Origin of the sequence: Aliiroseovarius sp. F47248L (assembly GCF_023016085.1) — a bacterium.
Lineage (GTDB): Bacteria > Pseudomonadota > Alphaproteobacteria > Rhodobacterales > Rhodobacteraceae > Aliiroseovarius.
In genome coordinates, this window is sequence record NZ_JALKBF010000001.1 from 1,704,001 (window position 1) to 1,759,500 (window position 55,500).

The window sequence follows — 55,500 nt, forward strand, 5'->3', positions numbered from 1 at the left end:
GACCCCTCGGTCGACGGGCGGATGGCGGCGTTCGAGGACGGGATCACCAAGATGCTGTGGCCGGAAAAGCGGCTGCGCGACACTGTGCTGGGCGACAAGGTGCCCGGCCTGATCGACCGCACGACGGAACAAAGCTATCTGATCGTGCCGCGCGGGTTTCAACCCGATTTTCTGGTGAAGCTGCTGACGCCTTTGCGCGATGATCTGCCGTGGCTTTTTGATCTGGACGGCAATATCGAACTTGGCCCGATCCCCGCGGGTACGCCCGTCGGGCTTTTGGCGAACCTGAACATCCGGCTGGATCAGGCGGACCTGCTGGAGCGTTTGGGCCATGATTTCGAGCTGGCCAAGCTGATCATCAAGATCAAGCGCAACCTGAAGGAGCTGCCCGATGATGCCAGCGACGAACAGGCCCGCGCAATCTTTGCCGACCTGATCGAGCCGCTTCTGGAGTTGAGCAAATGCCCCGACTTCGTGGTCAATCGCGGCCATTACTTCGGCACCAAGCTGGAAGATGACGACAAGCACGCGCTGATCGCCTTTCTCAAGCGGTTTTGAGGGCGGGGCGGTGGGCGCGGCGCATGACTACATCGTCGTCGGCTCGGGTGCTGGCGGCGGGACACTGGCCGCGCGGCTGGCGGAACGCGGTATGCGGGTTTTGTTGCTTGAGGCTGGCGGCGACCCCCGATCCGCCAAGGGTGACGTGCGCGGGATGGAGGCGGCGGGAAACCGGCTGCCCGACGATTACGACGTGCCCGCCTTTCACCCGTTTGCAACCGAGAACGCCGCGCTGCGCTGGGATTTTAACGTCACCCACCACGCGGATGCCGACCAACAGGCGCGCGACACGAAGGCAGGGCCAGAGGGTGTGCTGTACCCCCGCGCGGGCACGCTGGGGGGTTGCACGGCGCACAACGCGATGATCTTCATGTATCCCCACAACGCCGACTGGCAGGGGATCGCGGATCTGACCGGCGATGACAGCTGGTCGCCTGCGGCGATGCACAAGATCTTCCGGCGGCTTGAAAACTGCCGTCACCGCCCGGTGCAGCGCGTCTTGCACAGCCTTGGCATCGACCGCACCGGCCACGGGTTTGACGGCTGGTTGCCGACAGAAAAGGCGATCCCGCGCGCGGCCATTCGGGACGACGATATCATGGACATGCTGCGAAATTCCTTGCGCGAAAGCTGGGGATCGGCGCCGGGGTTTCTGAAGCGCCTGCGCTGGCTTGCCAACAGCGCTGCCGACCCCAATGACCGCGACCGCATCGGGGATGACGCGGTCGGCATGGTCTATACGCCGCTGACCACGCAAAACGGCGTGCGGGTGGGCACGCGCGAGCGGGTGCTGGACGTGGCACGCCGCCATCCCGACCGGCTGACGGTGGAGCTGGACGCGCTGGCGACGCGCGTGCTGCTGGATGATGACAACCGCGCCATCGGAGTTGAATACCTGAAAGGTACGCGGCTTTATCGCGCCCACGCCGCCCCAAGTGATGCGCCGGGCGAACCCAGGCAGGCGCTGGCCGGGCGCGAGGTCATTCTGGCCGGTGGCGCGTTCAACACGCCGCAGCTTTTGATGCTGTCGGGCATCGGCGACCCGGACGAGCTTGTCCCCCACGGGATCACGCCGAAGGTCGCCTTGCCCGGTGTCGGGCGGTCGTTGCAGGACCGATACGAGGTCGCGGTGGTCAACCGAATGGCTTTTGATTGTTGGGACAGCATGAAAGACTGCCGATATGCCAAGGGGGACGCGCTGTGGCAGCAATGGCAGACCCGTGGTGACGGGATGTATGCCACAAACGGAGCGGCGCTGGGGATCATTCGCAGATCGTCCGAGGCGCAGATTCTGCCCGACCTGTTCTGTATGGCGCTTCTGGGGCGGTTCAGCGGGTATTATCCCGGCTATGCCGCCGATCTGGCCCAAAGTCGCAACCATCTGAGCTGGGCGGTGCTGAAGGCGCATACGCAGAACCGGGCGGGCCGGGTGACGCTGGCGTCAGCCGATCCGCGCGATCCGCCTCTGATCGACTTCAACTATTTCCCGGACGGGGGTACGGACGACCTGTCGGCGGTCGTCGAAGGTGTCAAATTCGTCCGCAAACTGTGCCAGCCCCTACACGACTCCGGCCGCATCGCCGCAGAAGAAATCCCCGGCCCCGACGTGCAAACCAATGCCGAGATTGCACAGTTCGTGCGCGACAACTGCTGGGGTCACCATGCGTCATGTTCCTGCCCCATCGGCCCTGCGGATCAAGGCGGCGTTCTGGATAGCCGCTTAAGGGTGCACGGCACCAAAGGCTTGCGCGTGGCCGATGCTTCCGTTTTTCCACGCATCCCCGGATTTTTCATCGCGTCCGCTGTTTATATGGTTGGCGAAAAAACGGCCGAGATGCTGCTGCAAGACGCGCAATCCCACCCCGAACGAGAGGAGATGCACTATGGCACATGATATCGACACATTGATGGATATGGAGCAGGACGCGCTGGATGATTTGTTCTCGAGCGTACCTGCAGGTCCTATTCCGGATGGCGAGGCTGAAGGCACGGCAATTATCGCGCCGGGCACCCGATTCACGCCACTGATCTCGCGTTTCATCAATGGGTTTGCGTGGCAAGGAAAGGTCTTTGACAGCGACAAACAGGTTCTGAAAAACCGCATCCTGCCCTTCGGGCTGAACGCCATTCTGGCCAAGGTCTATGTCGAAAAAAGCTGGCTGGATGGCAAGGACTGCATCGTGCTGGACTATTCCGACACCTCGATCGTGGCGCAATGGATCCGTGACGAGATCCGCCAGATCGGACCGGGCATCTATTTGGGCAAGGTCTATTGGGACGACACACGACTGATCGATTTTGCACTTGAATTCAAAGTGGAAGACAACGGTAAATGACTGGGCAGGACACATTCTTCATTCTTGCCCCGGTCACCGAAGGCCGGGCGCAAGGGCTCGTGTCCTTGCTGGAAAGCATGACAGTAAAACCGGGGTTTGCCGACCCTGACAACACCCTTGTGCCGTTTGGGCAGTTTGATCAACTGCACGTAGCGCGGTTCTTTTTGGTGCAGTCAAACACCTGGCGTGATGTCGAAGCCTATGGCCGTTCGCCGCGCCCCTACCCCCTGGCGCTGGCGTTTCTGGGCGATGTGGACGGGGATCGCGATGTGTTCCTGCGTGAACTTGTCACCCGCTGCGCCGACGGGTTGTCCGAGATTTTCAGCCATTGCGAAGGCGTACATCACGGCACGGACCTTTTGCGCTGGATGGAAGATCACAACGTCGAGGAAGCCGCCAATTATGTAAACATGCGGGGGCGTACGGTCGCACAGATCCGGCAAGAGGCCGCGCTGGCCGCCGCCCTGCATAATGAGCTGGATGGGATCGTCAAGTCACACGGAAATGCGGACGCCTTCGGCTTGCACCGCCATCTGACCGAGTTCGTCGCGCGTCAGAAAGCCAGCGGGCGATTGCACTTGACCCAGCCTGTGCGGGCGACATGGGGTGAATGGCTCATCGATAAACTCGACCTGATCAGCCTGCCCCTTCTTGTCTTGCTTTTGTCGCCACTGCTTGTGCTGCTGTCGCCGCTTTTTCTCTTGCGTCTGCGGATGGCCGAACGGTCCGACCCGGAAATCCTGCCTCGTCCCGATGATGACCACATCGTTGATCTGGGCCGATACGAGGATCACGATGTGACCAACCCGTTCTCGGCCTTTGGGGATGTAAAGCCCGGATGGTTCCGCCGCTCTGTCACAACTGTCGCGCTGTATTTGTTGAATTATTCGGCAAGGCACATCTATGGCCGGGGGTATCTGACGCGGGTTCAAACAATCCATTTCGCGCGCTGGGTTTTTGTCGATGACAAGCGCCGTGTGATGTTTTGCAGCAATTACGACGGGGCGCTGGAAAGCTATATGGATGATTTCGTGAATAAGGTGGCATGGGGGCTCAATCTCGTGTTCTCAAACGGTGTTGGGTATCCGACCACACGGTTCCTGATCAAGGGTGGTGCGGCCCAAGAGGTGAAATTCAAGCGCTATTTGCGCAACCGTCAATTGCCTACGCAGGTCTGGTACAAGGCCTACCCCGGCCTAAGCGCCCGCGATCTTGCGCGGCATAGCGAAATTCGCAGAGGTCTTGAGGTGCGTCCTGACGGCGCGCGCGCTTTGCGCAACTGGTTGGCCAAGATATGACCCGCGCACCCGACATATCCAACGAACCGGTCGCCTTTGACGACATGCAGGGCCTGATCCGTTTTGGCCATGGTGCTTTGGTCGAAGCAGCGTTCATCCTGTGCACGATCCGCGATCCAAAGGCAGCCGGCGAATGGCTGGAACAGGCGCCTGTGACGTCGGCAGAGACACTTGACGCCCCGCCCAAGATCGCTTTGCAGGTGGCGTTCACCGCGACAGGCCTGCGCGCGATGGGGTTGGATAAAGGGCATATTGCTGGGTTCTCCCAACCTTTCCTATCCGGCATATCGGGCGAGGATAGCCGATCGCGCCGGTTGGGCGACACCGATGCAAATGCGCCGTCAGAGTGGGATTGGAAAGGGGCGGACTCGCACCTGTTAATCATGCTCTATGCCCGCAAAGGTGGATTGAACGCGTGGAAAAACAAGATCCTAGATTCTTCGTTTTTCGCCGCCTTCAAAGAACGACACAGCTTCCCCACCCGCCCCAATGACGGGTTTGAGCCGTTCGGGTTTCGCGACGGAATCTCGGAACCCAAGATCGACTGGCAAGACGCCCGCCCCCCGGCAAAACACGGGCGCGAAGATTTCAGCAACTTGATTTCACCCGGTGAGCTCGTTCTGGGGTATCGCAACGAATATGACGAACGCGCGGACTTGCCCGAAGCCGATCTGGGGCGCAACGGCAGCTATCTGGTGATGCGACAACTGGCGCAGGACGTACCGGGGTTCTGGAACTATCTGGACAAGGCAACGGGTGGCAACGACGAACAGCGCGAGCTGTTGGCGGCGCAAATGGTCGGGCGCAGACGCGATGGCACCCCCCTGATCCACGACCGACACGACATCGCGGGATCTCCGCGCAAGAACGACTTCTCCTATGACGACGACGTGAATGGCACCTCGTGTCCGCTGGGTGCACATATCCGCCGCGCCAATCCGCGCACGGGCGATCAGCCACATCGCGGTCAGGGGCGGCTTGGCTGGCTTCTAAGCACGCTGGGATTTCGCAGGCGACGCGACAAGCTGCCGGGGCGGCATGACCTTATCGCCTCGACCCGTTTTCACCGACTGGTGCGGCGCGGGCGGGCCTATGGCAGCTCGCTGACGCCCGAAGCTGCCTTGCGACCAGATGCACCGACGGACGCACGCGGGCTGTTTTTCATCTGCTTGTGCGCCGATCTGGTGCGCCAGTTCGAGTTTGTGCAAAATGCGTGGATCGCGTCGCCCACCTTCAACGGTCTGACGGGCGAGGCCGACCCCTTGCTGGGCAATCGTCAACCCTTCAGCGGCGTGGCCAGTGACGGGTTCACCATTCAGACGCCTTCGGGCACCGGACAGCGTCTTGCCCCCCTGCCCCAATTCGTGACCGTTAAAGGCGGTGGCTACTTCTTCCTGCCGGGTCTCAGCGCCCTACGCATCATAGCCCGCCATGGTAGACAAGAGGTCTGAATGCGAAAAATCCTAGTCCCCCTTCGCCGCCTGTTCCACCGCGCCACACAGGTCGGCCTGCAAATCGAGCGGCGGTTGGAACCGTTCTTTCGCCGCCGCCTGAACGATCTGGTTCGCGCGCCGCTGGCCAGATGGATCCAGCGGATGAAGAACCGAAAGCGTCCGGATCTTGGGTTGGCCTTGGCCGAGGAGAAGATATTCGATTGGGAAGAGGAAGCGCTGCAAACCATCATCGACGAAATGCGCGAGCAGATGAACTTGCATTTTCAGCCGGGTGCCTATGAGCGCGGTGGAAACACCAAGACACATGGTCTGGTCCGCGCAACCTTCACCGTGTTGCCTGACCTGCCCGACCATCTGCGCACAGGAGTGTTTGCGACCGAACGCGATTATCCAGCTTATATCCGATACGCTGGCCCCGGCCCGGATGTGCCCGAAGACATTCGCGATGTGGGCTTTGGTTCGATGTCAGTCAAACTGATGGACGTGCCCGGCCCGAAGCTGATGGACGAAGAAAAGTTCACGCAAGACTGGCCCGCCGTTGTGACCCCCACATTCGTCACCCCCGACGCCCGCGAAAACGCCAAGCTGCAATATTGGAGCACCATCGACGAGCCGCTTTGGTACTTTCTCAACCCGAAAGACAGCCATTTACTCGACTTCCTGATGCAGGGCTTGTGGAACGAAACGCAGTATAATCCGCTGGGGCAACGCTACTACAGTTGTGTGCCGTATCTGTTGGGAGAAGGTCAGGCGATGCTCTATTCCTATGTCCCGCGAACGGATGTGCCAATGGACATTCCCGGTGTGCCCTTTGGCCGCGTACCGCCCAATTATCTGCGCGACAACATGGCCCGGACCTTGCGTGCGCAGGCGGTCGAATTTGACATGGTCGTGCAGATCCAGACCGACCCGCACCTGATGCCAATCGAAGATGCCTCGGTCCTGTGGCCCGAAGACCTGTCACCGTGGATTCCGGTCGCGCGGATACATATTCCCATACAGGACTTCGACACCCCCGCGCAGATGGCCTTTGCCCGTAGCATGCGCATCAATCCATGGCACGCCCTGCCCGACCATCGCCCGCTGGGCAATCAAAGCCGCGCGCGGCGGCGGATGTATCAGGAACTGGCTGCGTTTCGGCAGCACATGAACCGGACGGAGCATGTCGAACCGACGGGGGAAGAGCAATTCGATGCTGCAAATGGCTGATCGGTGGCATCCTTGGTCACAGGACCTGCTACGCGCTGGACAACATCATGTAGCGGTCTGACGATCTGTCCTGCTACGTCTCCGGAACGTCATGCAAATGACTAGTCAATACCGCATCCGTCGCGTTCTACGACCAGCGGCCTGCCGTGCTAGAACAGCCGCCGGGTCAGCTTTCGCGATTGGCGGGCGCGTTTAGCTATGTCTTTGCCTTGTCCGGCCTGACTGTCGGCGCGGGTGCGTTGTTCGTCTGTCATCTGTTCGCGCTGCTTTCCCCGGCGCGAGGCCATATCGATCCCCATATCGACACCCTTGTTGACCAAACGGCGAGTCACCTGCCGGATGATCATGTTGATGATCTGGTTAGCGTTCATATCTGTCTCCTGCCCTTTGGTCGGATGTTAGCTGTAAACTCGGGCAATTTCACGTCGTTTCAAAGATTGGTCGCAGATAGCATCAATCTTCGAACAACTCGGACTGGCCCTCGGGGCTTTCGTCTTCGTCGTCGGTTTCCGGGCCGGGCATTGCACCGGGCGGCGGTCGACTTTCCAGCAACCCGGCCGAGCGCAGCTCCTTCAAACCCGGCAGATCGCGGGCGCTTTCCAGCCCGAAGTGGTCCAGAAACTCAGACGTCACAACAAATGTCACTGGTCGGCCCGGCGTCATCCGGCGGCGACCGAAACGGATCCACTCCATCTCGATCAATTGGTCGATGGTGCCACGACTAACGGACACGCCGCGGATTTCTTCAATCTCGGCCCGGGTGACGGGTTGGTGATAGGCGATGATTGCCAGCGTTTCGATGGCCGCGCGCGACAGCTTGCGCGTCTCAACCGTTTCTTTTTGCATAAGATAGCCAAGGTCCGGCGCAGTTCGGATCGCCCAGGCATCGCCCACCTTGACCACCGAGACACCGCGCCCCTCGTATCGTTTGCGAAGATACACCAGAGCTTCTGCAGCATCCGCGCCATGGGGCATACGCGCCTCAAGCTCTTTCACCGTCACTGGATTAGCAGACGCAAACAGGATGGCCTCGACCATGCGTTCCTGTTCGCCCATCGGTGGGGCTTCGAACAAGCTGTCATTTGCCGCATCCGCACGGCCTTCGCCCGTCACATCATCACGCGTTACATCATCCGTCATTCGATTTCCTGCGGATTTGAATGGGGGCGAATACATCGCCTTGTCGAAGTTCAACCGCGCCACGTTTGGCCAGTTCCAACGTGGCTGCGAAATTTGCCGCTGTGGCAGATCTGCGGCGGGCCGGGTCGGTTTCCCAGCCTTCCGGCAAGTACGAAGTCAGATCGGTCCAGTCGCCCGCATAGCCGATCAACCCGCGCATCCGATCCAGCGCCTGTTCCATGGTCATCACCGCATCCCGGTCCATGATAAAGGGGCGAAATTCATCTTTGGTGCGAATGCGGGCGTAACCCTGCATCAAATCCAGAAGGTTCGCGGTATAGGTCACGCGGCGCACACGAGTGACATCTTCGGGAATGCCGCGCGCAAAGAAGTCGCGCCCCAACTGGTCGCGCGCCATCAACTTGGCGGCGACATCACGCATTCCCTGCAATCGCTCTAGCTGGAAGGCAAGATGGGCGGCCAGTTCTTCGCCGGACGGGCCGTCTTCGGATGGATCAGGGGGCAACAACAGGCGAGATTTCAGAAACGCCAGCCACGCGGCCATCACCAGATAATCCGCCGCCAGTTCGATGCGCAGATGACGCGCTTTCTCGACAAATCCCAGATATTGTTCGGCCAATTCAAGGACCGAGATCTTGCGCAGGTCGACTTTCTGGGTGCGGCTGAGCGTCAGAAGAAGGTCAAGCGGGCCCTCGAACCCCTCGACATCGACGATCAGTGCCTCGGCCGCCAGACGCGCCGAGACCGACATCGCGTCGCTTTCAAATTCTTCAGTCTCGCTCATCCGTCGCCTGTTCAGACCTCTGACCTGTCATCAGGGTCTGAAACTCTGCGTCAAGCGCGGAAATGTCAACAGGATCGGGCGTGCGCCGCCATTCAAGCGCAGCATTGGCGCGCTCCAACGCAGGCCCCGTCAGCTCTCCGGCGGCATCGGCCACTTCTTCCATCTGCTCCAACACACCGTTGCAGTGCAAAACCATGTCGCATCCGGCCTGAAGCGATCTGCGTGCCCGAAGCGAAAGCGGACCGTCCAACGCCTCCATCGACAGATCGTCAGTTATCAGAAGACCCTCAAATCCGATCTGTTCCCGGATAAGATTGATGACTATCGGGCTTTGCGTCGCTGGGTTTTCTGCGTCGATGTCTTCATAAACCACATGTGCAGTCATCCCGATGGGCAATCCCGCCAAAGGCTCAAACGCCATGAAATCAGTGCGCCCTAGTTCTTTTGTCTTGGTCTTAACGCGTGGCAATTCCTGATGACTGTCCAGATTGGCGCGCCCCTGTCCGGGAATGTGTTTGACGACGGGCAGAATACCGCCTTCCAACAGTGCCTGCGCCACGGTCCCCGCCCGTTCAGCAACACGCACCACGTCCTCGCCATAACAGCGATTGCGCAAGATCGGATGGGTATCGGTGTTTGCAATATCGGCTACCGGCGCGCAGTTGCCGTCGATTCCAACCGCCAGCAGTTCGTCAGCGATCAGGCGATAACGGATGTAAAGCGTGCGCAAAGCATCACTTTTGTTGAAATTCACCTGATCCAGTGCTGGAAGCCACTCGCGCCAATGCGGGCCTGTCATCCGGGCCACCCGACCACCTTCTTGATCAATGAAGATCGGCACGTCCCGTCCAACGGCACCGCGCAGTTCCGCCGTCAGTGCACGAATTTGATCAGGGTTTTCGATGTTGCGGGCAAACAGAATGAAGCCCCACGGCTGGGCACGTTCGTAAAAATCACGCTCGGATTGTGATATCCGCGGCCCTTCGCATCCAAAAATATACGCGCCCGGGCTTTGCATCTCAGCGATTCACAACCGGAATACAGGCCGCTTTTGAAGCCATCAGAACCGAACAGAAGCGACGCGCATCGGCAAGGTCTTCGAAACCCACAGCTCGAAGGCGATAGAAGGTTTTACCACCAGATTGGGCTTTTTGGACCACACGCGATTTGCCGGTAAAATAGTCTTCAAACTGCGTCGTCAAACGGTTCCACTCAGCACGGGCAACATCGGCGCTATCGAACGCGCCAAGCTGAACCAGCCGAGTGCCCGCAGCGACCTGATCCGGCGCAACCTCTGTCGCGACCACGGCGGGAGCAGCAGGAGGCGTGGCGGCGACACGTGTGGTCAGATCAGCCGGACGGCCTGTTGGGCGCGGCGATTGGCTTACACCAGGAACCGAGGCGGGAATGATTTTCACCGCAGCGGCGTCGGGCAAGGCCGCAGTTGCGTCCGAAAGTGATGCCAGTGTCGTCTCTTCCGACGCGGCTCCCGAGAGTGGTTCAACATCTGCTGCGATCTGTTCGGCAATCGCAAGCGCCGCCGCTACGGGATCAACCGAAGCAGAGTCAGCGTCCGGCAGGATGGCAGAGGCTTCATGCAACGGCAGTTCTGCCCCCGGCGCGGTATCGGTGCGGGTTGCGACTTCGGTTGTCATATCTTCGTCCGCAAGGTCTTCTGGCGCGGGCGCAAGCACCAGACGGTCAGCTGGCGCTGCAGCCTGACCTTCAGATTGCACGTCATTCACAGCAAAGCCCTGATGGGCTGCGGATTGACCGCCAGGGTTGTCCGGCTGCACCCGCATAGGTCCTTCCAGCGCCCGCACGACGGGAATGCCCGTGACATCGCGCACTGCCAGCTTATACCCCCAAACACCCAGGCCAACGATCAATGCCAGAGACAAGACCGCACCGGAATAGTTGACCAACGTACCGAACCCACCGGGCGCAGAAGGTGTGTGGGTTTGCGGCTCATCTTCAGCCATGTTTGCCATCGGGGCGTCATAACCACCTTGGGGATGCTGCGATGGATGCATTTGCGGTCCACCATGGGCGGGATGAAGATACTGCGACGTGGCTTGATGCACGAACTGCGGCGCTGCCTGACGTGTCGGAGCCACCAACGGCGGCTCGGCCCGATGCGGTGACGCATAGCCCTGATCATACTGATTGTTGAACGTTGCCTGACGGGTCCCGGGACCCCAGTTCGCTTCTGCCATAATGCCTCACCTCCGGATGCAAACGCACCGGCCATTACTGGCTCTGTCTGCGTCCCGTTCCGGTTACTGCGTCAACCTCTTGCCTGCCAAAGCTGCCCTTGTGATCAGCGCATTTCTTCCGCAGGTGTGACGCCCAAAATACCCAAGCCTGACGAAATGACAACGGCTACCGCGCGCGGCAGGGCAATTTTCGCCGCTGATGAGTCTTTCTTGCCATCCTGAAGGAAGCGAAGTTCCGGCTTGTCATTGCCCCGGTTCCACAAGGCGTGGAAATCGGACGCCAGTTCATAGAGGTAGAAGGCGATGCGATGCGGCTCATGCGTGCGTGCCGCGATCTCAACAAGGCGGGGCCATTCGGCAAGTTTCTTGGCCACGGCGATCTCCGCCTCATCCTCGATCTCGGGTGTGTTGGTAAAGGTGATCCCTTGATCCTCGGCCTTGCGCAGAACCGAGCGGACGCGCGCATGAGCGTATTGCACATAGAACACAGGGTTGTCGCGGCTTTGCTCCAACACCTTATCGAAGTCAAAATCCAGCGGCGCGTCGTTCTTGCGGGTCAGCATGACAAAGCGGGTCACGTCCGACCCCACCTGCTCGACCACATCGCGCAAGGTCACAAACGTCCCCGCCCGCTTCGACATCTTGAACGGCTCGCCATTCTTGTAAAGCTTCACAAGCTGCGTCAGCTTGATATCCAACGGCACCCGCCCATCCGACAGTGCCGACACCGCCGCCTTCATCCGCTTGACATAGCCGCCATGATCGGCACCGAACACGTCGATCAGCGCGTCAAATCCGCGTTCGACCTTGTCAAAGTGATAGGCAATGTCAGGCGCGAAATAGGTCCAGCTACCGTCCGATTTCTTCACCGGGCGATCCACGTCATCACCGTGATCGGTGGATTTGAACAGAGTCTGCTCGCGCGGCTCCCAATCTTCGGGCTTCTTGCCTTTGGGCGGTTCCAGAACGCCTTCGTAGATCAAGCCTTTGCTCTCAAGTGCCCCTAACGCATCTTCGATCCGGCCTGTGCCATAGAGCGATTTTTCCGAGAAGAAGACATCCATCTTCACCCCCAGCATCGCCAAATCCTCGCGGATCAGGTCCAGCATCTTGTCGGTCGCGAACTCACGGATTTCAGCCAGCCAGAATTGCTCGCCCTTGCCAACGAACGCATCGCCCACCTTGTCTTTCAACGCCTGCCCGACAGGCACCAGATAATCGCCCGGATAGGTGCCGTCCTCGAACGCCACCTCCTGACCATGTGCCTCCAGATACCGCAAATAGACCGAGCGCGCCAAAACATCGACCTGCGCCCCACCATCGTTGATATAGTATTCCCGCGTCACCTCGTGACCCGAGAAATCCAGAAGGCTCGCCAACGCATCGCCGAACACCGCGCCGCGCGTGTGGCCCACATGCAAAGGACCGGTCGGGTTCGCCGAGACATATTCCACATTTACCTTCTGCCCCGCCCCCATGGACGAGCGGCCATAACCGTCACCACCAAGAATGTCCTCAACCAGTTTTGCCCAGATTGATGCATCCAGCCGCAGGTTCAAAAAACCCGGCCCGGCCACCTCGGCCACTTTGATGCGATCATCGGCGGCCAGCTTTTCTGTCAACGCCTCTGCAATATCGCGCGGTTTCATCTTGGCGGGCTTGGCCAGAACCATCGCCGCATTGGTTGCCATATCCCCATGGGCTGCATCGCGCGGCGGCTCGACCGCCACGTTGTCAAAGCTCAGCCCCTCGGGCAATGCACCCTCGGCAACCATCGCATTCAGCGCGTCGATGACAAGGCTGCGAATATCGGCAAACAAGTTCATGGGTATGGTCCTTTTCTCTCCGCCGCACTCCTAGCAGCCCCGCTCCAAAGGTCAAGCAACGCGAGCGATGGAACACAGGCTAGCCGGTTTCTTCTGGCTCAAAATATCCCAAGGGTGAGGGACACCGTCCCGAGGGGGCAGCGCCCCCTAGCCCCCCAATCCCAACCGTTTGTGTTCCTGAAGGGCGAAACGGTCGGTCATCCCGGCAATGTAGTCCGCCACCAGACGCGCCAGACGGCGGTCACTGGTGGCAGCTTCGATCTCGGCCCGCCATTCGCCGGGCAGATCGGAGGGGACTGCACGATAATGTGCAAACAAGTCTTCGACGACCCGTGTCACCCGCTCGCGCATCGCTACAACCGATGGCGCACGATACATACGCGTGAACAGGAATTCCCGAATAACCTTCAGATCTGCCCACAGCGCAGGCGAGAACCGGATGACCGCATGATCCAATGCACGAATATCTTCGACCGATTGAGGCCCTGCCTCTTCCAACAAAGCCTGCGAGGTGGTCAGCACATCTTCGACCATCACGCCGAACACCCGGCGCAGTGCCTCGTGTCGACGGCGGCCTGCATCCAGACCGGGATAAAGCGCATCCACCTCGGCTATTGCGGGTCCGACAATCGGGAGCTCGGCGATCTCATCCATGTCAAACAGTCCCGCGCGCAACCCGTCATGCAGGTCGTGATTGTTATAGGCGATATCGTCGGCCAGCGCGGCGGCCTGTGCCTCGGCGCCTGCATGGGTGTGCAGTTCCAGATCGTGGCGCGCGTTATATTCCGCCAGTGCAGGTGGCAGATCGCCCGTCACGGGTCCGTTATGTTTCGCAATCCCTTCAAGGGTTTCCCATGTCAGGTTCAACCCGTCCCATTCCGCATAGTGACGTTCCAGCGAGGTCACGATCTTCAACGCCTGCGCGTTGTGATCAAAGCCGCCAAAGGGGGCCATCATCGCGTCCAGCGCATCTTCGCCCGTATGCCCAAAGGGTGTGTGTCCCAGATCATGGGCCAGCGCCACGGCCTCGGTCAGATGACTGTTCAGCCCCAGCGCACCTGCTATGGTGCGTGCCACCTGTGCCACTTCGATCGAGTGGGTCAACCGCGTTCGGAAATAATCGCCCTCGTGTTCCACGAACACCTGCGTCTTGTGCTTCAACCTGCGAAAAGCGGAGCTATGGATGATCCTGTCGCGATCTCGTTGAAACGGTTCGCGAAAGGCGCTTTCGCCTTCGTCATAGAGCCGCCCCCGGCTGCCACCGGGATGGGTTGCATAAATGGCGAGCATACTGCCCCCTTCTGCCTGTCACCGCTGGCACACCGGGATGTCCCGTCCCAAACACACCTTCCAGGCGTCTTGTCGCGCGCCCGTGGCACCCCTATATTCCCTTTGGCGTGAACATGAAATGGAATTCCAATGGACCTGACCCTACCCCCTACCGTCACCGACCGCGCATTCGCGCGTCTGGCCGAAATCGGCGCGGGTGCTCAAGGCAAAGCCCTGCGGGTGGCCGTTGAAGGTGGCGGATGCTCAGGGTTTCAATATGACATTTCGCTGGACGACCCAGCCGAGGGCGACCTTGTGCTGGCAGGCGCGGGCGAACAAGTGGTGGTGGACGAGGTGTCCCTGCCGTTTCTGGCTAACGCGACGATTGATTTCAGCGAAGAGCTGATTGGCGCGCGGTTCATTGTGAACAATCCGAATGCCTCGGCGTCCTGCGGCTGCGGCACATCCTTCTCGATGTAATCCCCTTCCGATTGCCGACTGAATTGGCTAGGTGCAGCCCATGAATACCGATTGGGACACCATAATCATTGGCGCGGGCGCGGCTGGGCTTTTCTGCGCACCCTTCGCGGCAGCGAGCGGCAAGCACGTGCTGGTGATCGACCACGCCGCCAAACCCGGCGAAAAAATCCGAATTTCAGGCGGTGGGCGCTGCAATTTCACTAATATGCACGCGGAACCCGCGAATTTCACCGGCCAGAACCCGCATTTCCACAAATCCGCGCTCGCACGATACACCCAATGGGATTTCATCGCGATGATCGACCGCGCCGGGATAGCGTGGCATGAAAAGACGCTTGGGCAATTGTTTTGCGACGGGAAATCCACGCAAATCATAGACCTGCTGGTTCGGAACCTGAAGGATGCAGGGGCCGAGTTGCGTTTGTCCACCTCGGTTGAAACTGTGACCCAGTCAGATGGCGGCTTCGCACTGGACACCACGGCGGGTCCATTGACCTGCCGCAACCTCGTCCTTGCCACGGGCGGCAAGTCGATCCCCAAGATGGGCGCAACCGGTTTTGCCTATGACATCGCCCGCCAGTTCGGCCACGAGGTCATCGAACCACGCCCTGCACTCGTTCCCCTGACCTTCCCCGAAGGCCGCTTTGCCGCCCTGTCAGGCGTGTCACTGCCCGTCCGCGTCTGGACCGACCGTGCGTGCTTTGACGAGGCGATGCTGTTCACCCATCGCGGTCTGTCCGGGCCTGCGATCCTGCAAATCTCATCCTTCTGGCGCGAGGGTGAACCAATCCATATTGACCTGACCGGCGGGCGCGACCTGTTCACCACGCTCCGCTATCAACGGCAGGCCGAGGGGCGGCGACAGATCTCGACCGAACTGGCGCGCCATCTGCCTGCACGTCTGGTGGAGTTTCTGACGACGGACTGGGCCGACCAGTTCGACATGACTGCGCGTCTGGCAGACCAGTCAGACACCGCGTTGCGCGCGCTGACCGACCAATTGTCTGACTGGAAGCTGACCCCGTCCGGGTCCGAGGGCTATCGCACCGCCGAAGTCACGCTGGGCGGTATCGCCACCAAAGGGATCGACAGCAAGTCCATGATGTCAAAAACCGTCCCCGGCCTCTACTTCATCGGGGAATGCGTGGATGTGACAGGCTGGCTTGGCGGGTTCAACTTTCAATGGGCGTGGTCCAGCGCCCACGCCGCCGGGCAGCATATCGCCGAGGCCTGAAACCCATCGCTTGCACCCCCGTCCGTTTGCGCCCACATTGGCCGCCAAACACAGGAGGGGCTTCATGAAAATTGCCAGTTTCAACATCAACGGTATCAAAGCGCGTTTGCCCGCGCTGATGGACTGGCTGGACGAGGCGCAACCTGATGTGGCGATCTTGCAGGAGATCAAGTCGATCGACGAGAATTTCCCGCGCGAAGCCTTTGAGGACAAAGGGTATAATGTCGAAACCCACGGACAGAAAAGCTTCAATGGTGTGGCGCTTCTGTCCAAGCTGCCGCTGGAGGATGTGACGCGCGGCCTGCCCGGTGACGACGACGACGAACAGGCACGCTATATCGAGGCGACGGTCGTGGGCGATCACGCGGTGCGCATCTGTGGCCTCTACCTGCCCAACGGCAACCCGGTGCCGGGGCCGAAATACGATTACAAACTGGCGTGGATGGACCGCTTGCGTGCCCGAGCCGAGGAATTGCTGGCGGATGAGATGCCGTTCCTGATGGCCGGGGATTACAACATCATTCCCCAGCCCGAAGACGCAGCCCACCCCGAGGCCTGGATCGACGACGCGCTCTTCCGAACCGAAAGTCGCGAGGCTTGGCGCAAGATCTTGAACCTTGGCCTGACCGAAGCCTTCCGCGCTCGCAATCAAGCCCGCGAACACTACACTTTTTGGGATTTCCAGCGCGGCGCGTGGCAGCGCAATGATGGTATTCGCATCGACCATTTCCTGCTGTCGCCAGAATGCGCCGATCTTCTGACCGACTGTCAGATTGACAAGGATGTACGCGGACGCGAAAAGCCGTCGGATCACGTTCCGATCTGGGTTGAGTTAGCGGCATAAGGACCTGACATGAAAAGAAAAATAATCATTGATACCGACCCTGGCCAGGACGATGCAGTGGCCATTCTTCTGGCCTTGGCCAGCCCCGAGGATATCGAGGTTCTGGGCATCACCGCCGTCGCCGGAAACGTGCCCTTGGCGCTTACGGCCAAGAACGCACGGATCGTTTGCGAGCTTGCGGGCAAACCCGACACCAAGGTGTTCGCGGGCTGTGATCGCCCGCTGCGCCGCGACTTGGTCACGGCGGAATATGTGCATGGCAAGACAGGCCTGAACGGCCCGGTTCTGCCCGACCCGGTGATGCCATTGCAAGACCAGCACGCAGTCGATTTCATCATCGACACCTTGCGGGCGCATGATCCGGGCACCGTGACACTTTGCCCGCTCGGGCCGCTTACCAACATCGCCACCGCCTTTGAACGCGCGCCTGATGTTGTCGAGAAGGTGCAGGAGATCGTCCTGATGGGCGGCGCTTATTTCGAGGTGGGCAATGTCACCCCGGCAGCCGAGTTCAATATCTATGTCGACCCGCAAGCCGCTGATATCGTATTCAGGTCCGGCGTCCCACTGGTCGTGATGCCGCTGGATGTGACCCACAAGGCGCTGGTGACGAAGGCCCGGAATGACGCTTTCCGCGCCCTGCCGGGTGACGTGGGCCACGCGGTCGCCGAGATGACGGATTTCTTCGAACGGTTCGACAAGGAAAAATATGGCTCGGACGGCGCACCGCTGCACGACCCCACCGTCATCGCCTATCTGATCCAGCCGGACCTGTTTTCAGGGCGGCATGTGAATGTGCAGATCGAGACCCAATCCGAGCTGACCATGGGCATGACCGTGGCCGATTGGTGGGGCGTAACCGTCCATGCACCCAACGCGTTGTTCGTCGGGGATCTGGACAGCGACGCTTTCTTCGCCCTTCTGACCGAAAGGATCGCCCGATTATGAGCAGCCTGCGCCTTGCCACCCCCGAGGATCTAGATCGGCTGATGCCGCTTGTCGCCGGGTTTCACGCCCAAAGTGGCATTGAACAAGATGAAGACACGCGACGCGGCGCGCTTGTTCCTTTGCTAGACGGTTCGCCACATGGGGCAATCTGGATGATCGGGCCGCGAGTAGCACCGGTTGGATACATCGCCGTTGCCTTTGGCTGGTCGATCGAATTTGGCGGGCTGGATGCCTTTCTTGACGAAATCTATGTCCGCGAAAAGGTGCGTGGGCGTGGTATGGGCAGCGAGGCATTGGCGGCGCTGGTGCGCGCATTGTCCGAGCAAGGCGTGGGTGCAATGCATCTGGAGGTCGAAGCCGACAATGACCGCGCCCGACTGCTATATGAGCGGATCGGCTTTCGATCCCGCAATCACTATCACTTGATGACGCGGGTGATGTAGCGACCTGATAACTCTGCTAAGGTTGGGGCAATGCGCGACATCTTTGACAATTCCTATGCCCGCCTGCCCGACAGGTTTTTTACCAAACTGCCGCCCGTTCCGGTCGCGCAGCCGCAGGTTCTGCGTATCAACGACGCCCTTGCACGTGCGTTAGGGCTGGACCCCGCGACCCTGACCGCAGAGGTTCTGACGGGCAATTTCCTTTTGCCGGGGTCTGAGCCGCTTGCTCAGGTCTATGCCGGACACCAGTTTGGCGGATGGGTGCCACGTCTTGGTGATGGACGTGCGATTTTGCTGGGCGAGGTCACCGGCGATTTCGGGCGGCGGGATATTCAGCTCAAGGGCTCCGGCGTCACACCCTACAGCCGCAACGGCGACGGGCGGGCCTGGGTTGGGCCAGTCATGCGAGAATACATCGTGTCCGAGGCGATGCATGCCTTTGGTGTTCCCACCACCCGCGCACTTGGCGCAGCCCTGACCGGCGAGGGCGTTCAACGCGAACGCCGTTACCCCGGCGCCGTCCTGATGCGCGTGGCCGCCAGCCACATCCGCGTCGGCACCTTTCAATATTTTGCGGCGCGCGGCGATACCGCTGGCTTGCGCCTGTTGCTGGAACACTGCATTGCACGCCACTATCCGCAAGCCGATGGACCGCTCACTTTCCTTGCAGAGGTCGTCGCCGCTCAGGCGCGACTGGTTGCAAAATGGATGAGCCTGGGCTTCATCCACGGCGTGATGAACACTGACAACATGGCCGTGTCGGGTGAAACCATCGACTATGGACCCTGTGCCTTCATGGATGCCTATCACCCGCGTACGGTGTTTTCATCCATAGATCAGCAAGGGCGCTATGCGTTTCAGGCGCAACCCAATATGGCAGTCTGGAACCTTGCCCAACTTGCAACCGCGCTTCTGCCGCTGTTTGATGGCGACCCCGACCATGCGGCCGAGGAAGCGACACGGGTTTTGGAAAGTTTCGCCGATCATTTCAGCCCCGAATGGATGCGTCTGTTTCGTGCCAAGATCGGTCTGATCACCGATGAAGACGGTGACGAAGCTCTAATAACCGGGCTTCTATCTCGTATGGCCAGCTCGCAAGCTGACTTCACCGCCACATTCACCGCCCTATTCCACGGCGACGCCAGCGCGCACATCACAGATGACGGAGCGTGGGACAGTTGGGCACCCGACTGGTCAGCACGGTTGGAGCGGGAGCCGCGTGACCCTAAAAAAACGATGCGCGCCGCCAACCCTGTCCTGATCCCGCGCAATCACCGGGTGGAAGAGGTCATTCAGGCCGGTATTGATGGAGATCACGCCCCATTCCATCGGTTGGTCGATGCCCTGAGCCGCCCCTTTGATCCAAACCCCGAAGACCTTGACCTTGCCACGCCGCCGAAGCCGGATGAACGCGTGCTGCGCACGTTCTGCGGAACCTAAGGCAGCGTGACTTCTGGAAATACACGGCTGTCTTTACTAGATTGACGTCATGGAACCCGATGCCTTCGACCTGAAGCTGGTCACTTACAACATGCGCAAAGCCATCGGGCTTGACCGACGGCGTGACCCGCACCGCATTCTGGACGTGATCAATCATCTCGACGCCGATGTCGTGGTCTTGCAAGAAGCCGACCGCCGCCTTGGCCCGCGCCCCACAGCCCTGCCGCATCACCTTCTGGCAGACGAAACAGATTTCGTGGTCGTTCCTTATGACCGCAAGGGCGTTTCACTGGGAAGCCATGGAAATGCGATTCTTATTCGTAAGGGCCTGACCTTTCATGCCGCCGAACAGCTTGAACTTCCGGGGCTTGAGCCTCGTGGCGCGGTTTCAGTCGAAATTGAAGGACGGCTAAAACTTGTCGGTACCCATCTGGGTCTTTTGCGCCCGTATCGCCATCAGCAAATGCGGCAATTGGCAAAGAAACTGGCGCATTCACCCTTGCCCACGGCGATCATGGGGGATTTCAACGAATGGTCACCGAAACGTGGGTTCGAGCCGCTGGAACACCGGTTTGACGTCTTCTCGCCCGGTCGATCTTTTCACGCCGCGCGCCCTGTTGCGGCGCTGGATCGGGTGGCGCTTAGTCAGGGAGTCGAATTGCGCGATGCAGGCGTCGATCAGTCGCCGTTGGCCAAGGTCGCGTCTGATCACTTGCCAGTTTGGGCACATGTGCGCGTGAAAGGTTGATGGCCCCTGGTCGGAGCATCAGAGCATGAAGTTTCAGCATTTGTCATCGACAAACAGCATGGTATGACAACCGGAAACCGCTGGACGCCCGCATGAATATCCTTCAAATCACCTCGCTTCTGATCGTTCTGGCCGGAGCGTTTGGGTCGATCAACTACCTCTTCCTGAAGCTGCCCTCACCTATCGGTATCTTGTTGGTGTCGCTTATGGCCTCGCTTGCCTTGATGGGCTTGGATTTCCTGATCCCGGCAATGGGCGTAGCCGATCAAGTGCGCAGCACCGTCGCAAGTCTGGATTTCTCGGACACATTGCTTGAGGGAATGTTGGGCCTGTTGCTGTTTGCCGGCGCTTTGCATGTCAAAATTCATGATCTGCGGGCGCAATGGGGTGTGGTTTTCCTGATGGCCACAATGGGCGTCGCACTGTCCACGGTTGTGGTTGGAGTCGGTTTCAGTTGGCTGACCGGTGCACCACTTCTGATCGCGCTGGTCTTCGGGGCATTGATCTCGCCCACTGATCCAGTCGCGGTTCTGGGCGTCTTACGTGACGCAAATCTGCCAAAGTCACTTGAAACCAAGATTGCCGGGGAAAGCCTGTTCAACGATGGGGTCGGCTATGTTGTTTTTCTGGTGTTGGTGGGGCTGGCTTTTCCGTCCGGGCATGGCGACCATGCCACCAATCCCAGCGTTGAAGCCGCTTTCAGCCTGTTCTTTCAAGAGGCCGTTGGCGGGGCCTTGCTGGGTGTTGCCCTTGGGTGGCTGACCTTCCGCGTCATGCGCCGCATTGACGACTACTCGCTTGAGGTTCTGTTGACCCTGGGGTTGGCGTTTGGTGGTTACGAACTGGCCGTTGTCCTACATGTCTCGGGTCCGATCATGGCGGTCTGTGCAGGCCTTTTGATTGGCGATGTCGGCACCAAACACGGAATGAGCGAAGAGACACGCCGCTATGTCGATGCATTCTGGAAGCTGATTGACGAGATTCTGAACGCCGTTCTGTTCCTGATGATCGGGTTCGAGGTTTTCGCTGTCGCCTTCGCAACGGATGCCGTAACAGCTGGCGTTCTGTCCATCATTCTTGCGCTGTTTGCCCGCCTGACAGCTGTCGCCGTGCCGGTGATCTTGCTAAGGCCGTTCCGCAGCTTCTCAAAGGGTGTTGTGCCGATCATGACTTGGGGCGGTCTGAAAGGCGGCATCTCGGTCGCGTTGGCGTTAAGCCTGCCAGACAGCGAATGGAAGCCGATCATCCTGACAGCGACATATATCATCGTCGTCTTCTCGATCATTGTGCAAGGCTTGACGGTCGCGCCACTTGCACAGCGGCTGGGTCGTGAACCGGAGTTGATGTAAGAGCGCGTCTTCAATCCAAGCAGTTTTACCGATCGGTTACCAACGCCCCAAGGATCAGCTCCGCAGCCGGGCGGAAATTTCGTGAAAACTCGTTGATTGCAAAGGCCTCACGCATGTCATCTGGCAAGCCTTCGGGGTCGCGATCCGCGGTCAGGTTAAATTGCGCCGCGCCTTGTAGAACATTCATCAAAGTGCGCGTCGCCAACTGTGCCCTTTCAGGCGTCAACTGCATGAGCTGAGCGAGATAAATGGTAAATCGCTCCATTTCTGCCAACATGCTTCGTTTGGCTGAGAACAATGCTTCATCGGCCACATTGGCCTCGATCACGGCAACCAACCGGGCGAACAGAGGCAAAAACAGGGGTGTGCTTTGTGATAGATGTGTCAGCAAACCCGCCAACTCAGATGGATCCGCACTTAGATTCTGTTCGTTTACGAACCGGTCAACCAGTTCCCGCAACGCCTCGTCAAACAACAGAAGAAAAAGCTCTTCTTTAGAGCGGACGTACAGATACAACGTTCCTTTTGCGAGACCGGTACGTTCGGCCATGGCGTTCATTGTGACACCGTCAAATCCGCGTTCTTCGATCAAATCGCGCGCAGCTTTCAGGATCGCTGCATGCCGCTGGACCTTCTGGTCCTCGGACCGGGCACGTCTGCTAGTCTTCCCTGTCAAATGGATCTGCCATTCCTGTCTTACGCGCGGCCAGACCGTCGCATCTAAACAAGTATTGGCCGTTGGAGCCTGCTTGGCAAGGTCTGGAGGTCCTACCCCTAGGTAAACACGTCCCATGTTTTTTGCCCGAAATCTGTCGACAAGTACGATCTGCTTCCATTCGCTGCCAACTGAGCATTCCCCCCGCGCCGATTTCACGGCATAAGGGGGCAAGCAGATCGAGTATCGGAGGGCGAATGTCCGAACCATCCATTCTGAAAAGGTGCGAGGAGTTGGGCCTGCGCATGACCGGGCAGCGCCGGGTGATCGCACAAATACTGGAAGAAGCGCACCGCGACCACCCCGACGTCGAAGAACTGCATGCCCGCGCGGCAGGTCTGGACAGCCGCATCTCATTGGCGACGGTTTATCGCACCGTGAAGCTGTTTGAAGAAGCCGGGATCCTCGTCAAAAACGAATTTGGTGACGGGCGCGCACGCTATGAAAGTGCGGACCGCGATCACCATGACCATTTGATCGACCTGACTTCCGGACAGGTGATTGAATTTCTCGACCCAGAGATCGAAGCCTTGCAGGAAAAGATCGCCGCCAAGCTGGGTTACAAGCTAAAGGGGCACCGTTTGGAACTTTATGGCGTGCGAAAGAAAGACAAGAGATAGCAGCAACCAATCACTCCCAATGATCCAGAGCATCACGGATCACATCTTGCCTTGGCTCGCAAAACCGGGTCTTGTCGCCGGACTGCCCTCTCCCTTCTTGTTCAAGACGCCAGTTCACCATGCAAAATATCCGCGGCATCATTCTTGTAACCCTTTCAATGGCTGCATTTGCAGTCGAAGATACCTTCATCAAGTCGATGTCGCAGGGTCTGCCCGTATCGCAGGTTCTGATCATGCTTGGGCTTGGCGGTGCGATCGCTTTTGCCACGTTGACCTATATTCAGCGCGGCACGCTTGCCCCACTTGTGCATCGCGACATGCGCTCGCCTGTCATGTTGTGGCGCAACGCATCCGAAGCTGTTTCCGCCATGTTTTTCATCACGGCCTTGTCGCTGGTACCAATTTCGACGGTGGCAGCTGTGTTTCAGGCGACACCTCTGGCGATCACGGCTGGCGCCGCATTGTTTCTGGGTGAACAGGTTGGTTGGCGTCGCTGGACAGCCATTGCAATTGGATTCCTGGGGGTATTGATCATCATCCGCCCTGGCGCGGCCGGGTTTCAAATCGCCGCTTTGTTGCCGATTGCCGCCGTGTTCGGCATCGCTTTGCGGGACCTGTTGACGCGCCAGATGGATCCAACCATCCCATCTGCCAGTGTGGCATTTTTCGGCTTCGTGGCGGTGATCCCCGCTGGTATGGCTATGTCATTTTTCTTTGATCCTTTTGTCATGCCTGCGGGCATCCAGTGGTTCTTGATCTTGGGGGCCATCGTCTTTGGTGTGTCCGGGTATTACGCGATTGTTCTGGCAATGCGGATCGCCGAAACTTCGATCATCATGCCATTTCGCTATGCCAGGCTGATTTTCTCAATGTTTCTTGGCATCCTGATATTTGGCGAAAGCCCGGACATCTGGACATATCTTGGGGCCGGTATCGTCATCGGCACCGGCATCTATACCTTCCTGCGAGAGCGACATGCGATGCGTGAAGTCGCTGCGGACCCTGCGTAAGGCTGTTGTCGTAACGCCCCGGACGCGCTAAAGAGCCTCAACTGAAGTTTTCTTCTTATTGGGAGCGCTAACATGACCATCATCGTCGATATTTTTGCCCGCGAGATTCTGGACAGCCGGGGCAACCCGACCGTTGAGGTTGACGTGATCCTTGACGATGGCACGCTGGGCCGGGCGGCCGTTCCGTCGGGCGCTTCGACTGGCGCGCATGAGGCCGTTGAAAAGCGTGATGGCGACAAGGCGCGCTATATGGGCAAAGGCGTTCTGGAAGCGGTTGAAGCCGTCAACGGCGAGATCGCCGATGCGCTGGTGGGCTTTGATGCGACCGAACAGGAAGCCATCGACGCAGCCATGTGCGAGCTGGATGGCACGCCGAACAAAGCCCGCCTTGGGGCCAACGCGATTCTGGGCGTCTCGCTGGCTGTTGCCAAAGCCGCGGCGGATGCGTCTGCCCTGCCGCTTTACCGCTATGTGGGCGGCGCTTCCGCCCGCGTGTTGCCTGTGCCGATGATGAACATCATCAATGGCGGCGAACATGCCGACAACCCGATCGACATTCAGGAATTCATGATCATGCCGGTCGCTGCGGAAAATATCCGTGAAGCCGTGCGCATGGGATCAGAAGTCTTTCACACCCTGAAAAAAGAGCTCTCCGCCGCCGGCCTGTCCACCGGGATCGGGGACGAGGGCGGCTTTGCGCCCAACATCGGATCGACCCGTGATGCGCTCGATTTTATCATGAGCTCGATCAAGAAAGCGGGCTACACGCCGGGCGAAGATATTTATCTGGCGCTCGATTGCGCTGCGACCGAGTATTACAAGGACGGCAAATATGTCTTTTCGGGTGAAGGCAAATCGCTGACCTCGGAAGAAAACGCACAATACCTGAAGGCACTCTGCGACGACTATCCGATCATCTCGATCGAAGATGGCATGTCGGAAGATGACTGGGACGGTTGGGTCGCCTTGACCAAGCTTCTGGGCGACAAGATCCAACTGGTTGGCGACGATCTGTTCGTCACCAACCCCGAACGTCTGGCCGAGGGCATCGCCAAGGGCGCGGCAAATTCAATGCTGGTGAAGGTCAACCAGATTGGCACCCTGTCCGAGACGCTGAAAGCCGTCGATATGGCCCACCGCGCGCGGATGACCAACGTGATGTCCCACCGTTCTGGCGAAACCGAAGATGCGACGATTGCCGACCTTGCCGTTGCCACCAATTGCGGTCAGATCAAAACAGGTTCGCTGGCGCGGTCAGACCGGTTGGCAAAATACAATCAGCTGATCCGGATCGAGGAAATGCTAGGCGTGACCGCCGAATATGCTGGTCGGTCGATCTTGAAGTAGGCAAAACACCAAAAAATACACAAAGGCTGGGGCGTTGCTCCGGCCTTTGCTGCTTGAAATGCGCTCTTTAAGCGCGCATCCAAGCCAAACAGTCATCGCATGAATGCCGGAGCCCGGATGATTAGACGCATCGCACATTACCTGATCCGGAAGGCTGAACGGCGCGTCGGCGTCACCCTCGACTATGTCCATGCCATTGCCGAAACCAACATCGGCTTGCTGTCGCGTTACAACCGGATTTTCGGTATAGTCGACCCGCGCAAACATTTGCCCACAGATGCCTATCATGCGGCTCGTTTGCGCGGGGCGCTCGCCGCAGATTGTGGCACATGCGTCGAGGCCGAGATCAACTTAGCCCTGGCGGCGGGGCTTTCACAGGACTGGATGCACCGTGTGTTGACTGATCAGGTGAAAGGAGATCTCAACGCAGTGATTGTGCTGAAAGATGCGGTGGTCCGGGATCGGATCGACGCGCCTGATGCGCGTGAGCAGGTACGATCTGCTTACGGAGATGCCGGCTTGATAGAACTGTCGCTGGCGATGAACGGTGCGGCCTTTTTGCCCGGTGTCAAACGGGCGATGGGCTATGCAACCGCCTGCAACCTTGAGGTGATGCAGCAACTAAAATAAGTTACAACCCACCCAACAGCAGCGCCGAGACCGGGGCCATTGCCACCGATTTCGCCCGGTTCCCAAGGTTCCATTCGATCAGAGCTTGCAAGGTTTCGGCCTGTGCGCGACCCAGCATGATCACGCCATTTTCCTGCCCGGCCTTGAACGCCGCGTTGTCCAAAAAGCGGCGCATGACCTTGCCGTCTTGCCCTTCACCATCCAGTTCTCGGAACACGACACCTGCGGCAACGCCGTTTTTCAGCGCGGTTTTGTGACCCGTGTTCAAGCCCTGCGGTTCAGACACCAGCCCATGCCCGCTGGCGGCCAGTATTTCAGAGATCTGCGCTGCAAGCTGGCTGTTGCTTTGAAACCCGCTTTCTTCGGTCAGGAACACGCCTACAGCCAGATCAAGCAATGGTGCCTGCGCTTGAAAAATCACTTCGGCGTCCGTGGGGGTCGCGTTCGTGGGCATGGCGGGCACTATCAACACCTCGGCCCCGGCATCGCGATAAAAGGCGATGGCCTGTGCTGCATTCGGATCGTTGGTGTCCACCACGAAGCTGACCGGGAAGGGCAGATTGTTCAAATCGCCAAGCGATTGACGGGCGGCACCTTGGTCAAACAACACGACCGACATCAACGGACGGCCTTCAGGGTTGGTAAAGGCTGCGGCGTTCTGGTCGATGGCAAGCATCGGTGTGTCAGTCAGAACCGGATCGGCACCTGACTGTGCAGCCCCACCCTCGGTCACTGGCTGTTCAATCGTCGGCAGACGATTGGTTGTCACACCATCCGCCAAATCGCCGATCGGGGCGACGGGGTCACTTTTTATCTGGGGTGTGTTCGCTAGATCGGGAATGGACTGCGGCAGGTTGGCGTCCGTTTTAGTCTGGCCCTCGGTGGCGGCATCATTGCTTGGCTCACCAGACGCCTCTTCTGTTGAATCTTGCTCTGCGGGCTGTGACGTATCGGCAGGAGGCGTCGCGGCGGGCGCATCGGTTTCAACCGAAGCATCGCTTTCTGGCACAACAGGATCTGGCGGAGGTGTGGGCGCATCCGCCGACGGAACATCCGCATCAGGTGCCACATCCGTCGTTTCCATCTCCCCTGGTGTATCCGGCGCACTGATCGCGTCTGGCGGGGTGTCATTGGCAACCGGCACATCCGCGGTCTGCGGCGCTGTGTCGTCCGGCGCGGCGACATCCTGATCTACCACTGGCGGCGCCACCTGCGTCGGTTGAACCGGAGCCAGTTGCAGCGACACAACACCAAGACCCAGAACGGACACGACCGTTCCGGCCACAACACCCGACAAGAAGCCCTTTGCCATGGCATTCTCTCCTCGAAACCTCATCCTTTGCACGTGCCGCTCTTGACCGGTGGCACCTGCGTGGATCATGTATAGCCCGACAATCGCAGGACGTAACCCCTGCTAAGACATTCTTGGCGAAAGGCCGCACTATGATCCTGCTGATCGATAATTATGACAGCTTCACCTATAATCTTGTCCACTATTTCGGCGAATTGGGGGCCGAAGTGGTCGTTCGGCGCAACGATGCGCTGGATGTGCAAGAGGCGATGGGTATGGGCGCGGACGGAATCGTTCTGTCGCCCGGGCCTTGTGATCCGGCACAGGCGGGCATCTGTCTGGCCCTGACCGCCGCTGCGGCTGACGCGAAGGTTCCTCTGTTTGGTGTCTGTCTTGGCCATCAGGCGATCGGCGAGGCGTTTGGCGGCAATGTCGTGCGCGCACCTGAGATTGTGCATGGCAAGATGGGAGAGATCAGGCACCAAGGTAAAGGCGTGTTCGAAGGTCTGCCTTCGCCGCTTCTGGCCACTCGTTATCATTCATTGGTCGTAGATCGCGATACCCTGCCCGATTGTCTGGAAATCACCGCCGAGTTGGACAACGGCTTGATCATGGGTCTGCGCCACAAAGAGCTTGAAGTGGAAGGCGTGCAGTTCCACCCGGAAAGCATCCGGTCCGAGCATGGGCACGCAATGCTTCAAAATTTCCTGAACAAGACGAAAGTATCCGCATGAGCGAAGCAATGAAACCACTGATCTATGCCGCGACCGAGGGGCCGCTGTCCCGCGCTCAGGCCGAACTTGCCTTTGAAGAACTGTTTGATGGTCGAGCAACCCCCGCCCAGATCGGTGCGCTTCTGGCCGCGATGCGCGCGCGTGGCGAAAGTGTTTCCGAATACGCGGCGGCGGCGGCCGTGATGCGCGCAAGATGCGCCAAGGTCAGCGCCCCGGACGGCGCGATGGATATTGTTGGCACGGGAGGTGATGGGATGGGCACGTTGAACATCTCGACCGCGACGGCCTTTGTCGTGGCGGGCGCAGGCGTGACCGTGGCCAAACATGGCAACCGCAACCTGTCATCCAAATCAGGCGCGGCGGACGCACTGACCGAAATGGGCGTGAACGTCATGGTCGGCGCGGATGTGGCTGAACGCGCAATCAACGATGTCGGCATCGGCTTCATGATGGCCCCGATGCACCATCCGGCGATGAAGCATGTGATGCCTGTGCGGCAGGAAATGGGCTGCAAGACGATCTTCAACATTCTTGGCCCCCTGACCAACCCGGCAGGTGTCAAACGCCAATTGACCGGCGCCTTTGCCGCCGACCTGATCTTTCCCATGGCGGAAACCCTGCAATCACTGGGATCAGAGAAAGCATGGCTGGTGCACGGAGCAGACGGGATGGACGAGATCTCGATCACCGGTGTGACCTCTGTCGCCGCGCTTGAGGGCGGCAGAATTTATGCACGTGAAATTCACCCCGAAGATGCGGGGCTGCCAGTGCACCGACTGGCCTCGATCCTTGGCGGAGAGCCTGCCGAAAATGCCATCGCCTTCCGCGCACTTCTGGATGGCGAAGCGTCAGCCTTCCGCGATGCGGTGCTGTTGAATTCCGCCGCTGCCTTGGTGGTGGCTGACAAGGTGGTCGACCTGAAGGAAGGCGTCGAAATGGCCGCTGAAAGCATCGACAGCGGGGCAGCGAAATCGAAAATCGAAGCACTGGCTGCATTGACAACGACGGCATAGCTTGCCCCGACCCCTTCAAGGAAATAGACCACGCCCATGAGCACTGTTCTAGACAAAATCAAAGCATATAAGCTGGACCATGTGGCCGCATGCAAAGCCGCCCGCCCTTTGTCTGAGGTCGAGGCTGCCGCCCGTGACGCCTCCCCCACGCGTGGCTTCGCCGCCTCGCTGACGAAAGCCGCTGAAGCAGGTTATGGCCTGATTGCTGAAGTAAAGAAGGCCAGCCCGTCCAAGGGCTTGATCCGTGCCGATTTCAACCCGCCCGCATTGGCCCGTGCCTATGAGGCTGGCGGCGCGACTTGCCTGTCGGTTCTGACGGACACACCATCCTTTCAAGGTGCAGATGAGTTCCTTGTGTCAGCCCGTGCTGCGGTCAGCCTTCCCGCCCTGCGCAAGGACTTCATGTATGACACCTATCAGGTGGCCGAAGCCCGCGCGTTGGGTGCTGACTGTATCCTGATCATCATGGCATCCGTGGAGGACAGCCAAGCGCAAGAGCTTGAAGACGCAGCTTTTTCATGGGGCATGGACGTTCTGATCGAAGTGCATGATGAAGTCGAGCTGGAACGCGCGGTTGCGCTGAAGTCTCCTCTTCTGGGCGTAAACAACCGCAATCTGAAGACCTTCGAGACGACGCTCGACACCACGCGCCGCCTGTCGAAACTTGCGCCCGCTGACCGTCATCTTGTGTGCGAAAGCGGGTTGTTCACGCCGCAGGACCTGGCGGATATGGCAGAATACGGCGCGCGCAGTTTTCTGATCGGCGAAAGCCTGATGCGTCAGGACGATGTCGAAGCCGCAACTCGCGCCATTCTGGCCAACCCTGTACCCGCATGAGCGACAAAAATCCCCTCACCCACTTCGACTCCGATGGACAGGCCCATATGGTCGATGTCTCGGGCAAGGCCGTGACGGATCGCGTCGCGCTGGCCGAAGGCTTCGTCAAAATGACGGCAGAAACGCTGGCGCTAGTGACCTCTGGTTCGGCCAAGAAAGGTGACGTTCTGGGTGTCGCGCGGCTGGCCGGTATCATGGGTGCGAAACGCACATCGGACCTGATCCCGCTGTGCCACCCGCTGCCCATCACCAAGGTCGCACTAGAACTTGACCCACAGCCCGACCTTCCCGGTGTGCGGATCACCGCGACCGTCAAGACCGGCGGTCAAACGGGCGTCGAGATGGAAGCTCTGACGGCTGTAACTGTCGCCTGCCTGACTGTCTATGACATGCTGAAAGCCGCCGAAAAAGGTATGGAGATTACCGGTATCCGCCTGTTGCGCAAGGAAGGCGGGAAATCAGGAATATACGAGGTCGACAGATGATCACCGTGTCCGAGGCGCTTGACGCGATATTCGATCTGGTCGGGCCGTTGGGAACAGAAGATGTGCCGCTGGCTGACGCCGCAGGGCGCACTCTTGTCGCCCCCGTTGTCGCATCCCGCCTGCAACCGCCCTTCGCGGCTTCAGCTATGGATGGCTATGCGCTGAACGGTGTTGAAGCCGACCCCGAAGCGATGTTCCGCATCGTCGGCGAAAGTGCTGCCGGGCATGGATTTCCGAGACGCGTCGGTTCAGGTGAAACCGTGCGCATTTTCACCGGCGCACCGATGCCCGATGGCACTGATCGCGTGATCATACAGGAAGATGTCGATCGCCGGGGTGATCTGATCACACTTGCGCGCAAACTGGACCTTGGTCCGCATGTGCGCCCCGCCGGGGCCGATTTCGTCCCCGGTGATACCATCCCGGCACCGCGCGTCTTGTCCCCTGCCGACCTTGCATTGGCGGCGGCGATGAATGTTCCCAAACTGACCGTCACCCGCAAACCTGTCGTGGCGCTTTTGGCGACAGGGGACGAGCTTGTCATGCCGGGTGAGCAACCGGGACCGGACCAGATCATCGCCTCCAACAGCTTTGGCCTGAAAGCCTTGATCGAAGCCAATGGCGGCCACGCCCGTATGTTGCCCATAGCACGCGACAACGTTGGCAGCCTTCGCACCGCGTTCGAATTGGCCTCTGACGCCGATCTGATCGTAACGATTGGCGGTGCTTCGGTTGGCGACCATGATCTTGTGGGCGACGTGGCCGCCACAATGGGGATGGAGCAGAGCTTTTACAAAGTGCTGATGCGCCCTGGAAAACCTCTGATGGCCGGACGAATGGGGGATGCCGTCATGATTGGTCTGCCCGGCAATCCCGTGTCGTCCATGGTCTGCGGACACGTATTCCTAGTGCCCGCCCTGCGCGCGATGCTGGGGCTGGGGGCGGCAGCCACACCGCGTATGTCTGCGGTTCTGTCGACACCGATCAAAGCGAATGGCCCTCGGGAACATTACATGCGCGCGCGCGTCGACGGCGACAAGATCACAATCTTCGACAGTCAGGACAGTGCGCTTCTAAGCGTGTTGTCACAAGCCAACGCATTGGCTGTTCGCCCGGTCTCTGATCCCGAGCGTGAACCGGGCGAACGGCTCGACTACCTCCCTATCTGACACGATTAGAATGCCTTACTTTCCCGCCTGACGTGCGCTGTTGACACAAAAAGGGAACAGGGATAGAACATTCGTTGAACGCCCCGCAACAAGGGCCTTTCCAGCGCTGATAGAAACAGTGAACTTGGAATGAATAAAGACGGAGGTGCGAGAGCATGTTGACACGCAAGCAGTTGGAACTTTTGGATTTCATTCATAAGCGGATCCAACGCGACGGTGTGCCGCCGTCCTTTGATGAAATGAAGGAAGCGTTGAATCTGCGGTCCAAATCCGGAATTCACCGTTTGATCACCGCATTGGAAGAACGCGGTTTTATACGCCGCCTTGCCCACCGCGCCCGTGCGATCGAAATCGTGAAACTGCCCGAGCCACTTGAAAATGCTGGTCGTGCCGGGTTTGAGCCGCGCGTGATCAAAGGCGACCGACCCGAACGCACCCCTGCAAGCGCCATTCCCCTTGAAGGTTTGGGCGTTAGCGACCTACCCCTGATGGGGCGCATCGCTGCCGGTGAACCGATCGAAGCCATTACTGATGGTGCGCAACACGTATCTGTGCCGGAAACCATGCTGGCCACTGGCGGGCGTCACTATGCGCTTGAGGTCAAGGGCGACTCGATGATCGACGCAGGGATCAACAATGGCGATGTGGTGGTCATTCGCGAGACCAGCCAAGCGCAGAATGGTGACATCGTCGTGGCGCAGGTTGACGGGTATGAAGCTACGTTGAAACGGTTTCGCAAAACCGATGGGATGATCGCTTTGGAAGCCGCCAACCCGGCCTATGAAACCCGCTTGCTGCCGGAAGGTCAGGTCAAGGTGCAAGGCAAGTTGGTCGGATTGATCCGCACTTACTGATCAGTTTCTAGCATTCTGACCGAAATTAAAAAAGGGACGCAACTATGGTGCGTCCCTTTCTTACAATCAGTCGACGAATTTGCGTCAGCCAAGCCCTGACAGTTTTTTCTGCAACTCCGCAAGCTGTTTCTTGATAGCGTCCAGTTCGTCCTTGGATCCTGCTTCCGGTTTATCCGCCGCGCTGTCATCGTCTTCAGAAGACGAGGCACCGCCAGGAAATCCACCCATCATCGCTTTCATGAAGGCTTCTTGCTGCGCTTGCATCGCTTCAAATCCGGGCATCTGTGCCATAGGATTTCCCATCGCACCGAAGTTTTCCATCATCTTGGATTGACCATCGCGCAGCATCTCAAAGCTCGCCGCCAGGAACTGCGGCACGACGCTATGCGCTTGCGTGGTATAGGAACGTACAAGATCGGTCAGCACATCCACCGGCAAAACACTTTCGCCCCGGCTTTCGTGTTCGGCAACGATCTGAAGCAGGTACTGGCGCGTCAGATCATCACCCGACTTCAAGTCGATAATCTGAACTTCACGACCATCACGGATGAACCCGGCAATGTCGTCCAATGTCACATAATCCGAGGTCTCGGTGTTATACAGGCGCCGACTTGCGTAACGCTTGATCAGCAGTGGTTCTTGTTTCTGAGCCATCTTATCTCCCCGCAGCAGCTATGATTGCTGCACTGCAAAAGCCTAGCAAAGCCCACATCAAAGGCAAGTCTTTTGATCAAACTTTATGTGAGGAGACTAATGCAGGCACAAATAAAAAAAGGGCGAGCACGAAGCTCGCCCTTCTGGAATAGGCCGGATCGGGAGGTTGGTCTCCGGCAAAATTCGCTTACTTAGCAGTCGCTTTTTTGGCAGCTTTCTGAACTTCGTCAGTTGCTTTTTTGACAGCAGCTTGTGCGTCGTCGCCCAGCTCTTTGCCGGCAGCCATCATCAGCTCAACGGTTTCAGCTTGCACTTTTTTCGCAACTTCAGCGAAAGCGGCCAGGTTTTCAGCGGCCAGCTCGGCTTGAGCCGAAGCGAAGTCGGTTACGGCTTTGCCATAGTCAGCTGCTTCTTCTTTAGCAGTGGTGACGTCGCCCATTTTGGACAGAGTTTCTTTGGTCCATTTGGTCGAGATCTCAGCCGATTTGTCTGCAGCTTGCAGAGCAACTTTCGACATTTTTTCGGCCAAAGCAGCTTGGTTTTTGAAAGCGTCTTGAGCGACCGACATGTCAACGGGGAAGTTACCCAGCATTTCTTGGAACATCTTGGTGAAGTCTTGTGTCTTAGTCATTGTCATATCTCCGAGGTTTTGCGCCGGGGAGGAGGTCGGCGCCTGAATTTCTATGAGGAGAATATGTATGCTGCAGTGCAGAAAATCAAGCTTTTTCTGCACTGCAGCATAAAACAATAATAAGTTGTTGAAAATCAGGTAATTGGTTTCGCAACAACATAGGTACCAGGCGCTGGGGCAAGTGGTTTGTGCGACGAATCGCCGACCTCGCGTGCCTCTATCTGCTTACCTGACCGCCTAGAAAGCCACTCATCCCAACGCCCCCACCAAGATCCTTCATTGAAGGTTGCCCCCTCCATCCAGTCATCCGAAGCCGCAGGCCAGTCTTCGTTGGTATAGTGGCCATATTTCTTTTTCGACGGCGGGTTCACGATCCCCGCGATATGTCCGCTTTGCGACACAATGAAGGTCTTGTCCTTCGACCCCATCTGCCGAATGCCGTCATAGGATGACTTCCACGCGGCAATGTGATCTGTCTCGCAAGCAATGGCGCAAAGCGGCACGTCCACATCTGAAATCGAAAGATGCTCGTCCAGCAATTCGAAATCACCCTTCGCAAAGCGATTGTCTTGACACAGGCCGCGCAGATACTCGACGGTCATCTTGGCGGGCAGGTTTGTGCTGTCCCCGTTCCAATACAGAAGATCGAAGGCAGGGGGCGTCTTGCCCAGCATGTAGCTGTTGATTGCAGGGCCATAGATCAGGTCATTGGGCCTTAGAAAAGAGAAGGTTCGCGACATGAAAAAACTGTCCAGATAGCCGCGTTCAGCCACTTCTTCTTCGATCCCGGTAACAAAATCGTCGTCCAGAAAGACACCGACTTCACCCTGATCTGAAAAATCAGTCAGCGTAGTGAAGAATGTCGCTGAATTGACAGACTTGTCTCCGCGTTTTTTCATCAAAGACAAGGTCAGAGACAGTGTGGTGCCGGCAATGCAATAGCCGACCACATTGACCTTCTTCTGTTTGGTGATGGCTTTCGCCTCGCGCATTGCGGCCAGATATCCGTCTTCAATATAATCGCCCAGCCCCACTTCTGCATAGGACGCGTCCGGGTTCACCCAGCTGACAACAAACAGCGTGTAACCCTGATCGACGATCCATTTGATCAGGCTGTTCTGTTCCTTCAGGTCCATGATGTAAAATTTGTTGATCCAAGGCGGGAAGATGATCAACGGCGTCGCATGCACCTTTTCGGTTGTTGGTGTATACTGAATCAGCTCCAACATCCGGTTGCGATACACCACCTGCCCCGGCGTTGTTGCGATATTCTTACCAACCTCGAACGCACTGTCATCCACCAGCTTGACCAAAAGTTCACCATCGTTGGCCTCAAGATCCGCGACAAGGTTTTCCAATCCTTTCACCAGCGACTGCCCGTTTGTTTCAACAGCGCGCTCCATGGCGTCCGGGTTTGTTGCCAGAAAATTGGTCGGGCTCATCATGTCTATGATCTGCTGAGTGAAGAACTCCATCCGTTTGGTATCTTCGGGATCCAGCCCTTCGACGTCCTTCAGCGCTTCTTCGATAGTTTGCGAACTGATCAGATACTGCTGTTTGACATAGTTATAGTAAGGATGAGAATCCCACAGCGGGTTTGAAAACCGTCGATCCTTTGGACCCGAATCCTCAGGTGCCTTAAACTCGCCAGCGGCCAAAGCCGCTTGTGCTTCCATCGCATGTTCCAGCGTTTTGCCCCAATAGGCCACCTGATGCTCAAACATCTTTGATGGGTTCGCCATCATGTCCGCCCAGATAGTCCCGGCGGCTTTTACATAGAATTCCTGCCCCGGCGCCTGCAGGCTGGGCCGCACGGGTTTTCTGTGCGCCATGATGTTGGCAAGGCGTTTTGACAGTTCCTCGATGCGGGCGAGGTTGTTGTTCAGTTCACTCAGTTCCTGGCCTTTGTCTACTTGGTCAGTTGTCATGAAACAATTTCCCCCCTATGGTTTCTGCAAGTGCAGCATCGTAAAAACTGCATATGAAACCAACTATGCGAATGCAGCGCGTAAAAATCAAAGGCTAATATCAAATGCGGTACATGGCGACTTACGATCTGATGGAGACGATCCGTAATACGAATCAGTGGTTAGGCGCAACAGCCGCAGCCATGGGGTCGTATCCCGCAACCGCCTTGATTCCGAACCCGTTCTTTCAGATGTTATCTGCATGGGGCGAAGTGACCGAACGTAGCTTTGATCGGATGGTCACAAAACCCGACTGGGGCATCCTGAGCGTCGTTGGCGAAGATGGTCGCGACCACGTAGTGCAAGTTGAGAAGCTGGTCGAGCGGCCGTTTGGCGACTTGATCCAGTTCAAAGTCACCGGGCGCCGCGAGAAAAAACGCCGCATTATGCTGGTGGCCCCCATGTCCGGCCACTATGCAACGCTTTTGCGATCGACCGTTGCCAGCCTTCTTCCCGATGCGGAAGTTTACATCACTGATTGGCACAATGCTCGGGATATTCCCGTCAGTGCCGGCAAATTCGATATTGAGGACTATACCCTCTATCTGGTCGATTTCATGCGCCACCTTGGCCCTGACATCAACGTTGTTGCCGTGTGCCAGCCCGCCCCCCTAACGCTTGCAGCGACCGCTTATCTGGCCGAGTTGGATCCCGAAGCACAGCCGCAAACGCTGACCCTGATCGGTGGTCCGATTGACCCGGACGCTGCAGCCACGGATGTGACCGATTTCGGACGTCGTGTGACCATGGGACAGCTGGAAGAAACCGCAATACAACGCGTGGGCTTCAAGTACAAAGGGGCTGGTCGGATGGTTTATCCCGGTCTGCTGCAACTGGCAGGCTTCATGTCGATGAATGGTGAAAAGCATTCGAAAGCATTTTCGAACCAGATCATGCGAGTGGCCAAGGGCGAAGCATCAGAACGTGACAAGCACAACCGCTTCTATGACGAATACCTTGCCGTCATGGATATGACCGCAGAGTTTTACCTGAGCACTGTTAAACGTGTCTTTAAGAACAGCGAAATTGCCAAGAACGCATTTGTCGTTGATGGGCACACAGTGAATATCGGTGCGATCACCGACGTCGCAGTCAAAACAGTCGAAGGCACCAAGGACGACATCACAGCCCCTGGCCAGTGCATCGCGGCCCTGAACCTGCTGACCGGTCTGTCCGCAGACAAAAAAGCCAGCCATGTCGAAGACGGCGCAGGCCATTACGGTATCTTTGCGGGCAAAAGCTGGCGCAACAATATTCGCCCGCTGGTTCTGAACTTCATCGACCAAAATGACGGGCGACACGCCGTGCAGGCTGCCAAGAAACGAGCTAAGAAAGCGGCTGCAAAGCCGGCGGGGCTGAAGGTTGTGAAATCCGCCGGGAAATAGGTTGCACACCCTAAATATGACGCAGGCGCACACATGGGTTCGCACCCCTGTCCAGATGTGTCATTGGGCGATGTATGCTATCCTAAGCATTGAGACGACAAACAGTCACAGCCCTTGCAGATGTCGGTGTGGGCGGCCCGTGATATTTTCTTAGTTCAGCAATCCGAATAGCCGTCACCATCTGCCGGATCAATCCGCAGATGGGTGACGCCACCACGAGTGCCACAGATCTGGATAAGCCAGGTCTGGTCATAGCCTTGCCACCCCCGTCCGAGCAATTCCTGAAGGTATCGGTCCACTCCCCCAGCGCGCACCAAATCAGGGATCTTGGCGCGCATCGCCCGATCACCGAAAAAAGGATCTGTTTCATCCCCCGGGTGCCGAAGGCCAAAGCGATGAAAGTTTGCACGATCCTGCTGAATTACTGCACCTACGTCCTTAAGCGGTGCACCGCGTGAGTTATAGAAATCTTCTTTACCGATGGTGGTGTAGTAAGAAGCAAGATTGGGACCAGCAAAGGCGGTCTGGGTCATCACAAAAGCAAGGGCTGGCAGGATATATCGCAACCTAAACATGAACAAACTCCTATGGGTAAATGTAGGAAGCTTAGCGCAATCTCGTTTTTCACAAAACCTGGTGCTGAGGTTAGCTAAATCCCGTGGTATCGCGTTCCGTTGAACGCTTCATAAAACGAACGGCTATCCGGCTTGTTCTGAGTTCATGACAGCGAACGCCCTGTATATGAGCGTGCTTCGGTTCGGTCACGATCATCAACAAATCCGATGGGGTCCCGGGTCGAAAGTGCCTTGCCTATTTGAGTTTATCAGCGCAGCTCAAGCGGCATATCGAGCCATGCCCGCATTCCGATATTGACCTGTTGCGGCACTTCGACGGTTGGCAAATGCCCAGCTTCGGGCAAGATCACCAGTTCTGCCCCCGGAATAAGGGCCGCCATGGTTTCATGTCGTTTGGGTGGGGTCAGCCCATCATGTGCGCCACACATCACCATGGTGGGCACTTTCAACCGTTGCAGACTGCGCTGTGCATCGGGGCGACGCTGAAGAGCGCGTGACTGGCGGACGAACATCTCGCCTCCTTGTCGATGAGCCATGTCCTGCACCAAAGCAACGACTGCATCTCGTCCGGGGCCTGGGGCCAGATGGTCGGGAGATAGCGATTCTGCCATCGCTTCATCCAGCCGTCCGGCGCTGGCGCGCACGATCTGCGGCTCGCGCCATGCAGCTTGGGCGGGTGTATCGGGCAACGGCGTGGTTGACATCAAAGCCAAACGCGACACCCGTTCCGGCGCACGTCGGGCAATTTCCATAGCGACGATGCCGCCCATGCTCAGCCCTGCCAGCGCAAAACGCGGTGGCAACTGATCCAAAATAATGCCTGCCATATCGCGGATCGTATCCCCGTGAACCGGAGGGGCAACAACAACGATATGATCTTGCGACAAGTCGTCGATCTGGGGGCCAAAGACCCGCGCATCACACATCATTCCGGGGATCAGAACCACTGGTTCATGCATATTTCACTCGCTTGTCTGTCATGCCTCGAACGGACTTTGGCGCGCCTGTTTGAATTGCGCAAGCTGCTAACACCTGGTGCGATGAAACGCGCAGATGCTAGCAGCGCGCCAGCACCACTTTGATCATTTTCTGAATAGTGCGCAGGCATTCTTCGTCCGAGAACCGATGATCAGCCCCCTTTACAAGCGTCAGCCGGATGTCTTTTCCGTCGACGTGTTCCAGCAGCTTGACGGCCTGTGCGGTCGGCACGGCGGTATCCTCGGTCCCCTGCAGAAATCGCACAGGCATATCGAGCTTCAGTGGACTGCGCAGAACCAGATGGTCGCGCCCATCATCAATCAGACGTTCGGTGATGATGTAGTCCTCGTCATACTCCGATGGTAGCGTCACGTAGCCATTATGCTCCAGTTCCGCCTTCTGATCGTCGCTGAACCCGGCCCAATAGCCATCTTCGGTGAAGTCAGGGGCAGCCGCGATTGTAACAAGACCCACCACCCGGCCCGGTCGCGCGCGCGCCAGCAAAAGCGACTGCCAGCCGCCCATTGAACTGCCGACCACCAGCACGGGGCCATCAACCAATTGGTCCACAATCGCCAGTGTGTCCTCGTGCCAATCACCAATTGAGCCATCGGTAAACTTCCCCGAGCTTTGCCCGTGGCCCGAATAATCAAACCGCAGAAACGCCCGCCCTTCGGCTTTGGCCCAAGCCTCAAGCGCGACCGCTTTCGTGCCCTCCATGTCCGATTTCAGCCCGGAAAGAAACAGGATCGTCGGCCCCTGCCCGTCTGTTTTCACATAGGCGATGCGACGGCCATTTGCGGTTTCAAGATACTGTGTCTTGGGCATGTTTTTCCCCGTTTGCTGTGTCGGCCAAACAATACCGGGCACGAAACGCTCTGCAATCCCCAACTTTTTCCGCAAGCCGTTGACAGAGGCGCACGCAAGGTTCAAAACGCGCCCACACATAACCCGCAACCGGGCGTTCCGTGGGCGCCAAAACGACGAGGAGAAGGCCATGAGCCAGATTTCCCTTACATTTCCTGACGGCAATTCGCGTGATTTCGATGCAGGTGTGACCCCTGCCGAGGTCGCGGCCAGTATCTCAAACTCGTTGGCCAAAAAGGCAATTTCCGCCACAATAGACGGTGCCCATTGGGATATGCAGTGGCCGATCAATGAAAATGCGTCGATCTCGCTTCACACGATGAAAGATGATGCACAAGCGCTGGAGTTGATACGCCACGACTTCGCTCATGTGATGGCGCGCGCGGTGCAGGAGATCTGGCCTGACGTGAAAGTCACCATCGGCCCGGTGATCGAAAACGGCTGGTACTACGACTTTGATCGTGAACAACCGTTTACGCCAGAAGACCTCGGCCAGATCGAAGCGAAGATGAAAGAGATCATCAACAAGCGCGAGCCGGTCACCACCGAGATTTGGGAACGTGACCGCGCGATCAAATTCTATGAGGCTAACAACGAGCCCTATAAGGTCGAACTGATCGATGCCATTCCCGGCAATGAACCGCTGCGCATGTATTGGCACGGCCATTGGCAAGACCTTTGCCGCGGGCCGCACCTGCAACACACCGGCCAATTGCCCGCCGACGCCTTCAAGCTGATGAGCATCGCCGGGGCCTATTGGCGTGGAGATTCAGACCGCGCCATGCTTCAACGTATCTATGGTGTGGCTTTCCAGAACAAAGAAGGCTTGAAGAAACACCTGCACATGCTGGAAGAAGCCGCCAAGCGCGACCACCGCAAGCTGGGCCGCGAGATGGACCTGTTCCACATGCAGGAAGAAGCCCCCGGCCAGATCTTTTGGCACCCGAACGGCTGGACGATCTATACCGAGCTTCAGGATTACATGCGCCGCCAGCAAAAGCGCGGCGGCTATGTCGAAGTGAACACGCCGCAGGTCGTGGATCGCAAACTGTGGGAAGCGTCCGGGCACTGGGAAAAGTATCAGGAACACATGTTCATCGTCGAAGTTGACGAAGAACACGCGCGCGAGAAATCCGTGAACGCCCTGAAGCCGATGAACTGCCCGTGCCACGTTCAGATTTATAATCAGGGTTTGAAATCCTATCGCGACCTGCCATTGCGCATGGCCGAGTTTGGGTCGTGCAACCGCTATGAGCCTTCGGGCGCCCTGCACGGCATCATGCGGGTGCGCGGGTTCACACAGGATGATGGGCACATCTTCTGCCGCGAAGACCAGATCGAAAGCGAAACGGCCGAATTTATTTCGTTCCTGTCTAGGATCTACAAAGATCTCGGGTTCGAAAGTTTCTCGGTCAAATTCTCGGATCGGCCAGAGAAGCGTGCCGGATCGGACGAAGTTTGGGACAAAGCCGAGACCGCCTTGCTGGCTGCCACCCGCGCCGCTGGTATCGAACCGGAACTCAATCCTGGAGAAGGCGCGTTCTATGGTCCAAAGCTGGAATTCGTTCTGACCGATGCAATCGGGCGGGATTGGCAATGCGGCACCCATCAGGTGGATTTTGTTCTGCCCGAGCGTCTGGACGCAAATTACATCGGCGAAGATGGGGCAAAGCACCGACCTGTCATGCTGCACCGAGCAACGCTTGGTTCGTTCGAGCGGTTCATCGGCATTCTGATCGAAAGCCACGCAGGCAAGCTGCCTTTCTGGGTCGCACCACGTCAGGTGGTTGTCGCCTCGATCGTGTCAGACGCTGATGACTACGTGCAAAACGTCGTCGCAGCGCTGAAAGCAAAAGGCATCCGCGCCGAGGCTGACATTCGAAACGAAAAGATCAACTACAAGGTCCGTGAACACTCGGTCGGTAAGGTGCCGGTCATTCTGGCCTGCGGCATGAAGGAAGTCGAAGACGGCACCGTTTCAATGCGCCGTTTGGGCGAGAAGCATTCGAAAGTGCTGCCGTTGGACGAGGTTGCTACGACACTGGCGAGCGAAGCCACGCCACCCGACCTAGCCTAAGAAAAACAAACATCAGTCAACCCTCGCCACGAGCGGGGGTTTTCATTCGAAACGCGTTACAGAACATCACATTACCCGTGACGGCCGCATGGGAATGCTGCCCACGTTGTAACAAAAGTCCAGCAGACACCCTTTTCATTGTAATTTTTTACATTGAACCCGACTGCGGAAGACAACTTCTTTCCGGTTTTTGCGCGAACCACAGCCACGAAACCCTTTGAAATAGCGGCGTCATAGACCCAAGTTGCGGTATTTTCTGTTCCGCCAAAGCAATCGGCTGTGTTCACCTTCGCTAACGGATCCGTGATTTACGCTTTCGTGAGTGGAGCGTGCAGCACCCCGCCGCTTACCCTTCTCTCACCGCGATCTAGCGGTAAGAATAAAAACCCGAAAGGAAACTCGATGTCCAACAACATGAAAACCGTCGCCGTTCTCGGCGCTGTCTCTGCCGCAGTTGCTGCGAGTGCTGTGCCTGCCTTTGCTGATGGCGAACAGGAAAAATGCTTCGGCGTAGCATTGGCTGGCCAGAACGATTGCGCCGCGGGTCCCGGCACCACCTGCGCAGGCACCTCGACCGTCGATTATCAGGGCAATGCCTGGAAACTGGTTCCGGCTGGTTCGTGCGAAGCAATGGAAATCACCGACGCTTCGGACGGCATGAACCGCATGGGTTCGCTGGAAGCGTTGGAGCGTGACCTGCCCGCCAGTTAAACTTGGTCGCAAGTCGCTCTGGCCGGAACGCCCGGCCAGAGCACTAACGCACCACAAAAGACGCGATCAGTACCATATGATCCTTCAGGTCGGCATCCGATGGAGATCTCCATGCTTGATATCACCCATGACAACATACTGCCCAAGGGGGCGGGCGTCGGATACAAATCCCAGCATTTTGCAGCACTCATGGATGATCCGGGCACTGTTCGCTGGTTAGAGATACACGCAGAAAACTACATGGGTGATGGTGGTCGGCCTTTGGCGCAGCTGCGTCACCTTGCTGAACGTTTTCCGATCTCGGTGCATGGGGTCGGCCTTTCTATCGGAGGTGAAACCCGCCTGGACCCTGAACATCTGGCGCGTTTGAAGACGTTGACCGACTGGCTAGATCCGGCGATGTTTTCTGAACATCTGGCATGGTCCACTCATGACGGTTCGTTTCTGAATGACCTTCTGCCGCTGCCTTATACAAACACAACCCTCACCCGTATCACGACACATATCAATGAGGTGCAGAATCATCTTGGCCGCAAGATGCTTCTTGAAAACCCGTCCTCTTATCTGGCCTTTGCGGAAAGCACCTGGTCCGAGCCTGACTTCCTGCGCGAGGTCGCCCGGCGCACCGGATGTGGGCTGCTTTTGGACGTGAACAACGTTTTTGTATCCGCCACCAATCTTGAATTTGACCCACGCGCCTATATCGACGCCTATCCGCTTGATCTGGTCGAGGAGTTTCATCTGGCGGGCCATGACGAAGATGCCGATGAGTTGGGGCGCAAGCTGCTGATCGACAGTCACGGCAAGCCGGTCGATGAGCCTGTCTGGACCTTGTTTGACCACGTCATCGCACGCGCCGGTGCACGCCCGGCCCTTGTGGAATGGGACAATGACGTGCCTGAATGGGACGTTCTGGAAGCCGAGGCCGCCCGCGCCACACAACACTTGGCGCCTATGTTGACCAAAGCGGTGTCCGTATGAACAATAGTGTGACCATACCCAAGACTGGCGATGTGACTGTAACCCAAACTGCGTTTCGCCACGCTGTCCTGGATCCAAGACAGGACGTGCCAGAAGGCTTGACGAACCCCGACGGACAACAAGCGTCGAAGCGGTTTTCGGTCTATCGCAACAATGTCGCGCACAGCTTGTCCGAGGCGATGTTGACCGGATTTCCGGTGCTGGCCAAACTTGTCGGGGATGAATTCTTCCGCGAAATGGCGAAGGTTTATCTGCGCATTCACCCACCAGCCTCACCCTTGATGATGCATTACGGTGCAGCCCTACCTGGTTTTCTTGAAAGCTTTCCCGGCACGCTGCACCTTAAGTATCTACCAGATGTCGCCCGGTTAGAACTGGCCCTGCGCCGCGCTTATCACGCCGCAGACGCCCAGCCCATTGATCCAACGGCACTGACCCAGTTGGACCAGCCCACCCTGATGAACGCGCGTCTGAATATGTCACCCGCCTGTGAGGTGCTTTCGACCAAGTGGCCTGCAAAAGCGATATGGGATTTCAACATGAAAGATGGGCCGCAACCGTCCGGTGGTGCAGAAGATATCGTGATCAGTCGCATTGGTTTTGATCCAGTGGCCGAACGATTGCCAGACGGCGGCGCTCCTTTCGTCAGGTCTTTGATCAAAGGACGCAGCTTTGGCACTGCGTTGGGGTTGGCCACCGCTGACACGCCCGATTTCAACCTAACCGAAACGCTAAACGTTCTGATCACAACACACGCCATAACCGGCATCGACAAACCAGACTAACACTTCGGAAGGATACGGCCATGCGCGCCCTGGCAAACCTCTATTTCCCGCCGGTCAATCTGGCCGAGCGGTTAGCCCCGGCCACCCTGCCCACGCTCGCCCGGTTCACGTTCGCAGCGACCTTGCTTGGGTATTTCTGGGCCTCTGCCCTGACCAAGACGGGCGACGGGGTGTTGGGCGTCTTCCAACCTTCGCTTGGGGCCTATGCACAGATCTTTCCCAAAGCGATGGAGGCTGCGTCTTATGATGTTGGTCAGCTCAGCATGTTCCACTGGGCAGTGGTCGTGGCTGGCACCTTGGCCGAGTTCATTCTGCCCCTGCTGATCACCATCGGGTTGCTGACACGTCTGGCCGCTCTTGGCATGATCGGCTTTGTCATCGTGCAAAGCCTGACCGACCTTTATGGCCATGGCGGGATCGAGCAACCCGAAACGCTGGGCGCATGGTTTGACCGCATCCCCGACAGCGTCATTCTGGATCAGAGGCTCTTTTGGATGGTCGTGCTAGTGACACTTGTGCTGAAGGGCCCAGGACCGCTGTCCATCGACAGACTTTTAAAGATCCGCTGACACCCGATCAGTGCGGGTCAGGTTTCACGGCAAACAACGCCAGCAATCCGCCCAGCACGGCCAATGCAATCGGGAACATGGTAAACACGCCATAGCCGAAGGCAAAATACATGCCCGCCGCGGACAACAGCAACAAAACGCCGCCCACTTGCGCAACAGACCGGGCCATGGCCCCTCCGGCCAGCGCCAAAACCGGCGCGATCAAGGCAAACGCACGAATGCGGCCCGGATGGTCCACCTGTTCGGCCAGATCGGGCAATTCGCCCATCCGCGCGATCACCTCGGTATAGCCATAGCCAAAAAACCCAACGATCATGCCCCAAATCCCGGCGATGATCCCCAAAACCAATGCTGCGTTACGCATGCAGATACCTCCTACTTTCCGAACAGATAGGTGTTTATGCGCCGCGCTCCAACCATATGTCTCGTGTTTTTGCGTCCCAACCCAACGTCAACTGGTCGCCGTCTTCGATCACCGGACGCTTCATCAAGGTTGGGTTTTCACGCAGCAACTCAAGGGGATCCCCCGTACGTGCCGCGTCCGACAACCCGCGCCACGTAGTCGAGCGTTTGTTGACCAAGGCATCGCCAAACGCCGCGTGAAACCGCGCCAGATCGCCTGCGTCCACCCCATCGGCGCGCACATCGACATAGTCGAGCGGATACCCCGCCCCCTCAAGCGCCTTCACTGCCTTGCGGCAGGTGTCGCAATTCTTCAATCCCCAAACGCGCATATGCTATTCTGCCCCTTGCCAAACAACGGCGGTCGCTTGCCCCGCCCCGCGCCGTTTATGCCGTGAACCAACGCGAAACGGAAGATCACAAAACCATGCCGACGGATGCACGGCCCAACGAAACTCTTGATTTTTTCTGGCTCTTGTCCAATCTGAAAGGGCGTAAGCAGACCTATCTACCGTCTCGTTTCATGCAGCCGGACGATACCTGACTGTACGAAGAAGGCACCGCACACTGCGGTCGCCCACACCAAGGAGAGACGGAAATGGCCGACAAGCAAACCGGCACCGTAAAATGGTTCAACACCACCAAAGGCTATGGCTTCATCGCCCCCGAAGCGGGCGGCAACGATGTGTTCGTGCATATCTCTGCGGTCGAACGCTCGGGCCTCACGGGCCTCGCTGACAACCAAAAGGTCCGCTATGACCTGCAAGAGGGCCGCGACGGCCGCGCATCCGCCGTGGACCTTGAACTGGTCAGTTGATCGGGTTTGATCACTGGAAATGAGAAGCCCCGCGGAGTGAAAGCTCGGCGGGGTTTTTCTTTTGGGGGCGTTGCTTGGCGCTTCGTTTGCCAAGGGCAGCGCCCGACCCTGGGTGGGTGCTGAAAGCGCCCTCCCGTGGGGAGGGTCGGGCGCTGCCCGTGCGCGGCACGGGCCCATAATGACTAGCCACTCTCCAACCATGATGATTTTATCCGACTAGCCTTTGAGGCCGTCTTTGTGGCGATGTGTTCTGGCACCAGCTTCTCACCCCTTGCGATGATTTCTTCGATTTGTTCTCCGGCATTTTTCAAGTTGCGGGTGTCCAGCGACAACTGAACGCAAGTACCTTCAAATAACCAATCATGATGAACTAGTGCTTTTTTCTTCCGAGTAATTCCTCGGCTGCCACTTATTAACTGAAATAGCCCATGCTCTGCACAAAACTCACTTGTGACATACAGGCCAAAACCCGAATTTCTATAGCTTGGATCCTGATGGGCCCGTTCTGCTTCTGTGGTTCCTGTGACACCCGGTTCTAATGAGCATTCCAGAAGCTCTTGATCGGACTTACCTTCGTAACCAACGCAATCACCAAGCGTTTTGGTTATCCCTACGCCATCGTCAAGAAGCACGATTTCAGCGTTTCCGTTTTTTGGCCAATATTGTCCGAACAGGACCACATTGCTGCCCTCGCTATGCTCCACGGCATTTCTCATAATTTCTCGCAAAGAATAAGATAATGCTACAAAAAGATCGCCAGATCGCTCTTGTGTTAAGATGTGTGTGAGTTCAGACGCCTTTTCTTCGACAATCTCGCCGTAAGGACGATCTCCCGAAGCGATCTTTATTTTGTCGATGGAGATTGATTGGATTGGGATATAGGTATTTGAACCTATCGCTTGGCCAAGCTTGCTTCCACGATCAAAGCCACAGTATCTAAAGAAGCCGATATGATCAGCATATCCGCGAAAATCGGAGCTAGTTGTCCTGCAGTAGAACTTAACATCGCTATTGTTTCGAATTAATTGCTGGATGTGTTTGCCCAAGATCAACATCGGCAATGGCTTTCCGAATTTACAAGCTCGGAAGTCAATTACGCATTCTTCTGCACCATTCAAATCCCTAGTCGGAATCCGAAGATGATGGACGCTAGTAACTGTAGTTAGACTGGGGATTAGGATTTCAACCTCACTCACCCCTTCAACTCCGCCTCAAACTCGCGCCACTCCCCTTTCGACATGCCGGAGTTCTCCTGCGTGACCTCTTCGCCTTTCAGCATGCGGCGCACGCAGTCCATGGCGCGGCCGGACAGGTTGGCGCCGCCCAGGCGGTAGTCCTCGAACGCGCCATAGGCGGCGGGGACCCAATCGGCGACGATGTTGCAGATCGCATCGGCATAGACGCGGATTTCGTATTGGGCGTGGTGGTCGGCGCGCAGGCGCAGGAAGTGGAACAGGTTGTGCAGATCGACTTTCCAGTACCACTGGGTATAGACGTTGGCGGGCAGGTTCATCCGCGCGAGTTCACGCGCCAGCCCCTGTTGGCCTTCGTCCGAGATCATCGCCTCGTAATTGTCATAGCAGCGGTTGCTGTCGGCCTTCAGGATCTCCAGCACGCGGGCGGCTTCCTCGCCTTCCAGCGTCGCCCCCCGGCCCTGGTTGTTCACCACCGATTGCGCGGCGATGTGTTCGGGCGCGGGGATATAGAACTCGCGGTCCAGGATCGAATACCGCGCGGAGTATTCGTTCACATTCGCGGTGCGGTGGCGGATCCACTGGCGGGCGACGAAGACGGGCAGTTTGACGTGCAGCTTGATCTCGCACATCTCGAACGGGGTCGAATGCCAGTGGCGCATCAGATAGCGGATCAGGCCTTCGTCGTTCTGCACCGACTTGGTGCCCTTGCCGTAACTGACCCGCGCGGCCTGACAAATCGCGGCGTCATCGCCCATATAGTCGATGACGCGCACAAACCCGTGGTCCAGCACTTCATGCGCGGTATAGAGGTGTTTTTCCATGCCGGGGCTGACCGCGCGCAGGGTGGATTGCGGGGCGCTGCGTTGTTCTTCGATTTCTTTGATCTGCTCGGGGTTCAGGGGCATGTCGAATCTCTCGTCTCATGGTTGCCCGGCCACTATATATAGATGGGGCGATTGGCAAAACAGCAAGATGACGTGGATGTGGCCTTTCTGCTTTTCAGTGGCGTCTGACCTGCTAGGCTAACGGCAAATCCATCAGATATAGGGAGAGTTCGCCGATGAAAGTCCGATACTTGCACACGATGGTGCGCGTAAAAAACCTTGAGGACAGCATGCGGTTTTATGAGCTTCTGGGGCTTGAGAAAACCCGGCAGATGGATTCGGAGCAGGGGCGGTTTTCGTTGATCTTCATGGCCCCACCGGATCAGCCGGAATGCCCGGTCGAGCTGACCCATAACTGGGACGGCGACGATGGCTTGCCATCCGACAGCCGCCATTTCGGGCATCTGGCATACGAGGTCGAGAATATTTACGAGATGTGCCAGCACCTTATGGACAATGGCGTGACCATCAACCGCCCACCGCGTGACGGGCATATGGCGTTTGTACGCTCACCCGACAACATCTCGATCGAGCTGTTGCAGGCCGGTGACGCGCTGCCCCCTCAAGAGCCATGGGCCAGCATGGAAAACACTGGTCACTGGTGATGCGACAGCGGCGGTTCGGATTCCATCTGGCACTTCTCGTCACGCTTTGGGTCGGAGGGGCTCTGGCGCAGTCCACCACGCCCTGTCGGCAAGCACTGGCGCTTGGGCTGGACGTGTCCGGATCTGTCGATGAGGGCGAATACCGACTGCAACTGGATGGGCTGGCCGCAGCGCTGGAGCAGCCAGAAGTGCTGCGCGCTCTGTTGTCCCAACCCGACCGTCCGATCCAGATCGCCGTTTACGAATGGAGCGGCCCGTCCCATCAACGTCTGTTGCAGGATTGGGTGATGATCACACGTCGCGAAGATGTTGGCGCCGTGTCGGACCGTCTGCGCGGCACGGCGCGCATAAAGGCAGATCCGTCGACCGGGATCGGGGCGGCCATGATCTATGGTCAGCGGCTATTGGCTGGGCGCAAGTGCGAAACGCGGACGTTGGATATTTCCGGGGACGGTCCAGCCAACACCGGACCACGGCCGCAAGATGTGCGGTATCTGTCGGGCTTCAACGGGATCACAATCAACGGACTGGTTATTGGCGCTGGTGATGCCGACACCGATCTTGTGGCATATTACAAGGAACTGGTGATCCACGGCTTTGGTCGGTTTGTCGAACATGCCGATGATTTTACGGATTACGAACACGCCATGGCCCGCAAACTGTTGCGCGAGCTGCAGGGTGTGGTGGTGTCAGACCTGCGATAGCAATATCCAGCCAACCGGGTCAGTAAATGTACCGGATCTGATCCGTCCAGTACCGTTCCACCCGCTTCAACGCGACGTTGATCTCCTCCATCCCCGACGAAGATAGCACGTCACGTGATTGCAACCCGTCTGCGTGACGTTCAAACAACCCAGCAACCGTGTCGCGAATGTTCCGACCTTTTTCCGTCAGTCGCACACGAACGCTGCGGCGATCAATCTCGCATCGCTGGTGGTGCATGTACCCCATTTCGACAAGTTTCTTGAGGTTGTAGGAAACGTTGGATCCTTGGTAATAGCCGCGCGTCTTCAGCTCGCCCGCTGTCACTTCGTTGTCACCGATGTTGAACAACAACAGGGCCTGGACGGCGTTCACTTCCAACACGCCGACCCTTTCAAATTCGTCCTTGATCACGTCCAACAGCAAGCGGTGCAGGCGCTCAACCAACGCCAATGCCTCAAGATACTGATACACAAAGTTCTGATTGTTCGTCTGCCCAATGGGGGAGTGCATACTCATCCGTCTCTCCGACCTAATTACTCAGGTGACTATTCGGAGCGAAATGAGAACATTCAGTTAAATGCGATCAGCAGTTGCAGAAAATTTTCTGAAAATCAGATGATTCAGCGCATCGCTGTACAGGCGATGATGTGTTCGATCAGGTCGGTCAGATGATCCGGCGGTTCTTGTTGCCCGGACACCCACTGATAGAGATCCTGATCGTTTTCGCCCAAAAGCGACTCGTACAGGTCAAGCTCGTCTTCATTCATATGAGCCAGACGGTCAGTGGCATAGCGGTGCAGGATGATATCCATTTCCTTGATACCGCGCCGCATCGATCGCATGCCCAAACGCTTGATCCGCACATCACGTGTTTCCCCCGGACGCGCGCCCGGGGTTTCCTTCAGCTGATCCAAAGACACACCGGTCATACGACGCCACCCTCAAGCCGTTTGCGAAGACGTTTCTCAAGCCGCCCCAATTGATCCGCAGACCGGGACATCTGAGATTTGATGTCACGGATCTCAAGCAACAGATCGCGCACTTCGGGTATATCGTCCAGATTGGCCACCGGCTCGGCAACCCCTTCGCCTTCGCCTGTCAACAACCAGCGCAACGTCACGTTTAGAATGCCCGACAGCATCTGCAACTTGTTTGCGCGTGGTTCGTTCAGATCCTCTTCCCAACCGCGCAAGGTCTTGACCTTGACGCCAAGACGCCGAGCCAGATCATCCTGTGACAGTCCCACAGCCTCGCGCGCGCCGGCCAGTCGGTCGCCAAAAGTTGCCGCCTCTTCCGAGAACCAGTTTTCATCCTGTGCGAAGTCGTCCATTTGCTTTTCCTATTGTTTCAAGCACCACGCTGGGCACCGGGTTCTGGCTTGATTGGTTTCGCGCCTGACCCTAGAAGAACTGGGACCAACTTACAAATCGGGGACACCATGTCTTTCCTTTCTGCGACACTTGATCGCGTAAAACCATCACCGACCATTGCTGTTTCGACACTCGCCGCCGAACTGAAAGCCGCCGGGCGCGACGTGATCGGCCTAGGCGCGGGAGAGCCGGATTTTGATACGCCTCCGAACATAAAGGCGGCGGGCAAGGTTGCGATTGATGCGGGAAAGACGAAATACACCGCGCCTGACGGGATGCCCGAGTTGAAGCAGGCGATATGCGACAAGTTCAAACGCGAGAATGGGTTGAACTATGCACCCAACCAGATCTCGGTCGGCACAGGTGGCAAGCAGATCCTGTACAACGCCCTGATGGCGACCCTGAATCCCGGTGACGAAGTGATCATCCCTGCCCCCTATTGGGTCAGCTATCCCGATATGGTGTTGTTGGCGGGCGGAGAGCCGGTGGTGGTCGAATGCCCGATCGAGACTGGGTTTCGAATGACCCCCGAGCAGTTGGAGGCCGCCATTACGCCCAAGACAAAATGGCTGATCTTCAACTCGCCGTCGAACCCGACGGGCGCGGGATACACGCGTGATCAGCTGAAAGCGCTGACTGATGTGCTGATGCGTCACCCGCATATCTGGGTGATGACAGACGATATGTATGAGCATCTCGCCTATGATGGGTTCGTGTTTTGCACCCCGGCCGAGGTAGAGCCGGGTCTGTATGACCGCACGCTGACCTGCAACGGGGTGTCCAAAGCTTACGCAATGACGGGCTGGCGCATCGGCTATGCCGGCGGTCCGGTCGAGCTGATCTCAGCCATGCGCAAGATCCAGTCGCAATCGACCTCGAACCCCTGTTCGATCAGCCAATGGGCGGCGGTCGAAGCGCTGAGTGGCCCGCAGGACTTCATCGCCGAGAACAACAAAGCCTTCGTGCGCCGTCGAAATCTGGTGGTTGAGATGCTAAACGCCGCCGAAGGGCTTGATTGCCCGGTGCCGGACGGGGCGTTCTATGTCTATCCCTCGATCAAGGGCTGCATCGGGAAGACAACGCCTGCAGGCGTGAAAATCACCGATGACGAGGTGTTCGCCAAAGCTTTGCTGGAAGAAACCGGCGTGGCCGTGGTTTTCGGCGCGGCTTTCGGGCTGTCCCCAAATTTCCGGGTCAGCTATGCGACCTCGGACGAGGCACTGAAAGAAGCCTGCTCGCGCATTCAGGCGTTCTGCAAAGGCCTTCGCTGATGCCCAACTCGCCTGAAGGGAAGATCACGGCCAACCTGCCAAGTCGAAACTTTGACACCACGCTGGCCTTTTACGATGGTCTCGGGTTTCGTCTGGCGTGGCGCAGCGAAGGCTGGATGATCGTTGAGAAGGTTGGAATGAAAGTGGAGTTCTTTCCACACCCCGATCTTGACCCTGAGGAAAGCTGGTTTTCCGCCTGCTTGCGGCTGCCGGATGTTGAACCGCTTCACAACGAATGGAGTCAGCAGGGAATTTCGACCGATACCACTGCGATCCCACGCCTGACCGCCATCACTGAACCCACCGATACCGCGCCGCGCATGTTTTATCTGGTTGATCCCGATGGCAGTCTGTGGCGCGTGATCGAAGACAAGGACATCTGATGAGCATCTCCCTGCCCGACTATTATTTTCGCGTGCGCGAGAATGGCGCTTTCGTCTTTCGTGTGAATACCGAAAACCGCCAGCGCCCGCTGGAATTGGACCAGATCGCCGCTGTGAACATCAAGAATGGCGAGGTCAAACCGCAAGGTGATTACCAACTGACCAAGGCAGACCAAACAGCCATTGACGATTGGATGTCCAGTCGGCGCGCCACATTAGGCGCCCGAGAACTGGATGACATTCTGCGCAGCGTGGATCACCTGAATCTGACGGCGCAATGGGCACAGACGCGCGCCACCCCTGACGAGCTAGATCAGGTGACAGACGCGCTGTTGTTGGCGATGCACGATTTACGCTCGGTGTTGGTGCGCAAGAAGGCCGACCGCATGAAGCATGGTTAGGCCGCCGGTCGCGACGGCTCGGCACTGATCCGGGACGAGCTTTTCCAGAATCGCCAGGACATGAAGATGCCGGCGCAAACCAACCCCATCAGCAGTCCGACCCACACACCCACTGCGCCGAAGCCCAGCGTGATCCCCAGCACATAGGACATTGGCATCCCCACGCCCCAATAGCTGAGCGTGGCGATGATCATCGGCACGCGTGTGTCCTGCACACCGCGCAACAGCCCCATCGCAATGGCCTGCGCCCCATCAGCAAACTGGAACAGAGCCGCCACGACCAACAAGACCGCGCCAAGGGCGACGATCTCGTTTCGACGAACCTCGGCCGGGTTCAGGAAAAGTTTGATCATCGGCTCGGGCGCACCAAAGAAAAGTATAACCGTCAGGCCGCCAAAGACGACCGATGCAAGCGTGACCGCAAGTGCACCACTTCGTAGTCCTTGTTCGTCCTTTCGACCCAGCGCGCGCCCGGCCCGGACTGTGGCTGTGTTGGACAGCCCAAGATGCACCATGAAGAACGTCGCGGTGATTTGCAGAGCGATCCCGTGGGCCGCCAGTTCCAGTGTGCCGATCAATCCGACCACGACGGTCGAGGCTGAGAACATCCCAACTTCGGCAAGGGTCGTCAGTCCGATTGGGATACCGAGTTTCAGAAGGTGGCTTAGCGCCTCCCAATCCGGTTTCCAAAGCCGCCGGAACAAGCTGGCGTCGGTGTTCAGTCGCGCAGCATAGATGACCAGCACCAGACCCGAGGCGATCTGGATCACCACCGAGGCGATGGCGGCCCCGCGCACTCCAAGTTCTGGCGCGCCCCAGTTGCCGAAGATCAGCGCATAGTTGATGACGCCGTTCATGGCGGCCGCCAAAACCGTCGCCCAAAGCACGATACGCGTGCGTTCAAGTGCTGCCAGATAGCTTTTCAGCGCCATCACCAACAAGGCGGGCACCAGACCAAACCCTGCAATGCGCAGATAATCCTGTGCGATCAGACTCAGATCCGGGTCCTGTCCTATGGCACGCAAAATGGGCGCAGACATCCACATCAGCGGCAGTACCAGCAGCGCAAACCCGACAGAGAACCACATCGACATCCGGGCCAAACGACGCACCCGCACATCGTCTTGCGCCTCGGATGCCTCGGCAACCATGGGCATCAAGGCCCAGGCTGGCCCGGACCCCATGATCAGAAACATGAAAAAGAAGGTGCCGGCCAACGTCACGGCGGCCAGTTCCTCGACCCCGTACCAACCCAGCATGATGGTGTCGATGATCTGCACAGCGAACTGCGCAAGATGCGACGCGATCAGCGGAAGGCCCAGAACAAGGACGGCGCGCATGTGCTGTGAAAGGGTGAGGGTCTGCTTCATCACCCAGAACTATGCTGGAACAGAAAGCGGGGCAAGACACCGAATACCCCGTCCGTTTGATCCGATAAAACTATCTCAGCAGGTTGAGAAGCGACCGCGACGGTGTTCCTGTAACCGGAAGGCCGCGCGCGCGTTGAAACGCCTCGATCGCTTCCAGAGTTTTCGTTCCGATCACGCCATCCGCTTCGCCCACATCAAATCCTGCGCGGGTCAGACCGCGTTGCAGCGCTTTGCGATCATCCAGCGTCAATCCATTCTCATCCGGCCCGAATGCGCTGCGCAAAGGGGGGCGCCCCCTCAGTCGATCTGACAAATGTCCAACGCCGATGATATATTTCTGTGCGTTATTATAACGTCCCAGTACAGAGTAGTTGTGATAGACCTCGAACACAGGGCCATTCGCGCCCGCGGGTGTCACGACACGCCCGCGCCCTGACGGCGCGCGGCCTGTGATCTCGTCCCCCCATCGCTGCCCGCTTCGCCAGCCAGAGCGGTTAAGGTAAGCTGCGGTCGAAGCCAGTGCATCGGTCGGATCATCCGACCAGATGTCGCGTCGTCCATCGCCCCGGAAATCGACGGCATAGGCCAGATAAGAGGTCGGAATAAACTGGGTGTGCCCCATCGCACCTGCCCAGCTTCCGGTCATGCGTTCGGGCGTAATATCGCCGCGCTCCAGAATTTTCAGGGCGGTCATCAACTGCCCTTCGAAAAACCTGCCGCGCCGCCCATCGTAAGCCAATGTCGACAAGGCCGAGATAACAGGCACGTCCCCGCGCCGCTCTCCATAGCGACTTTCCAACCCCCAAACGGCTACGATCACCTCTTCCTCGACGCCGTATTTCGCTTCGAGCTGTGATAGCAACCCGGCATGGCGCCGCAGCATGTCACGTCCTTTGGCAATTCGGTCGTCAGAGGCGGCGATGGCCAGATAATCCTCAAACGAGCGCACAAACTCGGTCTGGTTTCGGTCCCGTTCTACCACGCCGGGTAGATAGCCAACATTGCGAAACGCGCGTGAAACGGTCGACGCGCTGATGCCGCTGGCTTTCGCCCGCTCTTTTGCGCCCTCAACCCAACGGTCAAACGCCGCATTCGGGGTTGCACGCATGGCCGATCCGGCGGCGGGTCGCGATGCCGGTTGGGTGGCCGCACCGGACTGGCATCCCGCCAGACAAAGCCCCGCCAAGCCAAAGGCGAAGAAGCGTCTTGAATAGGTCATTGGATGTTCCTGCTCTTGTTTTGAAACAAGCTTATAGGGCTGCCAAGCGAAGGCAAGAGCCGCTTTCGTGCAGGGGAGTGACCGGCGGCCGGATGCAGAAAAGGGACCGATCTTTGGCCCCCTTTTCGCTTGTAACGCTCTGAAATGCTTAACTGCCGCGTCGCTGATCAGGATGCAGACTTGAGCCAAGTATATGATCCGCCTTGTGAATAACCTGACTAGCATGACCAACAATCAATGGATCAGGATTACCAACCAGTTCATGGTCTTTATCGGGATAATCCAAAGTTGATAAGAAATGGCGCATACATTCCAGACGGGCGCGTTTCTTGTCGTTTGACTTAATTATTGTCCAAGGGGCATCTGCCGTATGTGTATAGAAAAACATCGCCTCCTTCGCTTCGGTGTAATCGTCC

The 55,500-nt window shown here is 57.9% G+C and carries 61 protein-coding genes (2 of these 61 cut by a window edge); 36 read left to right on the forward strand and 25 right to left on the reverse strand.

Going from position 1 to position 55,500, the window contains the following annotated elements; all coding sequences use genetic code 11:
• The 6 genes in view from MWU51_RS08475 to MWU51_RS08500 are tightly spaced (at most 10 nt apart) and all read left to right on the forward strand, a layout consistent with a single transcriptional unit that may run on beyond the window.
• Positions 1-558 carry the 3' portion of a hypothetical protein gene (locus tag MWU51_RS08475; protein ID WP_247036350.1) on the forward strand. It extends 1,854 nt beyond the left edge of the window, so 558 of the gene's 2,412 nt are visible here — the last part of the coding sequence; its start codon lies beyond the left edge, outside the window; its stop codon occupies positions 556-558.
• Between the two features lie 10 nt (positions 559-568).
• Complete coding sequence (locus MWU51_RS17135; RefSeq protein ID WP_247036351.1) at positions 569-2,452, forward strand: GMC family oxidoreductase; 1,884 nt, start codon at positions 569-571, stop codon at positions 2,450-2,452.
• Positions 2,442-2,894, forward strand: coding sequence for a hypothetical protein (locus MWU51_RS08485; RefSeq protein WP_247036352.1), 453 nt, complete (start codon positions 2,442-2,444; stop codon positions 2,892-2,894). Before MWU51_RS17135 ends, MWU51_RS08485 begins: the two co-directional genes overlap by 11 nt.
• Entirely contained in the window at positions 2,891-4,192 is a 1,302-nt protein-coding gene (locus MWU51_RS08490; RefSeq protein ID WP_247036353.1) for a hypothetical protein, read from the forward strand. The genes MWU51_RS08485 and MWU51_RS08490 overlap by 4 nt, the downstream gene beginning before the upstream one ends.
• On the forward strand, positions 4,189-5,643 hold the full coding sequence (locus tag MWU51_RS08495; protein ID WP_247036354.1) for a hypothetical protein: 1,455 nt from the start codon (positions 4,189-4,191) through the stop codon (positions 5,641-5,643). The genes MWU51_RS08490 and MWU51_RS08495 overlap by 4 nt, the downstream gene beginning before the upstream one ends.
• Entirely contained in the window at positions 5,644-6,855 is a 1,212-nt protein-coding gene (locus MWU51_RS08500; protein WP_247036356.1) for a catalase family protein, read from the forward strand.
• A gap of 149 nt (positions 6,856-7,004) precedes the next feature.
• Here the strand turns inward: MWU51_RS08500 and MWU51_RS08505 are convergent, their stop codons facing one another.
• From MWU51_RS08505 to MWU51_RS08535, 7 genes are all read right to left on the reverse strand, one after another.
• Entirely contained in the window at positions 7,005-7,226 is a 222-nt protein-coding gene (locus tag MWU51_RS08505) for a hypothetical protein (protein ID WP_247036357.1), read from the reverse strand.
• A gap of 82 nt (positions 7,227-7,308) precedes the next feature.
• Positions 7,309-7,995: an SMC-Scp complex subunit ScpB gene (gene scpB / locus MWU51_RS08510; protein ID WP_247036359.1), complete on the reverse strand. Its 687-nt coding sequence runs from the start codon at positions 7,993-7,995 to the stop codon at positions 7,309-7,311.
• A complete protein-coding gene (locus MWU51_RS08515) occupies positions 7,985-8,779 on the reverse strand; it encodes a ScpA family protein (RefSeq protein ID WP_247036362.1) in 795 nt (264 codons plus the stop codon). The genes scpB and MWU51_RS08515 overlap by 11 nt, the downstream gene beginning before the upstream one ends.
• Complete coding sequence (locus MWU51_RS08520; protein ID WP_247036365.1) at positions 8,766-9,797, reverse strand: glycoside hydrolase family 3 N-terminal domain-containing protein; 1,032 nt, start codon at positions 9,795-9,797, stop codon at positions 8,766-8,768. The genes MWU51_RS08515 and MWU51_RS08520 overlap by 14 nt, the downstream gene beginning before the upstream one ends.
• A gap of 1 nt (position 9,798) precedes the next feature.
• Entirely contained in the window at positions 9,799-10,995 is a 1,197-nt protein-coding gene (locus tag MWU51_RS08525; RefSeq protein WP_247036367.1) for an SPOR domain-containing protein, read from the reverse strand.
• A 104-nt stretch (positions 10,996-11,099) separates the two neighbouring features.
• The gene (argS, locus tag MWU51_RS08530) at positions 11,100-12,821 is read right to left on the reverse strand and encodes an arginine--tRNA ligase (protein ID WP_247036369.1); all 1,722 of its coding nucleotides are present in this window, start codon (positions 12,819-12,821) and stop codon (positions 11,100-11,102) included.
• Positions 12,822-12,968: 147 nt separating this feature from the next.
• Entirely contained in the window at positions 12,969-14,111 is a 1,143-nt protein-coding gene (locus MWU51_RS08535; protein ID WP_247036371.1) for a deoxyguanosinetriphosphate triphosphohydrolase, read from the reverse strand.
• A gap of 135 nt (positions 14,112-14,246) precedes the next feature.
• Here MWU51_RS08535 and MWU51_RS08540 point away from each other — a divergent pair, with 135 nt between their 5' ends.
• From MWU51_RS08540 to MWU51_RS08575, 8 genes are all read left to right on the forward strand, one after another.
• On the forward strand, positions 14,247-14,570 hold the full coding sequence (locus tag MWU51_RS08540) for an iron-sulfur cluster assembly accessory protein (RefSeq protein WP_247038777.1): 324 nt from the start codon (positions 14,247-14,249) through the stop codon (positions 14,568-14,570).
• A 40-nt stretch (positions 14,571-14,610) separates the two neighbouring features.
• On the forward strand, positions 14,611-15,804 hold the full coding sequence (locus tag MWU51_RS08545) for an NAD(P)/FAD-dependent oxidoreductase (protein WP_247036373.1): 1,194 nt from the start codon (positions 14,611-14,613) through the stop codon (positions 15,802-15,804).
• Positions 15,805-15,868: 64 nt separating this feature from the next.
• Positions 15,869-16,648: an exodeoxyribonuclease III gene (gene xth / locus MWU51_RS08550; RefSeq protein WP_247036376.1), complete on the forward strand. Its 780-nt coding sequence runs from the start codon at positions 15,869-15,871 to the stop codon at positions 16,646-16,648.
• Positions 16,649-16,657: 9 nt separating this feature from the next.
• Positions 16,658-17,596, forward strand: coding sequence for a nucleoside hydrolase (locus MWU51_RS08555; protein ID WP_247036378.1), 939 nt, complete (start codon positions 16,658-16,660; stop codon positions 17,594-17,596).
• A complete protein-coding gene (locus MWU51_RS08560; protein ID WP_247036381.1) occupies positions 17,593-18,039 on the forward strand; it encodes an N-acetyltransferase in 447 nt (148 codons plus the stop codon). Before MWU51_RS08555 ends, MWU51_RS08560 begins: the two co-directional genes overlap by 4 nt.
• A gap of 30 nt (positions 18,040-18,069) precedes the next feature.
• Entirely contained in the window at positions 18,070-19,479 is a 1,410-nt protein-coding gene (locus tag MWU51_RS08565; protein WP_247036383.1) for a protein adenylyltransferase SelO, read from the forward strand.
• A gap of 49 nt (positions 19,480-19,528) precedes the next feature.
• Positions 19,529-20,227 (forward strand): endonuclease/exonuclease/phosphatase family protein, encoded by a 699-nt coding sequence (locus MWU51_RS08570; RefSeq protein ID WP_247036385.1) that lies wholly within the window; start codon positions 19,529-19,531, stop codon positions 20,225-20,227.
• Positions 20,228-20,319: 92 nt separating this feature from the next.
• Complete coding sequence (locus MWU51_RS08575) at positions 20,320-21,576, forward strand: sodium:proton antiporter (RefSeq protein ID WP_247036388.1); 1,257 nt, start codon at positions 20,320-20,322, stop codon at positions 21,574-21,576.
• 25 nt (positions 21,577-21,601) lie between these two features.
• Here MWU51_RS08575 and MWU51_RS08580 read toward each other — a convergent pair whose 3' ends face one another.
• Positions 21,602-22,252 carry a TetR/AcrR family transcriptional regulator gene (locus MWU51_RS08580; protein ID WP_247036389.1) on the reverse strand — a complete coding sequence of 217 codons (651 nt, stop codon included), beginning with the start codon at positions 22,250-22,252 and terminating at the stop codon, positions 21,602-21,604.
• Positions 22,253-22,488: 236 nt separating this feature from the next.
• On the opposite strand from MWU51_RS08580, the gene MWU51_RS08585 reads away from it, so the two are divergent.
• The 4 genes from MWU51_RS08585 to MWU51_RS08600 all read left to right on the forward strand — a co-directional run bounded on the left by MWU51_RS08585 (position 22,489) and on the right by MWU51_RS08600 (position 25,898).
• Positions 22,489-22,911: a Fur family transcriptional regulator gene (locus tag MWU51_RS08585; protein WP_247036390.1), complete on the forward strand. Its 423-nt coding sequence runs from the start codon at positions 22,489-22,491 to the stop codon at positions 22,909-22,911.
• Between the two features lie 119 nt (positions 22,912-23,030).
• Positions 23,031-23,921: a DMT family transporter gene (locus MWU51_RS08590; RefSeq protein ID WP_247036391.1), complete on the forward strand. Its 891-nt coding sequence runs from the start codon at positions 23,031-23,033 to the stop codon at positions 23,919-23,921.
• Positions 23,922-23,993: 72 nt separating this feature from the next.
• Positions 23,994-25,268: a phosphopyruvate hydratase gene (gene eno / locus MWU51_RS08595; RefSeq protein ID WP_247036392.1), complete on the forward strand. Its 1,275-nt coding sequence runs from the start codon at positions 23,994-23,996 to the stop codon at positions 25,266-25,268.
• A gap of 117 nt (positions 25,269-25,385) precedes the next feature.
• Entirely contained in the window at positions 25,386-25,898 is a 513-nt protein-coding gene (locus tag MWU51_RS08600) for a hypothetical protein (protein ID WP_247036393.1), read from the forward strand.
• 1 nt (position 25,899) lies between these two features.
• Here the strand turns inward: MWU51_RS08600 and MWU51_RS08605 are convergent, their stop codons facing one another.
• Positions 25,900-27,210, reverse strand: a complete 1,311-nt coding sequence (locus MWU51_RS08605; protein ID WP_247036395.1) for a divergent polysaccharide deacetylase family protein — start codon at positions 27,208-27,210, stop codon at positions 25,900-25,902.
• A 131-nt stretch (positions 27,211-27,341) separates the two neighbouring features.
• Between MWU51_RS08605 and MWU51_RS08610 the strand changes: the two genes are divergently transcribed.
• The 6 genes from MWU51_RS08610 to lexA all read left to right on the forward strand — a co-directional run bounded on the left by MWU51_RS08610 (position 27,342) and on the right by lexA (position 32,281).
• Complete coding sequence (locus MWU51_RS08610; protein WP_247036398.1) at positions 27,342-27,923, forward strand: aminodeoxychorismate/anthranilate synthase component II; 582 nt, start codon at positions 27,342-27,344, stop codon at positions 27,921-27,923.
• Positions 27,920-28,936, forward strand: a complete 1,017-nt coding sequence (gene trpD, locus MWU51_RS08615; protein WP_247036400.1) for an anthranilate phosphoribosyltransferase — start codon at positions 27,920-27,922, stop codon at positions 28,934-28,936. The genes MWU51_RS08610 and trpD overlap by 4 nt, the downstream gene beginning before the upstream one ends.
• Before the next feature lie 36 nt (positions 28,937-28,972).
• Positions 28,973-29,773 carry an indole-3-glycerol phosphate synthase TrpC gene (gene trpC, locus MWU51_RS08620; protein ID WP_247036402.1) on the forward strand — a complete coding sequence of 267 codons (801 nt, stop codon included), beginning with the start codon at positions 28,973-28,975 and terminating at the stop codon, positions 29,771-29,773.
• Entirely contained in the window at positions 29,770-30,258 is a 489-nt protein-coding gene (gene moaC / locus MWU51_RS08625) for a cyclic pyranopterin monophosphate synthase MoaC (protein WP_247036404.1), read from the forward strand. Before trpC ends, moaC begins: the two co-directional genes overlap by 4 nt.
• Positions 30,255-31,427, forward strand: coding sequence for a gephyrin-like molybdotransferase Glp (gene glp / locus MWU51_RS08630; protein ID WP_247036406.1), 1,173 nt, complete (start codon positions 30,255-30,257; stop codon positions 31,425-31,427). Before moaC ends, glp begins: the two co-directional genes overlap by 4 nt.
• Positions 31,428-31,582: 155 nt before the next feature.
• Positions 31,583-32,281, forward strand: a complete 699-nt coding sequence (lexA, locus tag MWU51_RS08635; protein ID WP_247036408.1) for a transcriptional repressor LexA — start codon at positions 31,583-31,585, stop codon at positions 32,279-32,281.
• Between the two features lie 84 nt (positions 32,282-32,365).
• Here the strand turns inward: lexA and phaR are convergent, their stop codons facing one another.
• The 3 genes from phaR to phaC all read right to left on the reverse strand — a co-directional run bounded on the left by phaR (position 32,366) and on the right by phaC (position 35,494).
• Positions 32,366-32,935, reverse strand: coding sequence for a polyhydroxyalkanoate synthesis repressor PhaR (phaR, locus tag MWU51_RS08640; protein WP_247036410.1), 570 nt, complete (start codon positions 32,933-32,935; stop codon positions 32,366-32,368).
• A 187-nt stretch (positions 32,936-33,122) separates the two neighbouring features.
• Positions 33,123-33,566: a Phasin gene (locus MWU51_RS08645; protein ID WP_247038779.1), complete on the reverse strand. Its 444-nt coding sequence runs from the start codon at positions 33,564-33,566 to the stop codon at positions 33,123-33,125.
• A gap of 134 nt (positions 33,567-33,700) precedes the next feature.
• Positions 33,701-35,494: a class I poly(R)-hydroxyalkanoic acid synthase gene (gene phaC / locus MWU51_RS08650; protein ID WP_247036412.1), complete on the reverse strand. Its 1,794-nt coding sequence runs from the start codon at positions 35,492-35,494 to the stop codon at positions 33,701-33,703.
• A 104-nt stretch (positions 35,495-35,598) separates the two neighbouring features.
• Between phaC and phaZ the strand changes: the two genes are divergently transcribed.
• A complete protein-coding gene (gene phaZ / locus MWU51_RS08655) occupies positions 35,599-36,918 on the forward strand; it encodes a polyhydroxyalkanoate depolymerase (protein WP_247036414.1) in 1,320 nt (439 codons plus the stop codon).
• Positions 36,919-37,073: 155 nt separating this feature from the next.
• Here phaZ and MWU51_RS08660 read toward each other — a convergent pair whose 3' ends face one another.
• The 3 genes from MWU51_RS08660 to MWU51_RS08670 all read right to left on the reverse strand — a co-directional run bounded on the left by MWU51_RS08660 (position 37,074) and on the right by MWU51_RS08670 (position 39,299).
• Positions 37,074-37,493, reverse strand: a complete 420-nt coding sequence (locus tag MWU51_RS08660; RefSeq protein WP_247036416.1) for a hypothetical protein — start codon at positions 37,491-37,493, stop codon at positions 37,074-37,076.
• A 248-nt stretch (positions 37,494-37,741) separates the two neighbouring features.
• Positions 37,742-38,452, reverse strand: coding sequence for an alpha/beta fold hydrolase (locus MWU51_RS08665; protein ID WP_247036418.1), 711 nt, complete (start codon positions 38,450-38,452; stop codon positions 37,742-37,744).
• 97 nt (positions 38,453-38,549) lie between these two features.
• Positions 38,550-39,299 (reverse strand): alpha/beta hydrolase, encoded by a 750-nt coding sequence (locus MWU51_RS08670; protein WP_247036420.1) that lies wholly within the window; start codon positions 39,297-39,299, stop codon positions 38,550-38,552.
• A gap of 169 nt (positions 39,300-39,468) precedes the next feature.
• Between MWU51_RS08670 and thrS the strand changes: the two genes are divergently transcribed.
• The 5 genes from thrS to MWU51_RS08695 all read left to right on the forward strand — a co-directional run bounded on the left by thrS (position 39,469) and on the right by MWU51_RS08695 (position 44,461).
• The gene (thrS, locus tag MWU51_RS08675; RefSeq protein ID WP_247036422.1) at positions 39,469-41,415 is read left to right on the forward strand and encodes a threonine--tRNA ligase; all 1,947 of its coding nucleotides are present in this window, start codon (positions 39,469-39,471) and stop codon (positions 41,413-41,415) included.
• A 402-nt stretch (positions 41,416-41,817) separates the two neighbouring features.
• Positions 41,818-42,126 (forward strand): DUF2282 domain-containing protein, encoded by a 309-nt coding sequence (locus MWU51_RS08680; protein ID WP_247036424.1) that lies wholly within the window; start codon positions 41,818-41,820, stop codon positions 42,124-42,126.
• 111 nt (positions 42,127-42,237) lie between these two features.
• Complete coding sequence (locus MWU51_RS08685; protein WP_247036426.1) at positions 42,238-43,107, forward strand: DUF692 domain-containing protein; 870 nt, start codon at positions 42,238-42,240, stop codon at positions 43,105-43,107.
• The gene (locus tag MWU51_RS08690; RefSeq protein ID WP_247036429.1) at positions 43,104-43,892 is read left to right on the forward strand and encodes a DNA-binding domain-containing protein; all 789 of its coding nucleotides are present in this window, start codon (positions 43,104-43,106) and stop codon (positions 43,890-43,892) included. Before MWU51_RS08685 ends, MWU51_RS08690 begins: the two co-directional genes overlap by 4 nt.
• A 20-nt stretch (positions 43,893-43,912) precedes the next feature.
• Positions 43,913-44,461, forward strand: a complete 549-nt coding sequence (locus MWU51_RS08695) for a DoxX family protein (protein ID WP_247036430.1) — start codon at positions 43,913-43,915, stop codon at positions 44,459-44,461.
• Between the two features lie 7 nt (positions 44,462-44,468).
• On the opposite strand, the gene MWU51_RS08700 is transcribed toward MWU51_RS08695, so the two are convergent.
• Entirely contained in the window at positions 44,469-44,825 is a 357-nt protein-coding gene (locus MWU51_RS08700) for a hypothetical protein (RefSeq protein WP_247036432.1), read from the reverse strand.
• Positions 44,826-44,859: 34 nt separating this feature from the next.
• On the reverse strand, positions 44,860-45,195 hold the full coding sequence (locus MWU51_RS08705; protein WP_247036434.1) for an ArsC/Spx/MgsR family protein: 336 nt from the start codon (positions 45,193-45,195) through the stop codon (positions 44,860-44,862).
• A 266-nt stretch (positions 45,196-45,461) separates the two neighbouring features.
• Here MWU51_RS08705 and MWU51_RS08710 point away from each other — a divergent pair, with 266 nt between their 5' ends.
• Complete coding sequence (locus MWU51_RS08710) at positions 45,462-45,680, forward strand: cold-shock protein (protein ID WP_091430669.1); 219 nt, start codon at positions 45,462-45,464, stop codon at positions 45,678-45,680.
• A gap of 182 nt (positions 45,681-45,862) precedes the next feature.
• On the opposite strand, the gene MWU51_RS08715 is transcribed toward MWU51_RS08710, so the two are convergent.
• Positions 45,863-46,741, reverse strand: a complete 879-nt coding sequence (locus MWU51_RS08715) for an ATP-binding protein (protein ID WP_247036436.1) — start codon at positions 46,739-46,741, stop codon at positions 45,863-45,865.
• Positions 46,742-46,872: 131 nt separating this feature from the next.
• Positions 46,873-47,781, reverse strand: a complete 909-nt coding sequence (gene thyX, locus MWU51_RS08720; protein ID WP_247036437.1) for an FAD-dependent thymidylate synthase — start codon at positions 47,779-47,781, stop codon at positions 46,873-46,875.
• A 155-nt stretch (positions 47,782-47,936) separates the two neighbouring features.
• Here thyX and MWU51_RS08725 point away from each other — a divergent pair, with 155 nt between their 5' ends.
• Both MWU51_RS08725 and MWU51_RS08730 read left to right on the forward strand, forming a co-directional pair.
• Positions 47,937-48,365: a VOC family protein gene (locus MWU51_RS08725; RefSeq protein ID WP_247036438.1), complete on the forward strand. Its 429-nt coding sequence runs from the start codon at positions 47,937-47,939 to the stop codon at positions 48,363-48,365.
• The gene (locus MWU51_RS08730; RefSeq protein ID WP_247036439.1) at positions 48,332-49,069 is read left to right on the forward strand and encodes a DUF1194 domain-containing protein; all 738 of its coding nucleotides are present in this window, start codon (positions 48,332-48,334) and stop codon (positions 49,067-49,069) included. Before MWU51_RS08725 ends, MWU51_RS08730 begins: the two co-directional genes overlap by 34 nt.
• 19 nt (positions 49,070-49,088) lie before the next feature.
• Here the strand turns inward: MWU51_RS08730 and MWU51_RS08735 are convergent, their stop codons facing one another.
• The 3 genes from MWU51_RS08735 to MWU51_RS08745 all read right to left on the reverse strand — a co-directional run bounded on the left by MWU51_RS08735 (position 49,089) and on the right by MWU51_RS08745 (position 50,400).
• Entirely contained in the window at positions 49,089-49,586 is a 498-nt protein-coding gene (locus MWU51_RS08735) for a MarR family transcriptional regulator (protein ID WP_247036440.1), read from the reverse strand.
• Between the two features lie 104 nt (positions 49,587-49,690).
• The gene (locus MWU51_RS08740; RefSeq protein ID WP_247036441.1) at positions 49,691-49,999 is read right to left on the reverse strand and encodes a succinate dehydrogenase assembly factor 2; all 309 of its coding nucleotides are present in this window, start codon (positions 49,997-49,999) and stop codon (positions 49,691-49,693) included.
• Positions 49,996-50,400: a helix-turn-helix transcriptional regulator gene (locus MWU51_RS08745; RefSeq protein WP_247036442.1), complete on the reverse strand. Its 405-nt coding sequence runs from the start codon at positions 50,398-50,400 to the stop codon at positions 49,996-49,998. The genes MWU51_RS08740 and MWU51_RS08745 overlap by 4 nt, the downstream gene beginning before the upstream one ends.
• 108 nt (positions 50,401-50,508) lie before the next feature.
• Here MWU51_RS08745 and MWU51_RS08750 point away from each other — a divergent pair, with 108 nt between their 5' ends.
• The 3 genes from MWU51_RS08750 to MWU51_RS08760 are packed head-to-tail and all read left to right on the forward strand — an operon-like array spanning position 50,509 to position 52,495.
• Entirely contained in the window at positions 50,509-51,711 is a 1,203-nt protein-coding gene (locus MWU51_RS08750; protein WP_247036444.1) for a pyridoxal phosphate-dependent aminotransferase, read from the forward strand.
• Positions 51,711-52,094 (forward strand): bleomycin resistance protein, encoded by a 384-nt coding sequence (locus MWU51_RS08755; RefSeq protein WP_247036446.1) that lies wholly within the window; start codon positions 51,711-51,713, stop codon positions 52,092-52,094. Before MWU51_RS08750 ends, MWU51_RS08755 begins: the two co-directional genes overlap by 1 nt.
• Positions 52,094-52,495 (forward strand): hypothetical protein, encoded by a 402-nt coding sequence (locus MWU51_RS08760; RefSeq protein ID WP_247036448.1) that lies wholly within the window; start codon positions 52,094-52,096, stop codon positions 52,493-52,495. The genes MWU51_RS08755 and MWU51_RS08760 overlap by 1 nt, the downstream gene beginning before the upstream one ends.
• On the opposite strand, the gene MWU51_RS08765 is transcribed toward MWU51_RS08760, so the two are convergent.
• The 3 genes from MWU51_RS08765 to ppk2 all read right to left on the reverse strand — a co-directional run.
• Positions 52,492-53,865: an MATE family efflux transporter gene (locus MWU51_RS08765; protein ID WP_247036456.1), complete on the reverse strand. Its 1,374-nt coding sequence runs from the start codon at positions 53,863-53,865 to the stop codon at positions 52,492-52,494. The genes MWU51_RS08760 and MWU51_RS08765 overlap by 4 nt on opposite strands.
• Positions 53,866-53,935: 70 nt before the next feature.
• Positions 53,936-55,084, reverse strand: a complete 1,149-nt coding sequence (locus MWU51_RS08770; protein WP_247036457.1) for a lytic murein transglycosylase — start codon at positions 55,082-55,084, stop codon at positions 53,936-53,938.
• A gap of 148 nt (positions 55,085-55,232) precedes the next feature.
• Positions 55,233-55,500, reverse strand: partial view of a polyphosphate kinase 2 gene (gene ppk2, locus MWU51_RS08775; RefSeq protein ID WP_247036459.1) — the end only. The gene runs 842 nt beyond the window's last position; the window shows 268 of its 1,110 coding nt (coding positions 843-1,110); its start codon lies off the right edge, out of view; its stop codon occupies positions 55,233-55,235.

Excerpts from the sequence above, each read along its gene's own strand:
- MWU51_RS08565 (WP_247036383.1), top strand. The coding sequence starts at position 18,070 with ATGCGCGACATCTTTGACAATTCCTATGCCCGCCTGCCCGACAGGTTT.
- MWU51_RS08770 (WP_247036457.1), bottom strand. The coding sequence starts at position 55,084 with ATGACCTATTCAAGACGCTTCTTCGCCTTTGGCTTGGCGGGGCTTTGT.
- MWU51_RS08490 (WP_247036353.1), top strand. The coding sequence starts at position 2,891 with ATGACTGGGCAGGACACATTCTTCATTCTTGCCCCGGTCACCGAAGGC.
- MWU51_RS08705 (WP_247036434.1), bottom strand. The coding sequence starts at position 45,195 with ATGCGCGTTTGGGGATTGAAGAATTGCGACACCTGCCGCAAGGCAGTG.
- MWU51_RS08500 (WP_247036356.1), top strand. The coding sequence starts at position 5,644 with ATGCGAAAAATCCTAGTCCCCCTTCGCCGCCTGTTCCACCGCGCCACA.
- MWU51_RS08515 (WP_247036362.1), bottom strand. The coding sequence starts at position 8,779 with ATGAGCGAGACTGAAGAATTTGAAAGCGACGCGATGTCGGTCTCGGCG.
- MWU51_RS08750 (WP_247036444.1), top strand. The coding sequence starts at position 50,509 with ATGTCTTTCCTTTCTGCGACACTTGATCGCGTAAAACCATCACCGACC.
- MWU51_RS08730 (WP_247036439.1), top strand. The coding sequence starts at position 48,332 with ATGGGCCAGCATGGAAAACACTGGTCACTGGTGATGCGACAGCGGCGG.
- MWU51_RS08575 (WP_247036388.1), top strand. The coding sequence starts at position 20,320 with ATGAATATCCTTCAAATCACCTCGCTTCTGATCGTTCTGGCCGGAGCG.
- MWU51_RS08545 (WP_247036373.1), top strand. The coding sequence starts at position 14,611 with ATGAATACCGATTGGGACACCATAATCATTGGCGCGGGCGCGGCTGGG.
- MWU51_RS08610 (WP_247036398.1), top strand. The coding sequence starts at position 27,342 with ATGATCCTGCTGATCGATAATTATGACAGCTTCACCTATAATCTTGTC.
- xth (WP_247036376.1), top strand. The coding sequence starts at position 15,869 with ATGAAAATTGCCAGTTTCAACATCAACGGTATCAAAGCGCGTTTGCCC.
- MWU51_RS08520 (WP_247036365.1), bottom strand. The coding sequence starts at position 9,797 with ATGCAAAGCCCGGGCGCGTATATTTTTGGATGCGAAGGGCCGCGGATA.
- MWU51_RS08495 (WP_247036354.1), top strand. The coding sequence starts at position 4,189 with ATGACCCGCGCACCCGACATATCCAACGAACCGGTCGCCTTTGACGAC.
- MWU51_RS08570 (WP_247036385.1), top strand. The coding sequence starts at position 19,529 with ATGGAACCCGATGCCTTCGACCTGAAGCTGGTCACTTACAACATGCGC.
- eno (WP_247036392.1), top strand. The coding sequence starts at position 23,994 with ATGACCATCATCGTCGATATTTTTGCCCGCGAGATTCTGGACAGCCGG.
- MWU51_RS08585 (WP_247036390.1), top strand. The coding sequence starts at position 22,489 with ATGTCCGAACCATCCATTCTGAAAAGGTGCGAGGAGTTGGGCCTGCGC.
- trpD (WP_247036400.1), top strand. The coding sequence starts at position 27,920 with ATGAGCGAAGCAATGAAACCACTGATCTATGCCGCGACCGAGGGGCCG.
- MWU51_RS08695 (WP_247036430.1), top strand. The coding sequence starts at position 43,913 with ATGCGCGCCCTGGCAAACCTCTATTTCCCGCCGGTCAATCTGGCCGAG.
- MWU51_RS08485 (WP_247036352.1), top strand. The coding sequence starts at position 2,442 with ATGGCACATGATATCGACACATTGATGGATATGGAGCAGGACGCGCTG.
- MWU51_RS08710 (WP_091430669.1), top strand. The coding sequence starts at position 45,462 with ATGGCCGACAAGCAAACCGGCACCGTAAAATGGTTCAACACCACCAAA.
- MWU51_RS08525 (WP_247036367.1), bottom strand. The coding sequence starts at position 10,995 with ATGGCAGAAGCGAACTGGGGTCCCGGGACCCGTCAGGCAACGTTCAAC.
- moaC (WP_247036404.1), top strand. The coding sequence starts at position 29,770 with ATGAGCGACAAAAATCCCCTCACCCACTTCGACTCCGATGGACAGGCC.
- glp (WP_247036406.1), top strand. The coding sequence starts at position 30,255 with ATGATCACCGTGTCCGAGGCGCTTGACGCGATATTCGATCTGGTCGGG.
- MWU51_RS08670 (WP_247036420.1), bottom strand. The coding sequence starts at position 39,299 with ATGCCCAAGACACAGTATCTTGAAACCGCAAATGGCCGTCGCATCGCC.
- MWU51_RS08535 (WP_247036371.1), bottom strand. The coding sequence starts at position 14,111 with ATGCTCGCCATTTATGCAACCCATCCCGGTGGCAGCCGGGGGCGGCTC.
- MWU51_RS08740 (WP_247036441.1), bottom strand. The coding sequence starts at position 49,999 with ATGACCGGTGTGTCTTTGGATCAGCTGAAGGAAACCCCGGGCGCGCGT.
- phaC (WP_247036412.1), bottom strand. The coding sequence starts at position 35,494 with ATGACAACTGACCAAGTAGACAAAGGCCAGGAACTGAGTGAACTGAAC.
- argS (WP_247036369.1), bottom strand. The coding sequence starts at position 12,821 with ATGAACTTGTTTGCCGATATTCGCAGCCTTGTCATCGACGCGCTGAAT.
- MWU51_RS08765 (WP_247036456.1), bottom strand. The coding sequence starts at position 53,865 with ATGAAGCAGACCCTCACCCTTTCACAGCACATGCGCGCCGTCCTTGTT.
- MWU51_RS08755 (WP_247036446.1), top strand. The coding sequence starts at position 51,711 with ATGCCCAACTCGCCTGAAGGGAAGATCACGGCCAACCTGCCAAGTCGA.
- MWU51_RS08660 (WP_247036416.1), bottom strand. The coding sequence starts at position 37,493 with ATGTTTAGGTTGCGATATATCCTGCCAGCCCTTGCTTTTGTGATGACC.
- MWU51_RS08555 (WP_247036378.1), top strand. The coding sequence starts at position 16,658 with ATGAAAAGAAAAATAATCATTGATACCGACCCTGGCCAGGACGATGCA.
- trpC (WP_247036402.1), top strand. The coding sequence starts at position 28,973 with ATGAGCACTGTTCTAGACAAAATCAAAGCATATAAGCTGGACCATGTG.
- scpB (WP_247036359.1), bottom strand. The coding sequence starts at position 7,995 with ATGACGGATGATGTAACGCGTGATGATGTGACGGGCGAAGGCCGTGCG.
- thyX (WP_247036437.1), bottom strand. The coding sequence starts at position 47,781 with ATGCCCCTGAACCCCGAGCAGATCAAAGAAATCGAAGAACAACGCAGC.
- MWU51_RS08605 (WP_247036395.1), bottom strand. The coding sequence starts at position 27,210 with ATGGCAAAGGGCTTCTTGTCGGGTGTTGTGGCCGGAACGGTCGTGTCC.
- MWU51_RS08665 (WP_247036418.1), bottom strand. The coding sequence starts at position 38,452 with ATGCATGAACCAGTGGTTCTGATCCCCGGAATGATGTGTGATGCGCGG.
- MWU51_RS08725 (WP_247036438.1), top strand. The coding sequence starts at position 47,937 with ATGAAAGTCCGATACTTGCACACGATGGTGCGCGTAAAAAACCTTGAG.
- MWU51_RS08735 (WP_247036440.1), bottom strand. The coding sequence starts at position 49,586 with ATGAGTATGCACTCCCCCATTGGGCAGACGAACAATCAGAACTTTGTG.
- MWU51_RS08600 (WP_247036393.1), top strand. The coding sequence starts at position 25,386 with ATGATTAGACGCATCGCACATTACCTGATCCGGAAGGCTGAACGGCGC.
- MWU51_RS08700 (WP_247036432.1), bottom strand. The coding sequence starts at position 44,825 with ATGCGTAACGCAGCATTGGTTTTGGGGATCATCGCCGGGATTTGGGGC.
- MWU51_RS08560 (WP_247036381.1), top strand. The coding sequence starts at position 17,593 with ATGAGCAGCCTGCGCCTTGCCACCCCCGAGGATCTAGATCGGCTGATG.
- MWU51_RS08690 (WP_247036429.1), top strand. The coding sequence starts at position 43,104 with ATGAACAATAGTGTGACCATACCCAAGACTGGCGATGTGACTGTAACC.
- MWU51_RS08685 (WP_247036426.1), top strand. The coding sequence starts at position 42,238 with ATGCTTGATATCACCCATGACAACATACTGCCCAAGGGGGCGGGCGTC.
- MWU51_RS08760 (WP_247036448.1), top strand. The coding sequence starts at position 52,094 with ATGAGCATCTCCCTGCCCGACTATTATTTTCGCGTGCGCGAGAATGGC.
- lexA (WP_247036408.1), top strand. The coding sequence starts at position 31,583 with ATGTTGACACGCAAGCAGTTGGAACTTTTGGATTTCATTCATAAGCGG.
- MWU51_RS08745 (WP_247036442.1), bottom strand. The coding sequence starts at position 50,400 with ATGGACGACTTCGCACAGGATGAAAACTGGTTCTCGGAAGAGGCGGCA.
- MWU51_RS08505 (WP_247036357.1), bottom strand. The coding sequence starts at position 7,226 with ATGAACGCTAACCAGATCATCAACATGATCATCCGGCAGGTGACTCGC.
- MWU51_RS08680 (WP_247036424.1), top strand. The coding sequence starts at position 41,818 with ATGTCCAACAACATGAAAACCGTCGCCGTTCTCGGCGCTGTCTCTGCC.
- phaZ (WP_247036414.1), top strand. The coding sequence starts at position 35,599 with ATGCGGTACATGGCGACTTACGATCTGATGGAGACGATCCGTAATACG.
- MWU51_RS08645 (WP_247038779.1), bottom strand. The coding sequence starts at position 33,566 with ATGACTAAGACACAAGACTTCACCAAGATGTTCCAAGAAATGCTGGGT.
- phaR (WP_247036410.1), bottom strand. The coding sequence starts at position 32,935 with ATGGCTCAGAAACAAGAACCACTGCTGATCAAGCGTTACGCAAGTCGG.
- thrS (WP_247036422.1), top strand. The coding sequence starts at position 39,469 with ATGAGCCAGATTTCCCTTACATTTCCTGACGGCAATTCGCGTGATTTC.
- MWU51_RS08590 (WP_247036391.1), top strand. The coding sequence starts at position 23,031 with ATGCAAAATATCCGCGGCATCATTCTTGTAACCCTTTCAATGGCTGCA.